The organism is Clostridium cavendishii DSM 21758, from assembly GCF_900141845.1.
GTDB classification, from domain to species: domain Bacteria; phylum Bacillota; class Clostridia; order Clostridiales; family Clostridiaceae; genus Clostridium_AG; species Clostridium_AG cavendishii.
Genome location: NZ_FQZB01000019.1, coordinates 1 through 57,671 on the forward strand (window position 1 = coordinate 1; position 57,671 = coordinate 57,671).

The window sequence follows — 57,671 nt, forward strand, 5'->3', positions numbered from 1 at the left end:
ATTTAAATACAACTCTTGTTAAAGTTAATCCTACTTTAAAATAGCCATTTTTATAAAATCAAATCGCCTCAAATTGGTGTAAAACTAATATTTTACCGATTTTATCCCAAGTTAATGTGGTATTATTTATTATACTATAAAACCGCTCTTAAACACAGTGTTTAATTGACTCTTGATTAAATCAATTTAATTTTACCTGGGATAAAAATAAACTTTATTCATTCAAAATTCATTATTACTACTAAGCAAGTGATTATTCCCCATAGCATATTATTTTATTTATAATCATTAATAGCTTTTTTAGTATTTCATTAAATGTTCTTCATTCTCTTCAAAACCTATATAAGCTGTAGCTAGTGTTCCTGTATTAGTTAAGCCTCCAAAGTCTTTAGAGTATCTAAATATCTGTACCAAATACAATAATTAGTATAGTTAATAAACCGCCACTAACTATTACAATAAATAACATTGTTGATTTTCTTTCGTTTCTTTTTCTATTTTTCTTTATTGCACATAAATAATTTTCCTGCTCCCCAAATCATCTAATAGATTAAGTATAGCCTTTTTTTAACAATTCAACACCTTCATTTAAATCATCTATTTGCTTATATTTCAAATATCATCATTATTGTATATCTACTATTTTTTCCATTTTATTATATCGTAATTAACAAGGAAATATATTAAAGCCTTTCTATAAATTTCGTAGAAAGGCTTAGTATATATTTATATTTATTATTCTATTGTTTTTCCCATAAAGCCCCTACATTACTTGGCTCCCAACCAAGTAATGAAGTATGTCCTTGAAGGCATTTATAAGTTGAGCCATTATAAGTTACAATGTCACCAGTTTTATATACATGATTAGGTACCCAAGCGTTACTAGTTGTGGTATCAGGTACCGTAACTATAATCTTATTTGAAATAACTGAATTTATGCTATCACTTAAAACTACTGTATAATCATAACTTCCTTTAGCTTTATTATTAACATCATATTTAACTGTTACCTGATCTTGTCCAGCAGTCAATGTCCCTGAAGAAATGCTTGTCATTCCCTCATATATTTTATAGCTTGTTGCTGTATTATTTTTTGGTACTACAAAGGTTAATGTATACGCTCCATTATTTACATCTCCAGCAGATAATATTGCTGCTTGTAATACATTTGTTCCTGGACTTGGTACTATTACAGTTATTAGATTTGAAGTAATCGTTTTAATTCCATCACTTAATTCCACTGTATAGTTATAGCTTCCTGATGCTTTTGATGTAATATTATAATTTAAGGTTTGAGATGGCTGACCAGCTGTCAAATTTCCTGAGGATATTACTGTTGTACCCTCATAAATCTTATAAGAAGTTGCAGTATTAAAAGCTGGAATTAGTATTGATAAAGAATAATTTCCATTAATGACTGCTGAAGAACTTATCTGTGCCGCATTAAGTGTATTTGTAGGTGGAGTTAGCCCATTAAAATAGTTTCTAAAATAATTTGACCAAACAAAATTTGTGTATTTGTCCCAATTTATTGACCAAGTCATAAGACCTCTTAGATTAGGATATTTATTACTTACATTATATCCTCCAACCCTTTTACCATTAATTAACCCATCTAAAGCACTTTGTAGCTCTGTATTTGAAACATACCCATTTCCAGCACCTGCACAGCTTGGAACACCAATAACAACTTGGTCTTGCCTTAATGGTGGAAAGAAATAATTTGGATCATTATTTACATTGAATCCTGTTAATAACATGTCTACCAATGAAGCATAAAATTCCCCACTTCCCATACTCTGACTCTTACCATTTATATCATTTATTGGACCTGAATTATAATATTGAACTTGAAGCCAGCTTAATGAATCTCTAAGTGCATAGATTACAGGTAAAAATGCTCCAGCTCTGTTATCAACATATGAATTTAACCCACCATAGTAGGTATGTCCAAGTTGAACAAAAAATGTTTCAGGAGCCATAGTTAAGATGAATTTATCACCATATTTTGCTTTTAATTGCTTTAAAGCGCTAATTGTATTAACTATAAGAGGACTTGTTGGATTTTTAAAATCCTTATCTCCAGCATTTAAATGTAATGATTGTCCTTCAAAATCTACATCTAAGCCATCTAACCCATATTTGTCAATAATAGTACTTACAGAGTTAACAAAGTTAGTAACCGATGCTGTATCTACCAATTGAACTTCACCTTTTTCTCCTCCAATAGATAATAAAACCTTTTTGCCTTTACCTTGAAGAAATTGAACATCACTTTTAAATTCGGCATCTGTTGCATTATATGGGGTAAATCTTATATCTCCAGAAGTAACTGTGGTTGGCTCTCCAAATGATAGATTAATAACATCAAAATTTGGTGAAACGTCTCTAAGTTTAATATCTCCTGCCCCATTACTAAAATTGTGCCAATAACCAACTAATACATGATTTGGAATACCACTTGTTGTAATAGCTTCAGCGCTTTTTGAACTACTTAAACCTAGCCCTGTAACCATAAAACTTGTTATAGCTATAACTGAAACTACCTTTTTAAAAAACTTGCTTTTACTCAATATTTTGACCTCCTTATATTTTTAATATATTCTATTGAGCAAAATAATTATTTATTACCTAAACTTCAGCAATACGCAAATTTATTGACATTTAACTTTATACCATATCTATTTATACCTTTTTAATAATATTTTTTACTTTTCTCTTTAATTCAAAATAACTTTCTTTCATTTCAATAACATCCATTCAATCAATTAATCTTTGTTGTAACCACTATTTCTTCCTTACTAATCTAAAATAGATTTTTATCAGCGTTTCAATTCACAACTACAAACATTTATGTAACTATTTTACAGCATGTGTGTATGTCATATTTTTGTTGATAAAAATATTTTTTAATATCAGTACTTAACCTGATTTCCTGAATCATATATGTAATTCTTATTCACTCTACCTTCTTTATATTCTCAAACCAAATATTTTTAAGTATTTTAAAATTAACCTATTTCTAATGCTTTACTGTAGCAATTCATCAACCAAATCTTTGAAACTTCAAAATATTTTATTCAATAAAATAACGTAATCTCAAAGAGAAATAAAATTACTCTATCAAAATACAAATTATTATATTTTGATAGAGTTTTATTAAAATCATAAAATAAGGGTTATTTTTTAATTAACTTATTGTATTCAAAAGATTTCCAATTGACTGAGTTTGATTTTGCATCGAATCTACATTATTATACATAGTATAAGGATTTGTAGTCATAATACTTGCAGAACTTGGTTTATAGCTTCCATTTTCAATGGAATTATATATAGACAATGTACTACTATCTATATACGAAGAACCACCTTGTAAACTATTAATTAGACCTTGCTCCATACTATCTTGTAAATCTGAAAATGCTGTAGGTGAAGTTGGTACAATATTACTTGAAGTATTAATAGTTGGTTCTATAGTGTTGAAAATATTTTGAAGCTCCTGATTTTGGGATATCCCATTTAACTTACTTTCAGTATATGAATCTTGAACATAAGAATCTACCGAATTAATAAGTGGAATATTTTTTGAACTATTAGGATCACTCATTGTATTAAAAAAAGAACTCATATTATAATTATTCATTGTACTTGTTATACTACTAATATTCATATTTAACTCCCCCTTTTTCTATAATGTCTAATTGTATCTTTGATTTTTAAGTAAAATAGCCCTTATTTATATACATATTTTCGTATGAATTTATAGAGTAATTAGGCTTATTTTATCTATTCTTATAATATTAACATTTTTATAAATATACATTTTCAAAATTACATATTAATTATTACTATTTATCTAAAAAATTCAAATAAATTTTTATTGTCTTTAACTTCTTCTTTTCCACCAAATAATCCGAAAAAAAATAATTTATTGATTCCTAATATATATTCTTTACTTACCTCACGGCTTCCTGGATTAGCTAAAGATGCCCATGTTGATAAAAATGCTAATAAGGCTTCTGTTGGTAAAGATTTATCTAGTATCCCTTCTCTTTTTCCTTGCTCAAAAAAATCTATTATGTACGGCATTGCTTTTTGTGTAAGCTCATTATATATCTGTTGCATTAACGAATCATTCCATATATCACTACTAAATATATCAGTTTTTAACATGTCCGTACTATCTTTGGTTATTGAAAGTAATATTTCTATTTTTTTCATAAAAGTTTCATTTGAAGTTAATATCTTTAATTCATTTTCTAAATAATTAGTAAAATACTTATTCATAGACTCTCGAACTAAATTTTCTTTATTCTCAAAATATTTAAAAATAGTTACCTTTGAAACCTTTGCTTTTTTAGCAATATCAAAAACACTAGTATTCTTTACACCATTATTAAAAAACATCTCCACAGCTGTTTCTAAAATCACTTCTCTTTTTTGCCTTGTTCTTTTTTCATAACCGTTAATTATAACCACCTCACAATCTTCTTTAACGCACCTTAGATTATAATTTTGTCTTACATGTTTATAAAGTTATAAATATACTTTAATAACTATATAATTTATTATATCACAACATTTTGAACTTTAATATGAATTGTAGTTCAAATTCAATTGACTTAGCAACATATTACTGATATTATGAACTCATATAACATTTCGAGTTCAATGTATTAATAAAATTACTTTTATACAAACTAAAATTATAAAAATGAAAAATAAAGTTATGGGGGGAAAACTAATGTTTTTAGCAGTTGATAATTTAAAGAAAAGTTACAATACAGGTGACATTACTACAACTGTATTAAATGGTGTTAAAATGAATCTATCCAAGGGTGATATTGGTGTGATACTTGGGCCTTCAGGTTCTGGAAAATCTACACTTCTTAACATTATTGGTGGTATTGACAGATGTGACCTAGGAACAATTTCGATAGATGGTATTGAAATCACTAAATTAAATGATTCAGAGCTTACAAACTATAGACGAGAAAATGTAGGTTTTGTATTTCAATTTTATAACTTAATACCTAATCTTACTGTAGGAGAAAATATTGAAGTTGTCTCAAATATAAGTAAATCTCCTATAAACACTGATGAAGTTTTAAAAGCTGTAGATATGCTTGATAAAAAACATAGATTTCCACGTGAACTAAGTGGAGGTGAACAGCAGAGAGTTTCTATTGCAAGAGCTATAGTTAAAAATCCAAAGCTTTTATTGTGTGATGAACCAACTGGCGCTCTTGATTTTTCAACTTCTAGAGAAATATTAAAACTACTTCAAAAAGTAAATAAAGATTTTGGAACAACAATACTTATGATAACACATAATACTACAATTAGTGCTATGGCTAATAAGGTTTATAAAGTTAGAAGTGGTGAGATAGTAGAAAGCTTAACTAATACTACAATTATGCCTGCTGAAAGGATTGAATGGTAATATGGTTATAAATAAAAAGATTAAAAGAACTATGCTTGAAAGCAAATCTCAATATCTTGGTTCACTATTTCTTATTATTTTAAGTTGTTTCATTTTTACTATGTTCAAATTGCTTGCACTTAATCTATCAGAAATATCATCCACTTTCGAAAAAGACTACAAACAAGAAGATGCAAACTTTATGACTGATAAAAAGCTAACTAATATTGAGAGCTTAGAAAATAGATTTAATATTAATATCGAAGAAACTAAAACCCTTGATTATTCAGTATCAAAGGAAAAAACTTTAAGAATATTTAGTGAAAATTCAAAAGTTAATATTCCTGCAGTAACAGAAGGAAAAGCTTTAAGTAATGGTAGTATTCTTATTGATCCCTCTTATTCAAAAGCAAACAATTTAATAATAGGAGATAACATAAAAATATATAATAAGACTTTTATCATCTCTGGTTTTATGTCTTTACCAAATTATATATATCCTCTAAGGATGGAATCAGATATAATTAATGACCCAAATAACTTTGGTGTAGCTGTAATTTCAAAAGAAGACTTTAATAGCTTAAATAAGGGTAGTAGTTTTTATTCTATAAGATTTAATGGTGATAGAGATGCTCTAGATGTTAAGCTTTCTGAGTTTAAATCATATCTAAAAGATGAAAATATCATTATACTTAACTGGCTTAATATAAAAGAAAATCCTAGAGTATCTTATGTTACTGCAAAGCTTTCTGGCATTAATCAGATGAGTTCCTCTATGCCTATTGCTGTACTTCTACTCACTTGTATATTAACAGGTATAGTTATGCTTAGGATGTTAAAAAGAGAAGGTATCATAATAGGAACTTTATATGCACTAGGTTATAGAAAAAAAGAAATTCTTAAGCACTACCTTTTATATCCTTTGTTAATATCACTTTTAGGAGGTATAGTTGGAACCATTCTTGGAGTTTTAACTTTAAATCCTATGATTAAATTTATGATATCTTACTTTAATATGCCAGTAGGCAAACTAAACTTTAATATAAATTATATTATAATAAGTATTTTGCTTCCTATAGTATTTTTAATCATTTGTAGCTTTTTTATAGTAAATAAAACACTTAAAAGCTCACCTGTTGACCTTATGAGAGGTGAAACAGAGAAAAGTAAGGTTGGCTTTATAGAAAAAAAAGTTAGACTTGATAAGCTAAGTTTTAATACTAAATTCAAAATAAGAGAACAACTTAGAAGTATACCAAGAAGTTTATTTCTTCTTATTGGTACAATTATGGCTACTATGCTATTACTTATGGGGTTTGCTGTAAAAAGTTCTATGGATTATTTACTTAAAGATTCTTTTAATGAAGCCTTTAAGTACAATTATCATTATGTATTTAACTCTATCCAGCATAATAAGCCTGCAAGCGGAGAACCTTTTTCTGAAGTCCCCTTCACGTTAAAAACAGATAAAAAAATTAATTTTACTATATATGGCGTTAGTCCCGATTCTAAATATATTTCCTTTAAAGATAAATCAGGAAATATATTAACATCTGATAAAACTATTATTACGAGGCCTTTAGCTGATAAACTTAATATAAAAATTAATGAAAATATTAAGGTTATTAATAGACTAGATTCAAAGGAATATGACATAAAAGTTGATAGTATTGCTGAAACTTATGTAGGTCAGTATATTTATATTCCACTTAATGAACTTAATTCTATGCTAAGTTTACCTTCTGATAGCTATATGGGACTATGGAGCTCGGAAAAGCTTGATATACCTGAAAATCAATTATTAGCTACTGTAACAGTTTATGATATGCAAAATGCTTTCAATACTATGACTCAACCATTTCAAATATATATAGGAAGTATAGCCTTTCTTTCTTTAATAATTGGATTAATAGTAATATACGTTGTTACCTCCCTTACTATAGAAGAAAATAGAGAAAATATATCTCTTATGAAGGTTTTAGGCTATAGAAAAAAAGAAATTTATTCTTTGATTTTAAATAGTTCTACATTTATAGTTATACTTGGATATATTCTTGGAATACCTCTAATTCTTGCATCATTAAGTGCTATGTTTAAATCAGTATCAAAGGATATGAATTTATCTTTTCCTGTAAATATAAATTATGTCTATCTTATAGTCGGATTTATTATAATATACTTAGATTATGAACTATCAAAGCTATTAAGTAGAAGAAAAATAAATAAGATTTCTATGGCAGAATCTTTAAAATCTAAAATGGAATAAGAGAAACTTATTAAGACCAATCTATGTTTTTTAATGGTAGATTGGTTTTAGTTATTTTCTACTTATCAAACAATTTTTAATGTTTCACCTTAATATTTGTAACTTTATTATACCCTTCTGTAGGTATTTCTGGACTAATATTAGGAGAAGGCATCTATTTAAATGGATTTTTCTACGGCCACAAATTGGATAAAAATTTTTTATTTATATTTAGCTACTTTAATTATAATCTATTATTTACTCTTTTGTTAAAAGCACTCTATATTTAACATAATTTACAAGAACTTCACCAAAATCAACTTTAAACTTATTTTTATAAAATATATAATAAAATCATTGAAAATAATGTATTAAATATAAAAATATGTTTATAAAAAGGAGAAAATTAAATGAAAAAAACTAAACAAATTGTAGCTGCTAGCTTAGCATTAGCTATTACATTATTTAGTGGAATCTCAACTAATGTTGCTTTCGCAGATACTAATAAAACTACTCTTACACCTATTATTCAAGATATTACAATTGCACCAGGTAAAGATTCTAGTGAGATAAATTTAAATTGGTATTCAAGTGCAACAAATGATGCTAGTGTAGTTCAAGTAGCATTAAAATCTGACTTTAATGGAACTGATTTCCCTACCACAAAGGCACAAACTTTTAAAGGTTCTAAGTCTCAGGCAAATAACAATTTTTTTACTAATAAAGTAACGGCTACTGGGCTTAAAGAAAATACTTCTTATGTATATCGTATAGGGGACGGTACTACCTGGAGTTCTGTTTATAACTACAATACCTATAAGACAAGTCGATATAATTTTTTCGTAACAGGAGACCCTCAAATTGGTGCTAGTGGAAATATAAATAAAGATACTGCTGGCTGGATAGATACAATAAATAAGGCTACTCAGAAATTTGGTGATTCTAGCTTTTTAATCTCTGTTGGTGATCAAGTTAATAATGGTAAAGAAGTTACAAATAATGATAATGAAACAGAATATGTAGGATTTTTTGCACCTCAGCAATTTAGAAGTTTACCTATTGCAGCTGTTCCAGGTAATCATGAAGCAGTTCTTAAAGGTCATAACACTCACTTTAATAATCCTAATCTTTCAAATCAATATGGTTTATTTAGTAAGCAACCTACTACTGGATCTGATTACTATTTTACCTATGGAAATGTTTTATACTTAATGCTTAATAGTAACAATACTAACTCAGAAGAGCATAAAGCATTTATGCAAAGTGCTATAGCTGCAAACCCAAATGTAAAATGGAAGGTGGCTGTATTACATCATTCTATTTATAGTTCTGCTACCCACCAAACTGATGCTGATATAGTATCTAGGAGAAATACCCTTCCTCAAATTTTTGATAGTTTAGGAATAGATGTAGTATTAGATGGTCATGACCACGCTTATACTAGAACTTATCAAATGAAAGGAAATGAAGCTCAAACTAATCAAACAATAGACCCTAAAAGAAATGTTATAAATCCAACTGGAACTCTTTATATTACTGAAAACTCTGCCAGTGGAAGTAAATATTATGAATTATTATCTCCTAATAAAAATTACTTTGAAGCATTTAAGGATCAAAGCCATGTTCCAACATTCTCTCGTGTAAGCATAGATGATAATAATTTTTCAATTACAACCTATAGAACAGACTCAATGCTTGCAATTGATTCCTATACAATAGTTAAAAATAATCAATCATTATCTGCTGATAATACACTTAAAACTAATGTTATAACTACTTCGACTAGTGTACAAAATGTAGATTCTAAACTTCCAACAACTGGAGATAGCATTGATTTAAAAACAATTTTAGGTATATCATTTATTCTAATAACTGTTGGTGGTGGCTTCATAATTCTAAGAAAAAAATAACAATTTCAACTCTACTTTATTTAACTCAATAAAGTAAACCAACCCCTTATTATTCTATAACAAAGGGTTGGTCTCTACTTATTCTCACATTTTATTTAATTATTCTTCTATTCTTTGAAGCTTATATATAACTGGATGTAACCCATCATTACATGAATGTATAGCCACTCCTTCTTGATTTGTATAAGGACTATTTTCACCAGCTGCTAAAATGGCAACTTTACTTTTCAAACCTTCCCAAGCACCTTTACAAAACTTCTCAGGCATTTCACAATTTTTTGATATGAATTCATCTCCTACTTGTCCTTTTGCACAAATTATTGGCATATTGGATTTAGCATATTCATTATATATATCTTCAACCTTTAATTTTTTTAAAATTGTAATTCTAACATCATAATATTTTTTATTATTCATTTTATCCTCCAGTTTTGTCTATAAATTTTAGTATATTTTTTTGTTCTAAATAACTTCTTTATAATTATATACCAAAAAAATATATATTAAAACCATGATTAAAATGCTTTTAAAAATTTAAGTCTCTTATTTTCCAAGGACTTCTTTCTAAAATAATAAAAAGTATATTTTAAAAAATCTAATAATATATGTTTCAATTAAAATTCTACATTTAATTAAATATCCCTAATGAAAATAATTTTCAAACTAGATTTGTGAACGCATATTATAATATATATAGCTTTTATACATTTTTTAATTAACATTATTACTTTTTATATATAACCCAATTATAAACTTAATAAATTATAAATTAAGAGAAGCCCTTAAATAACTTCTCTTAATAACTTTACTATCCTTTTGAAAAAATCATTTTTAAAGATATCAATATCATTAAAACTCCAAAGCCTTTTTTTAATAATGAAACTGGAACGTTTTGTGCTATTTTAGTTCCAGCAAGTGAACCGAGAACCAAAAAAATACAAATTAATATTCCAGCCTTTACATCTACTTGACCTCTTTTATAATATTCAATAAAAGCTAAAATACCAACTGGGGGAAGTAAGATTGCAAGTGATGTTCCTTGTGCCTTTAATTGACTAAAGCCGCATAAATATACTAATGCAGGCACTATTATTACTCCACCACCTATTCCAAACATCCCACTTAAAACACCAGCAATGCTTCCAATTATAATAAATAATATTAAATTTATCATATTTCATCTCCATTTATTAAAATCTAATTATTATACTATCTTTCTATAGGATTAATATATGAACCAACTCCTTCAGATACATTAGCCACCTCATAACCTTTTAACTTAGCTGCTCTATATTCTTTTGAATTTCTTTCTTTTAATTCATATCCTATACTATGAGCATAGTTCTCTTTAATATTTACCCATGCTATATCCCTTAATCTTTCATCTGAATTATTAACATTTCTTTCTTTCATACCCATCACTCCTTAAAATTATCTTCTATGTTTAGATTATTTCTTTTATATATTGTGTAATTACTATACATATATTCATAAATTTTAAAAATTAGCTAATATCAATTATAACTTATCTTAATATTTATAATTGATATTAACAGATACTTAAAGTTATTAAGATATTTTGCAAAACATATTTTTTGTACTACTCAGTCTAATTTTTTATTGACAATCTAAGGAAAACCGCTTACACTTATATTATGAAATTATATTCATTTAATTTTTAAAATTTATATTTTTACTGAGGAGGAATGTTTATGTTCTTTTTTGAAACACAACCTTGGACAAATTGGCTTATGTGGTTGATAGTATTTGTTTTACTAATAGTATTAAACGAATTAAGCCGTAGATCCAAATGGGGAGGTATACTATTTTTTGTAGCATTACCAATTATCCTTACATTTTTTGTATGGCCAACAACTACTAAAGGGACAAGCGTTAATGACTGGTTCCATTATGCCAAAGTATATTCATCACTTGCAGGATGCGTAGGTTTTTGGGTAGTTAGACATGTAAAAGGTGCAAGTAGTAAAAAGTGGGTCCTATGTTTTCCACCATTAATACTAGCAATCAATATTGCAGAAGCAGTAGCACGTGATTTCCAAATTTACGGATTACATCTTAACAAAGAAATATTTGAAGGTATGATGACTGTAAGTGGACCTTGGAATGTTATGAATGGAATCGCTGGTATCTTAAATATCATTACTATTACAGGTTGGTTTGGAATTTGTATAAGTAAAGATAAGAGTAAAGATATGTTATGGCCTGATATGCTATGGTTCTGGATTGTAGCATATGATATTTGGAACTTTGCATACACATATAACTGCTTACCTGATCATTCATGGTACTGTGGTCTAGCACTATTGTTAGCTCCTACATTTGCAGCTTTCTTTATCAAAAAAGGCGCTTGGTTACAACATCGTGCACATACTCTTGCATTATGGTGTATGTTTGCAATGACTTATCCTGCTTTCATTGATGAATCACAATTTGCAGTTAAATCATCACATAACACAACTGCTTTATTCATCGTAAGCTTAATAGCATTAATTGTAAATGTTATAGTATTTGGATATTATATCAATAAAATTATTAAGACTAAGCGTAATCCTTTAAAGGACGAGCTTTATACAGACCTTGATGCATATAAAGAAGTTAAAGCATTAGCTGAATAATATTATAATTAAAAGCCTCCTTTGTAAGGAGGCTTTTAATTATAGATAAGTTTTACCACTTATATTTATTTTTAATTCAATGATGTTTTTGTATTATTACCTTTTTTATAAAACCGTTAAAAACAACTTCATTTATATTACCTTATTTTAATGATATAAGTATATTTATTAAGATAACTTTTAATCTAATTTTTTATAGTATTTAGATGAAATTTCTTACTAAACTAAAAAACAATAATCAAATTTCTATTATATGAATTTCACTTGGTATATAAAAAGCAAGTTTTTCTCCTTCTGACAATGTAATATTAACCCATTCTCCTGGATTAAGTTTTAATGTCCCATAATCATTTTTTATTTCACTTATTTTATTTCCTGCTTTATCATAAACAATAGACGTATAATATCCATTACTGAATTGTAATGAATTTGTTATTGAAACTACATAATCTGTAGTATTTTTTATTTGAAAAGCCTCACCTTTTTTTAGAATTTTTTCTTTAAAAATAGGTTCAGATAATTTTTTATATAAATTTTTATATTCATAAGGAATATAAAATTCTTCTGTATCTGGAGTATTAACTCCAATTCTCATTTTATAACCTACTTGTAATCTTTCAGTCCCTAAATAATCTTTATATGTTTCAAACATATTTCCTACCGGATCATATACTATCTTATCATAACTCTTACCATTAGCAAAACTACCCTCATTGAATATTGGAAGTATATTAGATGTTGTATTATTAAATTCGTAGTATTCTCCTTGCTTTACAATTAATGTATCAAATACTGGTATATTAACCTTTGTACAAATATCACTGTATTCATAAGGTAAATATACATTAAGATCTCCAATTCCAGATTTACCAATTCTTATTTTTGTTTTATTTCCTACAAAAACATCACAAAAACTATTTTTAATTGCCTCTCTTAAAACACCAGACTCGTCATAACTAACTTTATCGTATTTAACTGTAGACTCATAAGTTGTATTAGTAGGAAATTTCAAATGCATTCCTGTTGTATTATCTAAAACATAATATTCATTATCTCTAACTGCAAGGGTATAGAAAACTGGAGCTTTAATAGTTTTAACACTTGCCTTCAATTGATTTGGAACAGCTATTGTAACATTAGTACCTGTACTACTAACCCTAACTTTTTGTCCTGAATTTATGATAATAGCATCAGTTGTAGAATATTTTGAATCAATAATTTTACCGCTATTATCATATATTATTATATTATAATTTTTAGTAATAGAAGTAATATTAATATTCATGGAATCTTTAGATGTATTTGTAATTTCGTAACTACTATTTTGTTCAAGAATTAGATTAAAACAACTATCTGTTGATTTTATAGATAAATTATCTATATCACTAGAACCCTTTGATACTGTAGTAGCACTTGCCGAAAATGAAATATTTATTATTAGAACTATAATACTTAAAAATGCAATAATATGTTTTTTCATAAATATATCCCCCTTCTACAATTGTTTATATATAACACATAATGTAATATACAGGTAATTATACCACATAACGGTTATTAGTATAAAGATATTATTATATAATTGTTAGAAATAAGTGTTAAAATCTACAACTAATTTTGTAATACATTGATAAATTTTTAGCAATTATATTCTTGAAATTATACTTTTCTGCAAAACTTAACATATTTATGATGCTATTGCTTACTCTTAAACCTAAAAAAGCTGACCCTATTCAATACAAAAATCCTCCTTTACAATAAATAACACAATCTTTATTTTACTCCCTTTTATATTGGAATAGTCTTCCATATTTTTTTAATTCTACTCCATCTCGGAGATATTTTATTTGATAAGGCTACACCTATTGTTATCTCATTTCTGCTCATATTCTCATCTGGTAAATTGTTATAAGAATAGTATTCTATTTCTATGTTTAATATATGTTTCCCATTTAATTCATTGACAATATTTTGAAATAGCAGTATAGTACATTATATAAGTACTGTACTGATGCACTTGTTTTAAAAGAAAACTTCTGCTCATTATATTCATAGGATAGCTCTTACAGAGTAAGTTCAAATAACTAAATCTAATATTTAGATTTTGGCTTAACTTCGTATTAAGCAAATTAAAATTTGAATACTCACTTAAAGGAGGCGGTGTTATTTTGGTTCTAAATACTGATAGTATGAAACCTATCTATTTACAAATTTCCGAATGGATTGAAAATCAAATACTTAACAATAATATTTTGGTAAACGAAAAAGTATTTTCTCAATATCAGCTTGCTGAAATGTACAATATTAACCCTGCTACTGCTGGTAAGGGGCTTTCTGTTCTATTAAATGAAAATATAATTTATAAAAAACGTGGTCTTGGAATGTTTGTATCTCCTGGAGCAAAAGAAATAATTTTTAAGAAAAGAAAAAATGAAACTCTAAAGAATCTAATAACTCAGTTAATAATAGAAGCAGATCGTCTTAATGTAAGCGATGAAGAATTATTTCAATTAATTAAATCTATTAAAAAAAATATTAAGGAGGAATAATCATGTCAATAATCAAATGTGTTAACCTTAGTAAACTTTATGGAAAGAACAAATCCTTAAGTGACATATCCTTTACTATAGAGGAAGACACCATAACTGGAATAATAGGCAGAAATGGTGCTGGAAAAACCACCTTACTTAAAATAATAGCAGGCTTTATAAAAAATACTTCTGGTGAAATTTCTGTACTTAATAATAACCCTTTTGATAATCTTTATGTAGCTACAAATATATTTTTTTCAGATGACAATATGGTATTTCCTTCTTCATTAAACCTTTCTGAAATACTAAAAGAGGCAGGTAAACTTTATCCTAACTGGGACACTGACTTATCTAATGGACTTTTTGAGTATTTTAAATTGAACCCTAAACAGTATCATCAAAAGCTATCAAAAGGTCAAAAAAGTACCTTTAATATGATAATTGCTCTAGCTTCCCATTCACCTATTACAATATTTGATGAACCAACAACTGGAATGGACGCTTCTGTTAGGAAAGACTTTTACAAAGCTTTATTAAAGGACTATATAAAATATCCCCGTACTATACTCCTATCTAGTCACTTGCTTTCTGAAATAGAAGATATCTTAGAAAATATTGTTCTTATAAAAAATGGTCAAACTGTTCTTCAAATGCCTATAGAAGAATTAAAAGAAATGGCTATAGGTTTACGTGGTGATAAAAATTATATTAATGAAATAACTAATGATAAAGAAATTATTCATACTGAAAATATAACTAATAATAATATCTTTGTTGTTGTAAAGAATGATTTTTCAGGCGATACCTTACAAAATATTAAGCTAGCAGGAACTATAGTCTCCCCCGTTTCCACTGATGACTTATGTGTATATCTGACAGCTGATTCTAAAGGAGGTATTGATGATGTCTTTAATAAAAACAAATCTATTTAAAGTTTCCAAAACACAATATTTATTTAAGCTTAAAAGTAATTTAAATTTTTTCATTGCCTTAATTCTATTACAGTTAACAATCATTTTGCTAGGTGCAACATATATAAGTAATTCCTCTGCTAGTACTGCAAATGTGAATTGTATTGTGTTAGGCTTTTCTGGTGATTTAGTTATTTCTATCACCTTTATTTGGGCATTCATAATAGCTTTTTCTTTAACTACCAAAAAAAATAGATATATTAATTTTTCTTTTGTTTCAAATAGGTTATCAAATCACTTATCTAATATTGCATTTTTAATAACCATTGCTTTATATGGTAGCTTAACGGCTTCTATGTCTAGTGGATTCTCTAAAATTGTCCGCTATATTACATCTAGTAGTCAAATCATATCAAGTAAAGGTTTTGAATTAGACCCACAATACTTATTAATTAACATCATAGGCATATTATTTTACCTTCTTTTAATATGTAGTATAGGATATTTTATAGGCTCTATTTTTCAATTGAATTGGACACTTATTCTTGTTTTACCTATAATACCAATACTAATGGTATTTTTAATTAAAAATTCACCTTATTTAACTTTTAGTATTATTTGGGACTTACTAGAAAAAATTATTAGTTTTTATTTTTTAGAAAGCTCTCTTTTAATATTTATTCTTAAAACTTTAATTACAGCTTTATTTTTGATATTAATCTCAATATTTATATCTAAAAAATTGGAGGTAAGAAAATGATTATTATTCCTTTATTACTATGTATAATAGCTTTAATCTTTTTTATAATGTCTAACAGAATACTAATTTCTTCAAAAATAAAAAAATACTTTATTGTTGGCTATTTAACTATTATAATCATCTCTGCACTTACAATTTATTTTATTCCTAAGAGCAATTTATTACAAATTACAAAACTTACTAATGACTACTCCTTAGATACTAATTCCTTTAAAGACTTAATAGTTGAAAATAAGGTAAATTCTTCGAATGAACTTTTTAAAAAATTCAGTTGGTCATTTGATTACTCTAATTCTACTTTAAAGATAACTGATAGACTTGCTCCTTATCAAGTTATTTGTGAAAAAAAGTCTACTAATGATGAAAAAATAGAAGTTGTTCAATATGTAACACCTTTCTATGTTAATGGTGTCAATGTTACAGATAAAGTTCCTCCTCTTTCGATTAACCTTAATAAAGATGAATTAATCTTATATAATGATCAAAATGTCAATATTAATATGTATAAGTTTGAATTTGATTTTCCTATTAAACAATTTTCAGAAACTGCCGCCTCTTATAATAACAAACTTTTAAATTTCCCATCACTTGATGTGATACACATAAAAGTGCCAAAAGACTGCCAAATAACTGTTCCAAATTATAAACAATTTGAAGTAATAAACTAGTTTATGATTGTCCCACAAAAAGGTTATTTTATATTTTCAAACCACAATATATAGCATATTTACTTAGAAAATTTATACTGCATATTGTGTGTTGGAAATATATTTATAGCTTTTTGTGGTTTTATTAGTCTATAATTTATAAAATTAATACCTTCCTATCAAAAATCAAATTACGTGGTTTTGTTAAGTTCTGTAATACATCTTTACATGATAATAGATCAGAATGTAAAGCAGAAGTTATTATTAAATTTATTCAAATTGAAGAGTTGCTTATTAAATGTAAAGGTGAAAGCGTAATATTAAATTTTAAACAAAACTATAATCACTATAACTTATCACTATCTAATTATTTTAATAATTCTGTAGACTTAGCTAATGAATTAAAAGAAAATTTACATAAAAAAGGCATAGATTTTAGATGTAATTTCTAATTTCAAACAACATAAGTTCTTTTTATCTAACCTTAAATAACAAAATGGCTTCTTCTGAAATCACTGCTCCTTATTATACACACTTTAAATTTACAAACTAATCTATACTTTACAAAATTATAAATACCTCCATATAAAAATTCACATGGAGGCATTTATATATGCATTAATTATTATAATTCTTTTGATAAATTTGTTGATGCTTATTATATTTGTATACATAATATTAGGCTACTGCTTCATTTTCCTTATCCACTATTTCTAGAAGCTCTATTGCTTTATCTATAAAGTAGTCTGGTTTAACCTCTTCCAGAACACTAATTGGTAATGCCGTATATGTTACACCACAAGTTTTAGTTCCAGCATTTTTCCCACAAAGTAAATCAAAATTAGAATCCCCTACCATTATAGCTTCTTCTGGTTTAACATTTAAACTTTCACAAGCCTTTTCAGCTGGTTCTCCATGTGGCTTATGATTTTTTGTACTTTCTGGAGTAAAAAACACATCAAAGTATTCTAATAATCCGCCTAATACAAGACCTCTTTCTGCTAACACTTTTCTTTTAGATGTTACTATTCCAAGCTTTATTCCTCTATCTTTTAGTCCATCTAAAAGTTCTTTTACCCCTTCAAATGGTTTACACATAGTATCATGTCTTTCCTCATTGTATCTTCTATAAGTTGTTACAAGCTCGTCCGCTTTTTCTTCATTAAATTGTGCAAGAGAACCACGTAATGGCTTTCCAAACAACTGTGTTATCTCATCTTTTGAAGGATTTAGATTTAACACTGTTCTTAATGCATAATCAAATGAATTAAAAATAAGTTCATTTGTATCTATTAATGTTCCATCTAAATCAAATAATACTGCTTTTATCATTTATAAAATTTCAACTCCTTTTAAATATGATTACATTATAACAAAAAAGTTGTATTTTTTCGAGGAACTTTAAGCTTATTAATATTTTTAATATTAATAAAATTAAAAATAAGCTTTAACTTTAAATTTATTGTCTATATATTTTTTTACAAATCTTATATAACATAAAAATCCTAATATTTTTTTGCAAATGTATTTTCCAAAATGATACAACTAAAAAACAGCAATCAATTTATTAAAATAAGTTGATTGCTGCTCATTTTATATTTTATTAACCCTCTTTGTCTTTCTTCTTAACAAAATAAATCCTGCTACCATTAATATACTTGCAAAACTAATTGTTGTATAAGTGTTAATTAATGATCCAGTTTGCAATAATGCATTTGTTACTGGTGTATTTACTACTGGGGAAGTTGGTACTGGATTTACTGTTGAAGTTTTTTGCATTACAGCAAATATTGAAAAATGTTGTGTATAGAAAGTAAATGTCATTGTACCTTCATCAAAGTTTCCACCTAGTTCTTCCCAAGTTTTATTTACTTCATTATAATAATATATTGAAAGCTTACTTGTATCTAAACCTTTTATATCATCATCAGTAAGTTTTATGGTTACTTTAACCTTTTCATTATTCTCAAATTCATGAATACATTTTACTAAAATATCATTTTTATCAAATAACTGTATATCAAGACTCAAAGGATTACCTACTGCTTTTGTTCCATTAGGCACATTATTTAACAATACCATTTTGTTATCATCATTAATAACTTTTATTGTTACTTTGATATATCCGTCTCCTAAGTCTTTATTTATATCAATTGCTTTAGCTGGTATTGATATATTAGCTATATTACTATTTACTACTAAAGTATTGTCTCTACTCTCTAAGTAGCCCACTGGTATTTTTGCTTCTACCTTGTTATCTGAACTTGCAGAAGGTATACTAGCTGGAAAGTTATAGGTATTTCCACTTGTATAGGTTGCTGTAACGATTAAGTCTCCTATTACATTGTCAAAGGACTTATTCCAACCTTTAAAAATATAGCCTATTCTTGTTGGATCTTTTGGAGCTTCAGCTTTACTTCCATGTTTTACTGTTTGTACAGTTCCTATAATATCACCATTGTAATCTTTAAATATTACTGTATAACTGTTAATTTCAAAACTTGCAGTTATCTTTATATTGCTTATTACATTAGTATCTGTTCTGCTTTCTGTCTTTACTCCATCACTCCAGCCTACAAAATGGTACCCCGGATTTGCTACTGCTTTTACTTCCGTTCCACTTTCTCCAATATTTACTTTTTGTGAGGTGTTTCCTATAATAGTTCCATTTACCCCTGCTACGTAGGTTAATGTATATTCCTGATTTATTTCAAAGGTTGCAATTACATTTATATTTCCTGTTATACCTCTATCTTTTCTGATTGCAGTTTTTACTCCATCATTCCAGCTTACAAAATGATATCCTGCATTCGCAACTGCTTTTACTTCACTTCCATTCGAACCATAATCTACTGTCTGAGAAGTATCACCTATAATAGTTCCATTTGCTCCTGCTGCATAATTCAATGTATATTGATTAATTTCAAAACTTGCAGTTACATTTATATTATCTATTACATTAGTATCTTTTCTGCTTGCAGTTTTTACTCCATCACTCCAGCTTACAAAATGATATCCTGGATTTGCTACTGCAGTTACCTTTGCTCCATCTAAATTATAATTTACTTTCTGTATTTCTTGCCCTGTAATACTTCCATTTGCTCCTGCTGCGTAAGTTAAAGTATATTCATTTATGGCAAAATTTGCAGTTGCAGTTTTATTTTCTATTACATTACTATCTGTTCGCTTTTCAGTTTTTACTCCATCGCTCCACCCTATAAAGTGATATCCTACATCTGGCATTGCAATTACTTCACTTCCACTATCTCCATGTTTTACATTCTGCAAAGTTTGTCCTAAAACACTTCCATTTGAGCCAGCTATATAGCTTAGAGTATATTGATTAATTTCAAAACTTGCAGTTACATTTATATCTTTTGTTACATTCGTGTCTGTTCTACTTGAAGTTTTTACTCCATCACTCCAACTTACAAAATGATAATTTGGATTTGGAACCGCCTCTATTTCTGTTCCATTTTCTCCATACTTTACTGTTTGAGAAATATTTCCTTTAAGCATTCCATTTACTCCTGCTTTGTAAGTTAGTGTATATTCATTTGCTGCAAAGTTTGCTGTTACTGATTTATTTCCTGTTATATTAGCATCTGTTCTAGTTAGAGTTTTTACTCCATCACTCCAATCTACAAACTTGTACCCTGTATCAGGAATTGCTGTTACAGCACTCCCACTTAACCCATGCTTCACTTTTTGTAAAGTAACACCTGTTATTCTTCCATGTGCTCCTGATAAATAATTTAATGTATATTCATTAACTTCAAAATTTGCAGTTACGTTTATATCCTTTGCTACATTCATATCTGTTCTGCTTGCTGTACTTATCCCATCACTCCAACCTATGAAACTATATCCTTCATCAGGTACTGCTGTTACTTCTGTTCCATTTGCACCATGCTTTACTGTCTGTGAAGGATTTCCCATAATCTTTCCATGTTCTCCTGCTGCATAGGTTAGAACCTTATCTCTTTGCTCATTATCTTTAATTATAACTGTAGCAACCTTTTGATCGCCAATGATTGCACCACCAGTGGGTTTACTTAAAACTACATTTAAAGATTTATCTCCATCATAAACTGAATTATCTATTATAGGTATAGTAATTTTTTTGCTAGTTTCTCCACTTGCAAATTTCAATGTTCCGGAAGTTTCAGTGTAATCAGTTCCTGCTATAGCAGTTCCATTACTTGTCGCATAATCTACCGTTACCGCTTTTTCAGTATCTACAGTCCTGTTTACTTCTAAATCTATGCTTCCGACATTTTCTTCTACATCATAGTTTGATTTACTAAAATCTATCTTAGACATTATAGGATTACCCAATTCAAGATCATTTACCACTATATCTTCAAAACCTCTAAATCCAGCATCCTGAAGTTCAGGATTCATTTGTCTCATTCTAATCTCATCCACACATCTAAAAGTACTATTCAAATCTATATGTGTAATCGTCTCTGGATTATCACTAAAGTTAACCATCTGAGTAGCGACATTCATACCATCACGGAATCCTTTAACCTCAACAAAATTAGGACTACCAGCAACCACTCTAAGATTAAATGATTTAAAAGAGAATGTCTTACTTATATCTTTTGTTTTAAAAGCAAACCAAATACCATTTATACCTTTTGAATCCTCATCACTAATCATTAATCCATGATATGCAGGATCCCCCGTATAATATCCCGCATACACCAATCCTCTAGCTTTAGTAGGTGAAAGTGCATTAAATGGTACATTGATATCATCATCCGTAGCTTTAAATGTTACTTGACCAAAATCTGCTGTCATAACATCATATGGTTGCTTTTGGAAATTATCATGAAATGGATCCGAATCAAAACTAATTATATTCGGCGTTACAGCATAAACAAGTTTTGGCACTGAAAATGTGAAACAAAAACTTATTAACATAGTTAATATTAAAGTTTTAGCTACTATCCTTTTTTCTGATTTTTTCATAAAGTTCTCCTTAATTTAAAAACTTTTATTATGGTCGAGGTGGAAATAGCCCGCTAACACATATTATAAAATTCAAGCAAAGAGAGTCTGGTTGAATATTAATAGGTGTTCCTGACCCAGTATTAGCACAACTTGAATTTACCGTTGTGGCAGGTATATTAATATTTTTTGTTATATTAAAAGGCCTAAGTGTTGCATTTGGAGTAGGTTCACTAGTTGTATACATATTTACACTACTATTTTGTGGCGGTGCAGTTTTACTTACTCCAAGTGTACAATTGTTATTTGAAGGTACATTTGTAGTTGTTGTATTAGACGGGCTTGTATTAACAGGTATTCCAATATCTAAGCTTACTGGAATAGTAGTTTCTGAATTAGGAGTTACAGTATTAGTTATTGCATGGTTATGAGCTGGCATGTTTGAATTTGTAATAGTAGTTTGCATATTTCCATTTTTGGCCTGACCTAAAATCCAATCTCTATTCGATGCTTGATTTCTTCCACCTCCAATCATAACCCTCCCTCTTAAATCTGGTAAATTAAAGTAATTTCTTCCATCTCCACCATAAGTTGTACCAATTACTGCGTATAAAGCACTGTTTGTACTAATTTGCATCTGTCTTCCATCGCAAAACAGCCAATCTTGTGGAGCGTACGTTCCTGCCCAAGGTAAAATTGTTCCGATAAATGCTTCCATTTTATCGTCCTCCTTAATTATTTATTATTTTTTAATACTGTTTTAAATTAGTTAAAAACAATATTAGAAACGATTTTATATTTCTTATAATAAATTATCTTATGTATTTCATTTCATAGAAAGCACCCTTATCTTCAATAACTTTAAAACCTAAATTTTCATAAAAGTTATATGCCACTACATTAAACCAGGCAACCTGAAGACTTACAGCTTTTTCTTTTACTAAAGCCTCTTCTATTACTTTAGTTACAATCTTTTTACAAATTCCCTGTCTTCTAAACTTTTTTAATATACCGATTTCTAAAATACGCTCTTCTTTATAACCATAATTTATATAAAGTTTCCCTATTGGCTCATTATTACATATAATTATATTTAATTTAGCTTCTGGATATGCTTGTCGCAATTGTTGTTGCTCCATTATAAATTGCGAATAAATAATCTTCTCCTTTTCCTCCTCATTTATATTTGTTATTAAATTTAACTCTTCATGAGATTCTTTAAACAATCTAATTAAAAAATTTTTATGTCTTTTATCTTCTAAGCATAACGAAATATTTCTTATTTTCATTCTTTTTCTCCTTATAAGTTAGAATGAATTTATCAAAACCATTTTTGAATTTATTTACTTTTATTCATTTCTATAACATTATATCCTATAAATTCATCCTTTACTATACTAATTTCCTGAAATTTTACACTTTTCAAACGTAGATTTTTATGTATCTTACAAATAATTTAGATATCAAAAATAAAATACTTTTATCATTGAACTAAACAATGTAATAAATCTTCCTTTAATTAAGTCGTACTTCATAAATCCTATTTCACATATTAAATAAAAATGTTGTCTATAATAACATCTGAAAGGAGGTTTATTAATGAAAAAATTAATTATTTCATTTTTAATTTTTCTCTGTTTATCATTAAATATCATTAGAGTAATCCCTGTTTATGCTCTAACTTCATTTAAGGAAGGAATTTATAAACTAGAGGATTTTAATTTCTCACCCGATAATTTATATAGTGTCCAAAATGCTACTACTACTGACACTTCTCTTGTACTTCTTTTTGATGAAAATCAATTAATAATACAAACAATAGCGCTAAAACCTAATTCACCAAAAATCGCTTTATTGCCTTTGAAACCTAACTATAGACTTGTCATACTAGGTCAAGGGCGTGTAATTATTTCTTAAGCATTTAAACTAATCTTTGAAAGGAGTTTTACTAATGCGAAAATTTACTTTTTCATTTTTAATCTTTTTATGTTTATCCTTTAATATACTAAATATAACAGCTATGGCCGCTGGTAATACTTTTAAGGAAGGCGTTTATAAAGTATCTGATTTTAATTTTTCATCAAATAACATTTATAATATTCAAAATGTATCTTCAACTGATACTGTTTTTGTGCTCATTTTTGATGAAAATAACCTGCAATTACAAACTATCCGTTTAGGTCCTCTCTCATTAAAATATAATTTATTACCTCTAAAACCTACTTATAGACTTGTAATAGTTGGCAATGGAAATATATTTATTTCTTAAAAGACACTTAATACAGTGTCTTTTTTGTTTTCTAAATTAGAATCAGTTTAGAAATGGTAAATTTACAGTTAATAATTGAAAATTGAATCTTGTATTAAAGCTGTTATGAGTGCTCAATTTTTAATAAGAATTGTTAAATTAAAAATTAATTTGAAACTATATTGACAATAAATTTATAATATGATAAATTTATTGTAAGATATATAAAAACTTTGATAGGAAGAGTAATTATAAGGAAGTAGTTTTAGCGAGTGAGGAATGGTGTAAGCCTCATACGATACCTATAGTGAAGAACATCCTTGAGTTTCCAACCGAAATCTTTTAGAGAGTAGACTTGGACGGAGCCTAACCGTTATAGATAGGACAGTATCGATAAGTTTATCTGTACTGATTTAAGGTGAGCTTTTTATAAGCTAACATAGGTGGTACCGCGGAAAGTATAATATGCCTTTCGTCCTATTTTTATAGGATGAAAGGCTTTTTTTATTTTTAATTATCTATTGTAAGGGCCCTATAATAGATAATTTCCTAATCAATAAGCAATAAACAATAATTAAAATTTGGAGGCGAAGTTATTATGGTAAAAACAATTGATTCATTATTAATTCCAGAAAGTTACAAATCACATTTAGGATTAAAAGAAACTGAAATAGCAATAAAAAAGGTTAAGGATTTTTTTGAAGGTGCTTTGGCTGAAGCTCTTAACTTAACTAGAGTGTCTGCTCCACTATTTGTAAAAAATGGTACTGGCATAAATGATGCACTTAATGGCACAGAAAGACCTGTCAGTTTTGATATGAAAGAGCTTAAGGATGAAACAATAGAGATAGTTCATTCATTAGCTAAATGGAAAAGACTTGCTTTATACAGATACGGCTTTCAAGTAGGTGAAGGTCTTTATACTGATATGAACGCTATAAGAAGGGATGAAGATCTTGATAACCTTCATTCAATATATGTAGACCAATGGGATTGGGAAAAGATTTTAGCTAAAGAAGATAGGAATAAGGAAACTCTTAAAACTATAGTAAAATCTATATATAAAGTATTCAAAGATACTGAAACTTATGTATGTTCCATATATAAAGATATAACTCCTATTTTACCAGATGATATTTATTTTGTTACTACACAAGAGCTTGAAGATAGATTTCCTGACTTAACTTCAAAAGAAAGAGAAGATGCTATATGCAGAGAAAAAAAGGCTGTTTTCTTAATGGAAATAGGCGGAGCATTAAAATCTGGAGAAAAGCATGATGGAAGAAGTCCTGACTATGATGACTGGAAACTTAATGGAGATATCCTATTCTACTACCCTGTTTTAGATAGAGCTTTTGAATTATCTTCTATGGGAATTAGAGTTGATGAGAAAGCTTTAGACGATCAATTAAAAATATCAGGTTGTAGAGAGAGGGCAAATCTTGATTTCCACAGATTACTTTTAGATGGCAAATTACCTTATACTGTAGGTGGTGGTATTGGGCAATCAAGAATATGTATGTTTTTCTTAAGAAAAGCTCATGTTGGCGAAGTTCAAGCTTCTATCTGGCCTGATGATATGATAGGAGTATGTGAAAAAAATGGTATAATCCTACTTTAATAAAAAATATAACGGTGTGTTTTCACCGTTATATTTTTATTGCTATTTTTTATAAAATCATTTTTAATTCTTTATTTTTCTTGATATCCTATCATACAATTTTTATATTAATTATATGATAATTTAAAATAATATAGTCTATTCTTATTTGATATTATTTTTATATAAGTTTTACAATATAAATCATTTTATATTTCTCAAAACCAGACTTTAATGCTAAATTCATAGATTTTTCATTACTTTCTTCTATATGGGCAAATGGTAAATTTCCTTTTTCTCTAATCTTTCTCGCCATAGCTACTGTAATATAATAAGCATAATTTTTTCTTCTATATTCCTTGAGTACAGTCATAAATCCCATAGCTCCATCATCATGCGTTATACTGAACCCAACTATTTTATTATCTTCTTCTATAGCTAAACTTAAACCATTTTCTATTCTATCTTTTAAATAATCAAAGCTTGTATATTTAGCATATTCGTAATTTTCAAATATATATTCACTATCCTTAAGAGTTAATTTTCTCATATTAAAATTGCACTCATCCAACTTTTTCTCCATAGGAATATACAACTTCATACATGGTAATGTCCATTCTACATTACTATTTAATGTTATATACTCGGCCATCCATTCATCAGTAAGAAAAAAAGCTTTATCCTCTTTTTCAACATATTTTAAAAGGTCTATAAATTCTTCATAAGACTCACTCGTTATATATACCCAATTTTGATCAGTAGTAGCTCTAACCAAAACAGAATCGCCTTCTCTGTATACCTTAGAATCTTTACAATTCTTAATAAAATTTATTAAATTTATATTCTTAATTTCATCTTTTAATAATAACCTTATAATTTCATCCTTATTATGCATATCTATATACCATTATCCTCTATTATTTCTGACATTAAATAAAACTTTTTAGCTACATTTATATTATTTGTACATTCATTTACCTTTCCTATTAAATAATAAATTTCCTTTTTGTACGGATCTATTGAAAGTGCTATTTTTAATTCCTCGAAAGCAATTGTATATTCTTTTTCTTCTATAAGTTTTCTTGCTCTATTTATATATATTTGAACATCATTTAGGTCACATTTTTCTTCACTACTTCTATTTTTTATTACTTCCTCTACTACAGCTTGTACTCTCTCTGGTGAAAATGGCTTTTGTAAATATGCAACTGCTCCAAGTTTAGTACAATCAATAGCATTCTTTACAGTTGCAAAAGCTGTCATTATAATAACAGGACATTTTATATCGTTTTGACTTATAACCTTTAAAACATCAGTACCACTCATTCCAGGCATTCTTATATCCAAAAATATAAGTTCAAAATCATCTTTATGTTCTTCTAATATTTCTAAAGCAACCTTTCCATTTTCCGCTGTAATTACCTCGTAACCTTTTATTTCAAGACAAGTTGTAAGTAAAACCCTTATATTTTTTGTATCATCTATAATAAGAACTTTTCCCATAATAAATTACCTCTCACTTTCTTTATTTTCCGTTTTAATTGTAAATGTAAATATACTTCCCTTATTTACTTCACTTTCACATTTAATTTCTCCACCATGAGCTTCAACTATTTCTTTAACTATAGATAACCCAAGACCTGTGCTTTCTGGAAGGACTTCAAACCCATCTACTCTTACAAATTTTTGGAATATCCTCTCTAGATATTCTTCTGGTATTCCTCTTCCAGTATCTTGAACATATACCTTTATACTATCATTAAATTTATAAGCACCTATAGATATTGCTCCATTTTCATCTGTATACCTTATGGCGTTTGATACTAAATTATTTAAAACCCACATAATCTTTTCTTCATCAACCATAACTTTAGGAAGATTGTCTTCTATTACCGCTACCAAACTCAAAGCTTTTTTTTCTGCTTGATTTTTGTAACTATCCACACAACTTTGTATTAAGACTTCTATATTAACAGGTAATATATTAAATACTGCCCTTTCTGATTCTAGTTCTGATATTTTAAGTAAATTTAAAACTAAATCATTTAACTTTTGAACATCTTCTTTTATTGCACCTAACACTCTATTCTGCCTTGTATTTAATGCTCCTAAATTTGCATCATTCATAAGTCCTACACCCATCATAAGAGATGTCAAGGGTGTTTTTAACTCATGGGATATGGTTCCTATAAATTCAGTTTTAATTCTTTCTAGTTGTTTAAGCTCAGTTACATTTTTAAATAACACAATAACTCCATTATTTTTATCATCTTTATCCTTTATAGGTGTTACAGTAACATTAAAATAAGTTAATTTATTATTAATTGTTATTTCAAATAACATTCCCTTATCAATAGAATTATTATTCATTATTTCAAAAACATGATCATATAGCTCTCCTTCTTTTATAACTTGAAGAAAATGCCTATTTAAAACTTCTTCTTCATTTAAACTAAAAAAATTTCCACAATCATTATTTATAAATTTTATCTTAAAGCTAGAATCTAAAACCATTAAAGGATCTGATATACTTTTAACTATTGTCATAGACCTGTGCTTTTCCGCTAAAAGTGTTCCTTTCGTACTTTTCTCAAATTCATGAAGCCTAGATGTCATATTGTTAAACTCTGTAGCTAACATTCCAATCTCATCATTATATATTATAGGTGCTTGTTTATTTAGCTCTCCTTCTTTAACTGATTTAATAGTATCAGCTAATAAATGTATCGGTTTTAAATACTTATTAGTATATATCAATGACAAGAATAACCCTATTGATGCAGCCATAAGCGACACTATAAATATTATTTTTGTAGATGCTTCGGCACTAAATTTAGTCTTGTTTTTTTTGTCAAACATGGCTACTTCATTAGCCTTTGATAAATCTTTCAAATCACCTTTAATTTCTTCTATCTTTTTGCTTATATTATTTTTGTAAAATTCTTCTCTTTCTACATTCTTGTTATTATCAATTTCTTGTAAATGAGCAAATAGCTTTGTTAACTCTACATAATGAGTATTAAGCTTATCCACTATTTCCCCTTCTGTAGGTTCTGTAACGTTACCCTTCTCAACATAAAGCCATTTATAAAACTCATCATTACTTTTATAAAACATGTCTATTGCTTCCTTATTGTGGAACTGTAGATATTTAAGTACTGCCTTATCTTCATTTTCTATCCTTTCATTCATATTATTTGCTGCAACTATACTTTTATAATTATCAGTAATCAACCCATCTATTGACATGCCCAATTTGTAAACATTATAAACAGAAATTGACCCAACTATACCAATTATGAAAATTAAAGATATATATATTAGATTTAATTTTCCTTTTAGAGTTTTTATATAATTCATACGATATATTAACCTTTCTTTTCTTATTGTTCCACATATTAGGATTATATCAATTTAAGCCTAATCATTCAACTTTACAAATAAACTATAAAATTAGAAAATTAATATTCTTTAGAAGACCGTATACTAATATTATATTTTATACTACATAGGTAGAAGCCCCTAAGATAGCTTAGAGGCTTTTTGCCATTAAATAAATCTTATTCTTACTATAATTTTCCATTACTTTTTAATATATTAGCTACTTCTAAATTTAACATTAATACATTAACTCTTTCTTCACCTAAAATTCCTAGACTCTTACTATCTGTACATTTAGATATTAACTTTTCTAATTCACCTTTTGAAATTCCTGATGCTTTTGAAACTGCATCTATTTGAATTTTTGCTGAAGCCGGTGTTATATTAGGATCTAAGCCTGAGCCTGAAGCAGTCAATAAATCAGTTGGTATATCTTCTTTTTTTACTGTAGGATGACTTTTTAAAAAGTCTTCCATATCTTTTTCAACTCTTTCCTTTAATGCTGGATTGCCGTTTGAGTAGTTAGAACCTCCTGATCCTATCCCACCATAAGCTGTCTTACCATCTTTATCTGGTTTAGTATCTTCTTCTGTATAAGTATTATAGTTTATTGAAGATGGTCTACTTCTAAAGAATCTTTCATCAGTAAAGTTTTGACCTAACATTTTTGAACCTACTACTTTACCATTGAAGTAAGCTAAACTTCCATTTGCCTTATCTTTAAAAGCTACCTGGCTTATACCAGTAACTATTAAAGGATATATAAATCCACATAATACTATTAATGCAATGCATAATGTTAATGAGGTCGTAATTATTTTTTTCATCTAAAATCCCTCCAAATTCATGCTATAAAACAAGCATACTTACTAATGGTGAAACTATTATATCTATTATTTTAATTCCTATGAACGGCACTATAATTCCACCTAATCCATAAATTAATATGTTTCTTAATAACATCTTTTCTGACTTCATAGGTTTATATTTAACACCCTTCATTGCTATAGGTATTAATAAAGGTATTATTATAGCATTGAAGATTAAAGCTGATAATATAGCACTTGATGGAGTTTCAAGTCTCATTACATTTATAATATTCATTTCTGGTATAGCAATTGCAAACATTGCTGGTATTATGGCAAAGTATTTAGCTACATCATTTGCTATACTAAATGTTGTAAGTGCACCTCTTGTTATTAAAAGTTGCTTTCCTATTTCAACTACTTCTAATATCTTAGTTGGATCTGAATCTAAGTCAACCATATTTGCAGCTTCCTTTGCAGCTTGAGTTCCACTATTCATAGCTATTCCTACATCTGCCTGTGCTAGAGCTGGTGCATCATTTGTTCCATCACCTGTCATAGCAACTATTTTACCTTCATTTTGTTCTCTTTTAATAACATCTATTTTGTCTTCTGGTTTACATTCTGGTATAAATTCATCAACTCCAGCTTCTTTAGCTATTGTTGCTGCTGTTAATGGATTATCTCCTGTACACATAACAGTCTTTATTCCCATTTCTCTAAGTCTTGCAAATCTCTCAACTAGTCCAGGTTTTACAGTATCTTTTAAATATATTACTCCAAAAATATGCTTGTCTACAGCAACTACTAACGGAGTTCCTCCAAGTTTTGATATTTTTTCAGTTACTGCATCTAAATCCTCTGGAACCCTTCCTCCAAGTTCAGTTATAAAAACTTTAACTGCATCTGTAGCCCCTTTTCTAACTCTTACTCCATCTCTTAGATCCATACCACTCATTCTAGTTTGAGCTGTAAATTCTATAAAATCAGCATCTTCATATTCTTTTTCATTTATACTTACACCTTGATTTTTAGCAAGTTCTATTACAGACCTTCCTTCTGGCGTTGTATCTTTTATCGAAGAAAGAACTGCAAATCTTGTAACTTCTTCCTTTGTATGCTTTCCAGCAGGTATAAATTCTGCTGCCATTCTATTACCAAAAGTTATGGTTCCTGTTTTATCTAATATCATTGTATCTACGTCACCACAAGCCTCAACAGCTTTACCTGACATAGCTATAACATTAAATCTTGTAACTCTATCCATACCTGCTATACCTATAGCTGAAAGTAATCCTCCTATTGTTGTTGGTATAAGACAGACAAGTAACGCTATCATAGTTGATACTGGAATATCTATTTTTGAGTAAATTGCCATAGGGAATAATGTCATTATAACTATTAAGAATATTATTGTTAACCCTATAAGTAAAGTACTTAAAGCTATTTCATTTGGAGTCTTCTTACGAGAAGCCCCTTCTACCAATTTTATCATCTTATCAAGGAAAGATTCTCCTGGTGTTGCTGTTATTTCAACTTTTAACCAATCACTAACTACTTTTGTTCCTCCAGTTACTGATGAAAAATCTCCACCTGCTTCTTTTAATACTGCTGCTGACTCCCCTGTTATTGATGATTCATCTACTGAAGCTACACCTTCATAAACAAATCCATCATTTGGTACTAAATCGCCATTTTCAACTAAAACTCTATCCCCTTTTTTTAATTCAATAGCACTTATCAATTTAAATGTTCCATCCTTTAAAAGTAGTTTAGCCTTTGTGTCTTTACGGGTTTTCTTTAATTCATCAGCTTGCGCCTTTCCCCTTCCTTCTGCTATTGCTTCTGAAAAGTTTGCAAAAAGCACAGTTACTAATAATATTATACTTACTACAAAATTGTAATACCTTAAATTGCTTTGACCATCACCAAAAAGATTTGGAAATATTGTTAATACTAATGTAATAAAAAAACCTAATTCTACTACAAACATAACTGGATTTTTAATCATAAATTTAGGATTAAGTTTTATAAAAGAATCTTTTATGGCTTTTATCTTTATATCTTTATTTATAGCCTTTTTATTTTCTACCTTATTCATTATATCTACTCCTTGATTTACTTCAATAATGTTAAATGTTCTGCTATAGGTCCAAGTGCTAAGGCTGGTAAGAATGTTAATGCTCCTATTATTAATACAATTGCTACAAGCATAATAACAAACATTTTATTATCTGTTTTAAAGGTTGATACACTTACTGGAACTGCTTTTTTAGATGCTAATGAACCAGCCACTGCAAGTAATAATATCATTGAAAAATATCTACCAAACAACATTACTAAACCAGCACTTGTATTCCAGAATATAGTATTATCTGCAAGTCCTTCAAAACCAGACCCATTATTAGCTGCAGAGCTTGTGAATTGATACAGTGATTGACTTAAGCCATGAAAACTTGGATTTGTTAAACCAGCAAGTCCATCTGTTGTAACTAAAGATATTGCTGTTGGGGTAAGTATTATTAATGGGTGTATAATAATTGCAAGTGCAATTAGCTTCATTTCCTTTCCTTCAATTTTCTTTTTTAAAAACTCTGGCGTTCTTCCAACCATTAAACCACAAAGGAATACTGTAAGTATTGCATACATTAACATACCCATAAGGCCTACACCTTCACCACCAAAAATTACATTAAGCATCATATTCCAAAGTGGCACTAATCCACCAAGTGGTGTAAGTGAATCATGCATATTATTTACTGATCCTGTTGTAAAAGATGTAGTTACTGTAGTGAATAAAGCCGATTGAGTAATTCCATTTCTTACTTCTTTACCTTCCATATTTCCTAAACTTTGAGATAAACCTGAGTTTGTTAAAATCGGATTTCCTGCAATCTCTGCTTTATAACAAACTACTAATGATATTAGAAATAAAATAGACATTGCTGCAAATATCGCTCTACTTTGTTTTCTATTCTTTAACATATGCCCTAAACTAACTACTAAAGCTCCTGGTATTATCATCATCGAAAGCATTTCTACTAAATTTGTTATTGGAGTTGGATTTTCAAATGGATGTGCTGAGTTTGCCCCAAAGAAACCACCACCATTAGTCCCTAAATGCTTTATAGACTCTAAAGCTGCTACTGGACCTCTTGCAATATCTTGCATTTTCCCCTCTATTGTAGTAACTGTAACATTTGCATCCAAAGTTTGGGGTGTTCCTTGAGAAACTAATATAAGTGATACTAAAATTGCAAGTGGTATAAGTACCCTTGTGGTAATCCTAACCATATCTACAAAATAATTTCCTAAAGTTTTTTTCTTTCCTACAATTCCTCTCATAAATGCAGCAGCTGCTGCAACTCCTGATGCTCCTGATGTAAACATTAAGAAAATTATAACTATCATTTGACTTAAATAACTTAACCCTGACTCACCACTATAATCTTGTAAGTTAGTGTTTGTAATAAAACTTATCGCTGTATTAAAACTTAAACCTTCTTCCATTGCTCCTATACCGTTAGGATTTAAGAAGAGCATTGCTTGTACCCTTAATACTATGTATGATACCAATACCATAACACCATTAAACACTACTAAGGATATTGCGTACTTTTTCCATACCATTTCCTCTTTATCTATCCTAGTAATTTTATAAATTATATTGTCCATTCTATCAAATACTGGATCTATCTTTGATTTTTCTCCACTAATAACTTTATAAAGATATTTTCCTAGTGGTATTATTATTAAAATAAATAATGCTAATGAAAATACTATTTGTAAAATATTCATTTATTTTAACCCCCTGAATAAATTTATTTACTATATCTAGAACTTTTCTGGATTTATAAGTGCATAACCTAGGTAAATAAATAATGCACCTCCAAGGATACCTAACAATATCATATTATTTGCCTCCTAGTATTAACTTTATTTTTTATCCTTCTTAGGATTAATTTGCTTATCACACCACTCTGTTGTTAAGTAAAATACTATATAACATAAAAGTAGCGTTCCTATAAATATAATATCCTTCATACATATCCCCCCATTTCAAACTTACACTTGTCTGCCAGCCAGTAAACTCATTATAAACTCCTATGTATTAAAATATAAAATCTTCAAATTTCTTTATTTTAGTTTTCTTGTTATTATTAGTTGTTATTAAATTAAAATAAGCCTATTTTTCATAAGCTTATCCTCTTATTTTCTCTTTTTTACAGCTTGTTATAAAATTAAGTTTTTATTTTCTTAAATATAATCAAAAAAACTTTTATTTATACTTTTAAATACCATTTATAGAAATTAAAATGCTATTGCTAAGCTTTACAACGTTTTCTATATTCTTAAAATAATTAAAAAATCTTTTAATATTTTACTAAAAAATTTTATTTTTTCTCCTTTTTGTTTTAATGCTTTAATTCATTGTAAGACTTAAATATTGTAAGAAAAATAGTCTTAATTTCATATAATGCTTTATTACATATTCAATAAAAAATTATTAACTATTATTTTAAATTTGATAATCTTATGGATTAAAATTAGAATTATCTAGTAATAAAAAATCAGCTAAAGGGGGCTATACTTTTGATATTTAATGATTATACAGACTTTTCGCACCCACTTTTAATTAAAAGTGGGACTAACTTTAATTCATCAACCATAGAACATAAAATATATAAAATATTCAACTTTGTAAGAAATAATATAATATATGAAAATAGTAAATTTGTACAAAAAGCTTCTGAAACACTAGTTTTCGGATTTGGCAATAATACAAGTAAAAACATTTTACTTTATTCGCTTTTAAAAATTAATAAAATAGAATGTTCTTTAGAATCTATTTTTATTAAGGACAATTTTAACTGTATAATAAGCAAAAATGACTCCATTACTGAATGGTATTTTGTTAAACTAAATATTTCAAATAAAACAATAATATTAGATCCCACATTAGATTCTAGTATAAGAAGAGGACTAAACATTAGATATACAGGCGATAACACAAATTATTTCCCCTTAGATTTTAAAATAAATGATAAACCTATTTTCTCAACTTCTATTAAAAAAAATTCATTAAATTATTCCAATATAATTTAAAAGAGATATCTCAAAAATAGAATTTCTATTTTGAGATATCTCTTTTATTTTTAATTCTTATTTAGTTGTTTTATCTAAAACATCGCCTTGACTTGCGTCATTTCCTTCTTGCTTTGGCTGACTTGGATCTGCTTTCTTAGTATCCAATTTAGCTGGTTCTATTTCTTCTGCAGCCTTACCAAATATACCTTTTACCCAATTTGCAAATGAGTCAAATTTCATCGATATCTTGTGAAGTAAATTATTATTTTCCTTTAATATAACTCCAGCCTTTTCAAGACTTTTTTGCATATTTTCGTTTAACTTATCTAATGAAGATTTTATATCATTATAATTTAAATTCAATTTATTTACATCTTCTAATAATTTAGTTAATTGCTTTTCTTGATCAGCTGTAAGCTTAACTTCATAGTTATCTGATGTTTTATCTATAACTTTTTTTATTGCTTGTTCATCTTTTGGTTTATCCTTTATAACTTGTGTTTTAGCGTCACTTACCATAGAAGCTGCTTTATCTGGACCTATACTATCCCCTATATTCTTAGTTACACTTATTTCTTTTCTAGCTACTTCCTTATTTTCAAGAGGTAATTCCTTTCCTGTTGATTTTTCAAAACCTTTTAATACACCAGCTAAAGCTGCTGTTCCTGTTACTTCATAAGGTGCATCTGCTATAACTTTAGCATCTGTTATACCTGAAGTTATAATTGCATTTGCAAGCATACTTTTTGTAACTTCTGTAAGGTTATGAGTTGATACATTTACACCTTCACCCTTTCCTAACACTTTAATATAACAGCTTGAAATTGAAACACTGTTTTTTGGTATAGGCTTACTTGTATCCATTCCTAATTGTTCTCTTATATCTTGATTTGTTATGTCAATTTGCTTAACATCCCCAGCCTCTATTTGTTTATATGTTACTCCAAACCTATTTAACATCTCTGTTTTTTGCTCTTTCTTTAAATCAGCTCCTAAGCTAACAACTACTGTATCCTTTGAATCAGCGAAAGCTACAGTACTTGAAAGTGTTCCTGCTATTAATAGCGCTGATAATGCACTTGATAAAAACTTAAATTTTATTTTCATTTTACTTAATCTCTCCCTACATTTAGTACTTTATATTAATAATATACAATAAAATTTATTTTATTATTACACCCCCTAATGTTTACTTATCATTATTTTACTATATTAATAAAATTATTAGTAGTAAAATTATGGATAGTATCTCAAGAGGAACTTCTGTTTATTGTATTAAAATAAATATTCTTAATAAGCTTAACTAATTTGAATTATAAATTAATTAGTTAAGCTTAGCTTTATATTATTAAAAACTAAAATTTCATTATTCACTTATATATATCAGAAAACTCTATTTGTATTTTCTCAACATTAGTATGATGCACAAGCTTTTCCTTGTCTTTAAATTCATCTTCTTTTATTTCAATATTTACTGGTAAATATATTTTAAAGTTTGTTCCCTCTTTATATTTACTTTCAACCCTAATCTCTCCCTTATGCATTTCAACTAAAGATTTAACCATAGAAAGTCCTATTCCGCTACCTTCATGACTTCTGCTTAATAATGGATCTACCTGTTTGAATCTTTCAAATATATTACTTAACTCCGATTCTGGAATCCCCCTTCCATTATCCTTAACTTCTATTACTATATAAGTTATTCTATCATATATATTTACTTCTATAACCCCATTTACATCAGTAAATTTGATAGCGTTAGATATAAGATTTAAGAGAATTCTCTCCATCTTTTCTTCATCTATTGCCATTATTTTTTCTTCTATCTCTGTATCAAATATAATTTCTCTGTTCATATTTTCTACATATTTAGCTGTTGACAAAGTTATCTCTTCCACCACAGCTACTATGTTATCATTTTTCAAATTTAATTCCATAAATCCTGAATCTATTTTTGTAATATCAATTAAATTATTTACAAGTCGTAAAAGTCTGTAACAATTTTGTTTTATAGTATCTATATAGTTATTAAGCTTTTCTTTATTTGCAATTGTATCTGTATTTTCAGCATACAAAGAAAATAGTTGCGCAGTTGAAAATATAATATTAAGCGGTGTCTTAAGTTCATGAGACATATTTGCCATAAATTCGTTTTTAAGCTTATCGTATTTAACTGTCTCTTCTAATAATCTATTATTTACAGTAATCATATTATTAAAACTTTTTGATAATATACCAATTTCATCCTTACTGTCTATGTCTGAACGTATAGACAAATCCCCTTTACTAGCTATTTCCATATAATCTTTAAGCTTTTTAAGTGGATTTGATAAGTTATTAGCTATTATTATAGCCAATGCTGTTGAAATAACTATAATTATTAGGCCAACTATTAATATTGATATCATTATAGTTTTAGAAGTATAATTTAAATCATCGTGAGTAGCTGTAGCTACTATATACCAATTCCATGGTTCAAAATATCTATAACTTGCAAATTTTTTCATACCATTAAATTCATATTCTATAGTACCAGACTTATTTTTTAGCATCTGCTTGCAATAATCAAATTCACCTAAGCTCTCACCTTTTTTAGTAGGATGCGTTTTAAGTACACCATCTCTATCAATTATATAAAGATAACCTGACTTACCAAATTTAATAGCATTAATGCTTTTTTCTAAATAATCATTAAGAATTTTATTTCCGAGCCCAATTGCTCCAACTACTTTCTTATTATTATTAAACAAAGGCTTTACCCTTGTAATATACGTTTCTCCTCCAAAAGTTATAACCCCTTCATATTCTTCGCCTTTTATTATTTTTTGATAAATTTCAGAATCACTTGTTATACATGTACCTACTGCACTTCCATTTTTATTTTCTAACATCGTAGCCACTCTTATAAGTTTATTTTCGTCTAATAAATGTATTGTAACTAGCGCTCCACTATTTTTTTTTAAATCACTCACCAAATCACCATTTAATGACAATCTTGTTTTTCCTGCATATAAACTTGGATAATATCCATCTCCAATCTTAAGAAACTCATCTTCATGTATAGATACTTCTCCTAAATTCTTTATCTCATCTGATGCATAATTTGTATCACTAAACGCCTTTTCCATAAGCAAATCATTTCTTACACTAAGGGTCGTATTCATAAGTTCTGTTATTCTATAGCTATTTTCTGTTACTTCATTAAAAAGTGCTTTTTTAGACTTATCAGCAATTAAAAGCCCTAAAACTCCTACTGTAAATATAATTAATACTAAATAACTAATTATAAGTTTAAACTTAATACTCATTATATTTTGTATCCCTTCTTCCTAAGTAAAATATATATTATATTTCTTAATTTCTACTTTTAGATTTATTTGCCTTATTTATAATATCATAATATATACAAAAAGTCACAAACATTATTATTTGTGACTTTTTTTCTAATATTTTATCAAGTTCTTTAAATCTTTGCCTTACATATTATAAGAATATACTTCACCATTTAATATAATATATACACTTTTCATTTTTACATATTTAAAAATACAAATTAAATCACACAATAATAGTTAACTTCCTATAATAAAAGTATAATAAATATTAGGGGAGTGAATTCTTTATGTCAACTGTAATTAATGTTTCTCCACAAGAGGCTCATGGCTTAATCTTTCAAAAGCAAGTCGTTGTTTTAGATGTAAGAGATAATTTTGAATTTAATTCTGGACATATTCCACGTGCTATAAATATTCCAGTTTCAAAACTTGATTCAATTATTGATAATAAAATCCCAAATAAAAATACGCCTATATTAGTTCACTGCTTTGCCGGCTCTAGAAGCCCTATAGCCGTAAATATACTTTTAAATCATGGTTATCAAAATATATACCATCTTACTGGTGGTATTAATAGTTGGCAGTATGGAATTGTTTAGAAAAAGATTGTATAACTTTTTCTTATATTTTTCATAATCTCTAAAAAATTAAAAATCATATTTTCCCATTTAAATCATTAAAGGAATTTATAAAATTTATCATTATAATTCTTATTTATAATGATAAGCAATTTTATACTTTCCTTATACATAAAAAGTTAGAATTAAAATTCACAAATAATTTCAAAATTTTTATTTTCCCAAATATACATAATTATAGTAATTAAACTGCTAAAATCATTATATAATGTATAGTATAAAAATAATTATCAAAAAGGATTTTTTATGAACCATATAGTAGATACTATAATCGAATTTCTTACATACTCATTAATTGGAATAAGTAATGTTCTTATAGATATATTCATTTTCAACCTACTTTGGACAATAAGCGGAAGAACTCAAGGTAATATAAATTATTTATTTAAACTTATATCTTTTTCTGTTTATTCTACAACTGGATATTTATTAAATAGACACTTCACCTTTAAAAGTGATTGTGAAAATCGGGCATATTTAAAGTATCTATGCATACTAGCGCTTCTATCCTTTTTAGACGGTACTCTTATATCTAAATTAACTTTACTAAATCCCTTTTCTATAAAGCATGTTTACTGGAGAAACATAACTATATTACTGGCTTCTGCTTCAACTGGTTTACTTGGCTTTTTTATAAATAAATTTTTTATATTTGAAAAATAATTTGGAGGTATTTTATGTTAACCTTTTTATCTTTATTATTAATATTAATAGTTGTGGCTATAGGCTCATTAATACTAAAAATAATTAGTATATCCTTACCAACTAATGGCGAAAAAATCCCTAAATATTCAAATGAAAAAAAAGCTTTAATTATAATAGATGTACAAGAAGATTTTACTGGAACTACTGCAACAACTCCTTTCCCTTATAAAAATTCAATTGAACTTATAAATAATATAAATTCTCTTATAAACAAAGCTGAAAAGAAAAATATACCTGTAATTTATATAAAACATGAACTTGAAACAACATCCTTTAACAAGACTTTACTTAAAGGAAAAGTTCTTAAAGGTAATATTGGTACAAGCTTTGATTCTAGATTAAAAATAATTAGTAATAATATTTTTACTAAAAATATTGGTGACTCTTTTTCTAATCCTGAACTTGATAAGTTCTTAAGATTTAATGAAATATCTAAACTATATGTATGTGGACTTGATGCTAGTGGTTGTGTTCGTTTAAGCTCACTAGGCGCAAGAAACAGGGATTATAAAGTAATTGCTATTAAGGATGCAATAGTTACTTTAAAAGAAGATAATATAGATGAAATTTTTAATAACTATTCCTCTAAAGGTATTGACGTGATTGAGATGAATAATTTAATATTTTAAATATTACTGCATAAATCTAAATTTTTCATAGGCAAAAACAAGAAATAACAAATAAGAACTTTTTCTCTAAAAGCTCTTATTTGTTATTTAAAATCTTATTTTGCTTTTCTTTTAGCATACTCATAAGCTGCAAAAAGTATTATAAATATAACCAAAAATGGTGCTTTACCTATTACTATTTTTGAACCTAAAACTGCAACTCCATATAAAATAAGCAGAATTACTGTGCCTATTAAAATCATAATTAACTGTTGCTTTTTCACATCTAATTTATCAATGTACTTTGTTACTAAATAAATTATAATAAAAAATGTTATTGACGCAAATATTGGCGCTAATGTAAAATCATAAGGAAGCCAAACACTTTTTATTTTTCCACTACCATTCAAAATCTCTCTGTTTGCATAATCTAAACTGAACATTATTAAAATTGCTTGTGCTATGTATTTAATATACTCATATTTTGACCAATTTCTAAAATCTTCCTTTGAATTTGTAGTCTTATTAAGAGTCCCTCTATTTTTAACTTCGCTCACTTTTCTTTTAGGTTTATTGTTCTTCTTTTTTCCCATAGCTTTCTCCTATTTCTATAATATATTTTTAAGTTTGTCCTTATTTATAACAGTTAAACCTAAGATTATCATATTTAGTAAAATATATTGACTAAACTTAAATTTTTCTTGTTACTTAATAGTATACAATCATCCATTTGAGTATACAATATAATTCTTAAGTGTATTCAAGCTCTTATTCTAAAAACGTTATAAGAGAAGCCACAAATGTGACTTCCCTCTCCCTTTAGCAAATCATATAAATTATTAAATTTATGATTTATCTATATTATACCTTATTCTCTAATAAATAAACTATTCCAAATATTTATATTTTTAAAATATAAATATTTCTAAGTTATTAATAGCTTCATTAACCAATCCTTCACAATCTAAATTTTCCTCTGATTTTAATATTTCTTCTAATCTTGGTTTAGTTTTAGGATGTTTAGGTACAAATATTGTACAGCAATCTTCATATGGAAGTATTGAAGTCTCATAAGTATCTATTTCTCTTGATATGTCCATAATTTCTGTCTTATCCATAGCAATAAGTGGTCTAAATACTGGTCTATCTGCTACGTCTGTACTTACTATAAGACCTTCCATCGTTTGAGATGCTACCTGCCCTATACTTTCTCCTGTAGTTATTGATTGTATTCCCTTTTGTTCTGAAAGCTTACAAGCTACTCTCATCATAAATCTTCTCATTATTATTGTAAGTTCATCTTCTCTACACTTTTCCATGATATCCATTTGTATCTCAGTAAATGGAACTACATACAAGTTAACTTTTTCTGTATAATTAGATAATATCTTTGCTAAGTCTTTCACTTTATCCTTTGCCATTTCTGATGTATATGGATGACTATGATAATATACACAGTGTAGTTCAACACCTCTTCTAGCCATTAAATAACCGGCAACTGGAGAATCTATACCACCAGATAACATAAGCATTGTACTTCCATTCATACCATAAGGAAGCCCTCCAACACCTTTTATTTTGTCCTTATCTGTCCAAACATATGCGCTCTCTCTTATTTCTACAATAACGTTAATATCTGGTTTATGAACATCTACCTCTATTTTATCTAAATGCTGAAGCACATATGCTCCAACCTCTCTCGAAACTTCCATTGAATTTTTAGAAAATTTTTTATTTGCTCTATTTGTAGTTATTCTAAAAGTCTTTGCGTCACTTTCTTTAACTTTTCTAAGAGCCTCTTCTTTTATTTTATCTAAATCTCTATCTATTTCCGTAACTACCGAAACCTCACATACTCCGAATACTCTACGTATTCTTTCACAAGCTCCTTCTAAATCTTCAGTCTTTATAAACCACCTATTTTGGTCTGTTATAAATTTATATTCTATCCCTTTTAATTTTTTAGATATATTTGTTCTTAATTTTTGCTCAAATTTATTTCTATTTAAGCCCTTTAAAAATATTTCTGGTGCATATTTTACTAATATTAATCTTTTCATTTCTTCAATCTCCTTAAAAACTTTAATGAATTTTGTAACTCATTAATTACATAATCAACCTCTTCTAATGTATTAAAACTAGAAAAACTAAATCTAATAGCTCCTTCTATCTCCTTTTCCTTAAGTCCTATCGCATTTAAAACATGACTTCCCTTGTTAGAAAATATTTTTGATGAGCAAGCAGAACCAGTTGATACAAATATTCCATTTTCCTCTAATAGATGAAGCAAAACCTCTGATCTAACACCTAAAAATGATACATTTAATATAAATGAACTATGTTTATCATCTAGAGGTGAATTTATTTTTATATCCTCTATATTATTAAGCTTTTCTATAAAATATCTTTTAAGCTCTACTACTTTACCGTAATTTTCTTTTATCCTAGAATTAATAAGTTCACTAGCCCTAATCATACCTAAAATAGCCGGCAAATTCTCTGTTCCTGATCTTAAACCAGACTCTTGCCCTCCTCCAATTATAAGCGGATTAAAGCTTAATCCTTTTCTAACATAACAAACTCCTATCCCTTTAGGTCCATGTATCTTATGGGCTGAGACAGTAAAAAAATCTATATTACATTTTTTCACATCTATCTTAAACTTACCATAACTTTGTACCCCATCTACATGAAATTTTGCTCTATTACTTTTTATTTTTATAAGCTTTCCTATTTTCTCTAAATCTTGTATTGAACCTATTTCATTATTTACATGCATTATAGATATTAACACTGTGTCTTTTACTATAAGTTCTTCAAGCTCTTCTATATCTATAATTCCATCTTTATCTACATCTAAGTAACTAACCCTAATCCCCTGCTTTTCAAGCTCTCTATATGTATTAAGTACACTTGGATGTTCAAACCTTGTAGTAATAATATGATTTCCTGGCTTTACACTACCTCTTATTATCATATTATTACTTTCACTTCCTCCAGATGTAAAAAATATTTCATCTTTAGTAGCGTTAATTGTAGAAGCAAAAAGTTCCCTACTCTGCAAAAGCTTCTTATGGCACTTTAGCCCTAATGTATGCAATGATGATGGATTAGCATAATATTCATTCATTGAATTTGCTACTACCTCTATCACTTCAGCTAAAGGTTTTGTGGTAGCACTATTATCAAAGTAAATTTCCATTCTTATCACCTTCTTCATATACTTTTTATTACACCTATTACCTTATTTATAATATTTTAAAGTATTGATATAAATATAACTAATTTTATGGTTTCCTATACATTTTAAAATATATTACTAAATTTTAATTTCTTTATTTTATATAAATTATTTTAACTCTTTAAATTCTACACAAAATAAGTCCACTTTTCAATAAAAATATATTGTTCTTTGAAAATAGTTCTCATCAGCCAATAAATTCTCTAACTTGTTTAAACTTGTTTTTCAATTCATTATTGTGTAAAATTTTAACAGAAGGAGGTGTTTATTTTGTATTCAAAAGATTTTGAGGAAATAATAAAAGCGCAAGAAGAATTAGCAAAAAAAATTGCTAACTTTAGTATGAACAATCATATTATTACTAATGATAATATAGATTATTTAAATAAAGAAAATGAGGAACTTAAAATACAAAATAAAAAACTAATAAATAAAATTGAAACTTTGAATTTAGAATTAACTTCTCTAAAAACTTCAAGTACTATTAGACAATCTAATAGTATACTAGATAAATCCTTAGCTGATAATAAAACTCTTCTTAATTCTAAACAATGCCTAAAGGATTTAGAGCAAATTGAAACTTCTCTAAATCATAAAATCCAAAATTTAAAGACAGAACTCTATAAATACTCTAATAAATCTGTATATGAAATTGAGGATATTTTAAATTTAGCTACACAAAAATTAAATAACCTATCTACTGTTATTAATAAGAATTTAAACCTTGCTGAAAAACAAATAGATACAGAATACGAAAAACTTAACAATAAATATTCTAGTAATCTCCAAAGCAAAAATACTTATGAAACTTATCAGAACTATTCAAATAATAATGTAAAAGAATCTATATTAAATAAAACAGAATCCGATAAAGCTCTTAATAACCAAGCCACTTTAAAGTACAGCATCTATGATAATGATTTTAAATTATCTAAACCCGAAAATAATAATAATAATAATAATAATAATAATAATAATAATAATAAATTTGAATTTAAACTAGGCGCTAACGTTTTAAATTGGATAGGTGTACTACTTCTTTTATTAGCCCTAATAACCTTCGGTAAATATACCTATACAAACTTCTTATCAATAACTATGAAAGGTATATCTTTATTCATTATTTCAACAATAGTACTAATCCTAGGGGAGTTCATCGTTTCTAAAACAAATGAAAATTTTTCTCAAGGAATTATAAGTCTTGGTATAGCCGGACTTTACACCTCTGTCATTGTAAATACTATATTTCTTAGAACTATGAATTCAAAAATAGCACTTATTATAGCAATATTTATAACTATTATCTCAATATTCATAACAAATAAGCATAACTCCAAGGTAATAGCTATGCTTACACTAATAGGTGCTTATATTTGTCTTGTCCCTTATTCTACACTTGATATTAACTCTAGTTATGTAGTCTTTGCGTGTTATGTACTTTTAAATTTAGGTATAACTAGTACTAGTTTGTTTAATAAATCTAATGATAACACTTCTAAGATTTGTAAAACTACCGTTTATATATTAGGGTTACTCTCATACCTACTTATAACAAATTATATACCAAACTCTATAATATATATTTTCTCTATATTAACTACCGTGATTTTCAATATAATATATATTAGAGACTATCTTAGTTCTTTTGAATTTGATATATTAAATTTTGTAGTAGTTTTAGCCATTACTTTATTAACCTATTCACAATCAATATACTCTTTTAATTCTAATTCAATATTTTTTTCAATAGCTTATATCACTATTTACTTAATTTTAGGCATTCTAATAAAATACCTTTATAAAGCTAAAATTATTAAAATATCCTCTGATACTGCAGATGATAATTTAATAAATAAAAATAATATAATTGGAAATATATACTTTATACATTCTATATTTTTTTGTATTTTATTAACTTTAAACTTAAAAATAACAGCTGAAGCTTCTATAAATATAATCTCAATCTTTGCTCTTTTAGTTTTTATAACAGCAAAATTTTTAAAAGAAACTATTTTCCGATATACATCATATGTTATACTTGCTTTTTCAAATATTTTGTTTTTCCTATGTAATTTACAAACTACGCAGTTAAGAATAACCATTACACTTGTAGTAATTATATTTTTAATTATAGATTCTCTTAAAAATAACCAAGAAACCCTAGTTATAATATTTAAATATTATACACTTGCAGTTATCTTGTTAAATATATTTATCGAATTAATAAGTAGAGGTATCTATTACAAAACAACTATTATGATTATATTATATGTAGTATTCTTACTATATTTTATTATTAATAAGGTTAATATATTTAAGGATAAATTTATCCCAATATTTAATCCTTACTTTCCTTTAATTACAATTTTACCAACTACAATATTAACCTTTAATAACTTTAACACAGTTTCTGTAGCTCTTATAATTTTAAGTCTCTTAGCCACAATTATATTCTCAGATAGAAAAGCCTTCTACTGTCTTATATTCTTAACATATGTAGGTATTTTCGTATTTAATGATATAAATGTATTTGTATCTAGTGTATTCGTAATGCTACTAGCCTTATTATCTATAGTTATCGGCTTTAAACTTGATGAGGTTATTACTAGAAAATATGGTTTAATCTTGTCTCTAGTTGTATGTGCTAAATTATTCATATATGATGTTCAAGGAGTATCTACTATTACTAGAATTCTTTTATTCTTCGCACTAGGTTCTATAGCTCTTGGTATTTCCTATGTATATACCACATTAGAAAAGAAATATAAAAACTAAACAAGTGGAGGCATAGAATTTTCTTACGTACTTGATAAAATTTAAGTCGTTGAAAATTCTAGCCTCAACTTATAATTTTCTATTTACATTTCAATTCTATTTTTTCCGCTACTTTTAGCTTTATATAATAACTTATCAACTTTTATAATAAATTCATCTAGTTCCTCATTTGTATATTTAGAAAAACCTATACTAACTGTAATCTTCACTTCATTACCATCATCATTTTTAAGGCTTACCTCTTCAATAGTTCTTCTACAATCTTCTATTAAATTAAAAGCTTCAATTTCAGATTTATTTCTAATTACTAATATAAATTCTTCTCCACCAAATCTAATTAAAAAGTCGTTTTCTCCTATAATCCTTTTTATTTTATTACTTATAGTTTTAAGAATCTTATCACCAAATACATGTCCATAATTATCATTTATACTTTTAAAATTATCAACATCTATAACTGCCATATAAAATTCCTCTTTTGAATATATTAAACTTTTTAATAATGAATAACCATACCCCTTAGCATGCGCTTTAGTTAGATAATCTACCTTTACCATTTCCTCTAGTCTTTCTTCGCTTAACTTTCTCTTCCTCATTTCCGAAAATAACCTTTTTAAAACCAAACTTAAGGTTATCAAAAATACTATTAAAACTATTATGAAAAGATTTTTAAATGTATCTTTAAGTTCTATCTCTTTCTTCTCTTTATTTATTTCATTTATTTTTTGTGAATTTGAACTATTATTTATATCCATTGCCATACTGATAAGATTTTTTATATTTTGATTAGTTTCTTTTTCACTCATACTGTTCATGTATTGTTTATAATAATTAATATTTGCTTCTCTATTATTTTTTTCATTTAACTTTATTATTTTCTGACATAAATCAGCTACATATACCCTCTCTTTATTATCTATATATAATTTAATTGCATTATTATAATATAATATAGAATTATCAAAATCATTTATCTTATCATAGTATTCACCATAAAATTCATATATGCTAGCAAGATATTTTTTATTATTATTCTTTATAAAAAAACTTTCACCTGTCTTTAATTCTTCTAAAACATTATTAGTTTCATTAGAATTTAACTTAGCCTCAATTATATCTATTATGATCCAATTGACTATGTCCGTTCCATTCTCTTTATCATATAAACTAGCATTTCTATATAGTTTATCTGCATATTCTTTTTGTTTTTGTATATTTTTTTTCATAGTATAATATTTAAGTTTTGCTGTAGATACCTTTAATCTAGTATATACATCTAATTTTTCTTCATCATATTTATTTAATTTATCTAAATATTCATCTGCTTTACTTATTACATTGTTATCTGAAAATATCTGCAAAAAATTATACGATATCATTATGTCTACGTCATCATCAGTATAATCTAATATAGCTTTTACATGTCCTGAATCATCGTTTAACAGCTCTATAGATTTATACAAAATAGACAATGCTTCCTTATAATTTTTATAATCCAAAAAATCATTAACCATATTTTTATACATAGAAAACAAAAAAGGTTTCCCATATTCACTACCTTTGTATTTTTCTTCTGCAAGCAAATAAAATTCTTTTTGTTTGTATAAATCATCTTTTACTACATAACAATAATAAAGCATTTCACAAATTAAACCTTTATCCAAATCATTATTACTTTTAGCTAATTGCTTATTTAAAATCTCAATTTCCTTATCAGTGTCCTTTATTATAAATTTTTTTTGACTTTTTTTATATTCTGACTGCTTTTTATAAATCTTTTTTTCATCTTCTATCTTATTATAATATGTTACTTTGCTTATATTTTTAAAGAAAAAACTTATTACTAGTAAAATAATCAAGACACCTGTAAAGGATATCAGAAACAAAAACTTTTTGCTACTTAGCTTTTTCATGTGTAACTTGTCCTCCATATTAATAAAAATAAATATTATTTCACATCCTTTTTATTATACTATTAATTTTAATGTAAATAAATATTCAACTCGAATTGTTTTCTATCCATTTGTTTCCTAGTAAATAAAAGTATTATTATGTCGAAAAATAAGTTTGAAATACTACCCTCTTAATTCATAAATTTAAATATAAAAAATAAGATTGTTATAAAAATTATAACAATCTTTGCTTAAAGTACTTTATATTATATTTTTAATAAACACTTCTACTATCTCAGGATCAAATTGAGTTCCTGAACATCTCCTTAATTCCTTCATAGAATCTTCCTTGGAAATAGCCTTTTTATAAACTCTATCATTTGTCATAGCATCATAAGAATCTATTATTGAAATAATTCTAGAATTTATAGGTATTTGATTACCAGAAAGACCAAGAGGATATCCCTTTCCATCCCACCTTTCATGATGTGTTAGTATTTGATTTGCTATATAAGCTAAATCTTGAGATGCTTGAGCTATTCTAAAACCTATTTCAGTATGAGTTTTCATAATTTCCATCTCTTCATATGTTAATTTACCTGGTTTATTAAGTATAGTTTCTGGAATTCCTATTTTACCTATATCATGAAGAGATGCAAGTAAAGCTAGCTCATCTAACTGAGCAGTTGTAAAATTGTAATATTCACCCATGGTTATAGCATTTTCTACAAGTCTCATAGTATGCTTTTCAGTTTCTTCACTTTTTTCAGCTAAAGTCATTTGAAGTGAATCTATAAGTGATCCCCTAACACTTTTACTATGAACTAACTTTTGTCTATATACCTTATCTTCCGCTTCTTTAAGCATATCATTAATTGATTTATCTAAATTATATCTAGATGAAGTTCCAAGTGAAATACTTAGCGGTATTGGTTTATAGTTATAATTTTTACATGCTTTAAATATTTTCTTACAAATATTATTAGCTTCTGCTTCATCTATATTAGGAAGTAAAATAGCAACTTCATCTCCACCCCATCTAAATATACTAGTATTACCATTAAATATTGCCTTAATAGTAGAAGCTATTGTTTTAAGATATTCATCTCCTTCTAAATGCCCTAAAGTATCATTAACTATTTTAAGACCGTTAACATCTCCCATAATTATACTAAGTGGCAAATACTGCTCTTGATTTAACCTTACTGCTTCTTTTTCAAAATAAGCTCGATTATAAAGCCCTGTAAGAGTATCAATGCAGCTGAGTTTTATAAGCTCTTCTTCCATCTTCATTTTATTTGTAACATCTCTAGATACTCCTACTATTCCCCATGCCTCGCCTTCTTCATTAACAATTGGCACCTTTATACTTTCCATATATCTAATATCACCAGAAGAAGTTAAAAATTTAGCTTTAGTAAAAACTTCTACCTTATTTTTTATAATATCCTTATCCTTTTCCATAAAGGCTAACGCCTGCTCTTTATTTTCATGTAATTCCACATCGTTTTTCCCTATAATATCTGTAATTCCCCTATCTAAAAAAGTCTTTTTAAAACTTAAATTTCCACCTAAATATCTACTCTCTGTATCTTTGTAGAAAATAACATCTGGTATAGTATTAATAATAGTGTCTAAAATGCCTTTTTGCTTGATTATTTCATCTTGATATTTTTTTTCTATAGTTATATCTCTTAACGTTCCTAAAATAAACTTTACTTCACCATTCTCATCTATTATGGGGATTCTTTCAATTTCTAAGACCGCATTCTTAAATTTTCTTATTTTTTTCAGAGGTTTTTTATTTTTTATTACTTCTAAATCCTCCAAATAATGTACATTGGCTATATCGCTTGGAAAAATATTATGGACTGTTTTATCTATAAGATTATTTTTTCTAACCTTAAAAAAACTTAATAAACTTTTATTAGCAATTAAAAATCTGCCCTCCACATCTTTTAACCATACTGAAAATGATAAATTATCTAATATTATTTGTATCAGTTTTTCCACTTACAAATCCTCCCTTTAGCCTCGTACTATAATTACATTACAAATAACTATTATCCTTCTTGTATTTTACAGTTTTATACAAAATGTAAAATCATATTTTTATTAATACTATTTTAAAAGTTGTTCCCTTACCAACCTCACTAATAACCTCTATAAACCCATTATGTGCCTCTATAATAGATTTGCTTAAAGATAAGCCTATCCCTACTGAATCTCCCCCACTAGCTTTATAAAATCGTTTAAATATATTAGGTAAATCTTTCTCACTTATTCCTTCTCCATTATCACTTATAATTATTTTAAAACTAACAGGTGTTTCCTCAGTACTGATACTTATCTCACCATCTTTAGAATGTTCTATACCATTTTTAATTATGTTTATTATTGCCTCACTTAACCATTCATTATCATACCTATATTTAAGTTCACTATCTGAACATTCAAGTTTTAATTTAACATTACTTTTTTTAGCCATATTAGATAAAATATCTATACTCTCACCTATGGTTTCCTTCACATTATTTTCTTTAATATTAAACTTTATGGCTCCTGCATCTAGTTTAGCTAACTTTAAAAGGCTCTTTATTAACCATTCCATTCTATTCAATTGCAATCTACTATTTTCTACAAATTTTATTCTATTTTCATTCGTTAAATTTTGTTTGTTTAAAATATCGTTAAATATTATTAGTGATGCTAATGGAGTTTTTAATTGATGTGATATATCAGAAAGTAAATTAACTAAGAATTCTTTTTCTTTGTTTAAATCCCTTATTTGATTTTGTATTATAGTCCTCATTTCTTTAAAGCGATGAGCTAATTTTGCAAAGTCACCTTCAGAATTTTCATATATTGCTATATTGTAATCCCCTTCAAGCATAGACTCCGATGCCTTAGCAAGGCTTCTTATCCTTATAAATATCCCCTCCAATTCTATATATTTAACAATTAATAAGATAGTAGTAAATATAAATACTATTACAGCAAAATCTCTGATTATTCCATAAAACACAGAACTTAAACCATGTATATGTTTAACCTCTAAACTTTCAGAATATCCATATTCTTTTAAAACTGCTCTACCTATATTTAAAGCCTCATTGTTTGGATCTTTAAAACTAAGCTTTACAAGCTCTGATTTCAATTCAGGTTTATCAATAATTATACTACCTATTAATCCCGCCTTATTTTCAATATAATTTTTCTCTAAAGATTTAAAGTTATATATAAGTGATAAATTCAATGCTAAAAAAAATATTATCTGTATAAAAATTAATTTTAAAAAACTTTTTTTTACTTCTGGATTATTAAAGGTCCTCAAATACATTTCTCTTGCTTTAACCATAATACATACCTCTCTTTAATACTGTTATAGTTTTTGTACTGGTATAGCCCAACTATAGCCAAGCCCTCTTTTAGTTGTTATATATTTAGGATTTGATGTATCTTCCTCTAATTTTTCCCTAAGTCTCTTAACATAAACTGATAATGTATTCTCGTCTACGTAAGCTCCTTCCCCTTCAAAAATCTCATTTAACAAACGTTCCTTAGATAATACTTCAGTTGCATTATTCATAAAAATTAATAAAAGTTTATACTCTTGAGCTGTTAAACTTATCCTTTTATTATTTATGTTAATCTCCGCAGTAGCTGTGTTTATTTCAACATCTCCACTCTTTACTAAATTACTATCAGAAACACTTTTCTTCGACCTCCTAAGTACTGCTCTTATTCTAGATAAAAGTTCTTTTACCCTAAAAGGCTTAGTTATATAATCATCTCCACCCATATCAAGTCCAAGTACTATATTAACCTCTTCATCCAAAGCAGTTAAAAATATTACCGGAACCTCACTCTTACCTTTTATATATTTACAAACATCATAACCATTTCCATCAGGCAAATTTATATCTAAAAGAACTAAATCAAAATTTTGCCCATCAAAGCACCTCTTAGCACCTTCACAGGTTCCCTCTCTAAAAACCTCATATCCTTCATCAACTAATGAATATTCTATACCTAATGCTAATGCTTCATCATCTTCTATTAATAAAATCTTGCTCATAGTCCCTCCAATTTAAAAGATTTCTATTCTATTATATCAAAATTTAAAGAGAATAAATATTATTTATTATGTAAATTATATAGAAATGTGGAGTTATATAAATTTAATATTAACTTATTTTATGTTTAATATAAATATAAATGTAAATTTAAAATTGTAACATATATAATGTAAAATACCTGAGATTTATATTAAACTAATAAAAATATTAATATATTTAAAGGAGATTTTTTTATGAAACATATAATACCAAACATAGCGGTTAGAGATTGTAGCGCCGCCCTTGATTATTATAAGAATATTTTTTGTGCTGAAATAAAAAACATTCAATTTGGTGATAATAATCCTAATTTTAAGGGCCTTGAAGGTAAGATTGTTCATTCTGAACTTCATATAAATAATCATTGCATAATGTACTTTATAGATATGCTTACCGAAAATACAACAGGACCTAATCCTTCTGTGATTCTTGAACTTGAAAGTGAAGATGAACTTAATAGAATTTATAATGAACTAAGAGAAGATGCTACTATATTTTTTGAGCTTCAAAAAAACTTTTTAGGTGATTTTCATGCAGTACTTCGCGATAAATTTGGCGCACTTTGGGCTTTAAATTATTCTGAACACTGTTGTAAAAATAACCATTCATAAATATATAAAAAGAGATTATCGAAAAATTCGATAATCTCTTTTATATATAAATTATTTAACACTTTCAAGTTTTTTATAAATAAACTCCTTAAGAAAATAAGATCCTAATACTATAACTACTATTATAGTTGTTAATATTATAAGCATTTCTCTATTTCCTTCTGCTATATTTGCTCCGTAGTAACATGATAATATAACAGCTGGAAGTCTACCTATTGTTGAATATATTAAGAACTCTTTAATTTCTATTTTAGATAAACCACATACAAGTATAGATCCATCCTTTGGTATACCTGGTATTATATAAAGAAGAAATACTATAAGATTTATGTTATCTGATTGTAGTAATTTATTAAAATAATCTACAGCCTTTTTAGGTAAAAATCTATTAACTAATCCATGCCCATATTTTTTAGTAGCTATAAACAGCATAGCTCCACCTATGTCCATACCAACTATACAAAGTATACTTCCAAGAAAAGTTCCATAAGCATATCCTGCTGTAGTTTGAAAAACCTCTCCTGGTACAAAAAATATTATAACCTGACAAATTTGAAAAACTAAAACCATAACCATGCCCCAAATCCCCTTACTTAAAAGGAATTCTTTGAGCTCATTTTTATTCTCCATAAGCATTTTCAAATGTTCTATATTTTGTCTAACTAAGTAAGTTATTATTACAGTGGCAATTATACTAAATACTGTAATTATTTTCATTTTATTTTTATTTATAAAGATAAACGCTTCATTAACTTTTATATTTTCAAAAAATTTATTTATACTTGTCGATATACTATAATTTTTATTTTGCCCCATTACATCACCCTTCTACTAATCTTTGCCACAATTCTAATTGTATCAAAAACTTCTTAAATTTATCCTAGTAGAATTCTTAAATTTTCCTTAATTAATTTGACATATTTTCTTAATTATTTAGTCATTAATTCATTATATAAAATATGAATCATTTATTCAATAAAAATTTTAAAAAACTATTTGACTTTTATTATTTAATTTAATAATTTCTCCATCCACATCATATACAGCCTTTAAATTTCCAGAAGTTATAACATCAATTGCCTCTCCAAAATCATAAATACAACCATTTTTCATAAGTATTACATTATCAGCATAATCTAATGTAAAATTTAAATCATGAAGAACACTTATTATAGTTTTTCCATTCTTCTTTAATTCTTGAAGTTCTTTCAATACAATAATTTGATATTTTATGTCCAAATGTGAAATAGGTTCATCAAGTATTATACAACTTGCATCTTGTGCAATAGCCCTAGCTAATATAACCCTTTGCCTCTCCCCTCCACTAATTTCTGTTACTAATTTATCCTTAAGATTATAAACCTCTAATTTTTTCATAGCTTCATAGGCGGAAGCTATCTGCTCTTTACTTTCATTTTGAAAAACTCTAAGCCTATGACTATTTCCCATCATAACCACATCTAAGCAAGTAAATTCAAGTTCAATATATGTATTTTGAGGTACATAACTTATTTTACTAGCCATATACTTTGCATCTAATGCACTTATATTTTTACCTTCAAGTAATATCTCACCCAATGTAGGCTCTAGTGCTTTTATAATATTTTTTAAAAGTGTACTCTTTCCACTACCATTAGGTCCAACTATAGCATAAAACTTTCCTTTATTAAAATTTATATTTATGTTTTGTAAAATTTTATTATGTTTGTGTCCATAATTGAGATTCCTAATATCTATAAATCCCATAGTTCCTCCCTAATATTTACTTATACTATATTTATTAATAACCACTAATATGTTAAGATTTTTTCTTTTTCCACAATAAATATATAAAATAAGGCGCTCCAAAAAGACTTGTTACAGCTCCAACTGGAAGTTCTGTAGGTGGCATAATACCTCTCGCTATAGTATCACAAATTATTAGAAATAATGCGCCAATTACAGCTGAAAATGGTATTACTTCCCTATGATTAGCACCTACAATAATTCTTGCTATATGCGGAACTATAAGTCCAACAAAACCTATTATCCCACTTACTGAGACTATTACAGCTATCATTATAGAACTTAATATTATAAGTCTTTTCTTTATTTTCTCTGCATCTACACCTAATGTATAGCTTGCTTCATCTCCCATTGATATTATATTTAATGCCCTATAATTATAATAATATATACCTACTATAACTATAATAATTGGTGCTACTATCATTATTTCTTTATATGATGCCGTATTAAAACTACCCATAGTCCAATAAATTATCCTTTCCATAGCCTCTCTTTTAAGTATCATTGAAATTGATATTAATGAAGACATAAGAAAATTTAGTGCTATACCTGCTAATAACAATGTAGTTGTAGGAATCTTATTACCAACTCTTGCAATATTATAAACAATAAAAATAGTTAAGATTGCACCTACAAAAGCAAATCCACTAGTAAATATATCACCTCTTGCATCAAACCTAAATATTATTGAAATAGTTGCTCCAAGTGCTGCTCCAGATGATATTCCAAGAACATATGGGTCTGCCATAGGATTCTTAAAAATCCCTTGAAATGTTGCTCCAGTAACCGAAAGCCCTAGTCCCACAAATCCAGCTAAAATTATCCTTGGAAGCCTTATATCAAATATTATTTTTTCATATACAGAATCATAATTCAATGAAAATATTTTTGCTCCTATTAATTTAAAAACATCTATTGATGATATATTTGCTGCACCAACAGTTATTGAAAATACTGAAACTACTAATATACTTATTAGTAATAAAATAAAAAACTTTTTTTTCTTCATATATTTCTCCTAATTAATAATCATTAACAAAGCAGCACTCCCTTGTTAATAATTACTAAACACTCCTTATGTTTAAACATATTATAAGAGATAATAGGCTACTTTACCAGTCTATTATCTCTTATTTATATCCTTTGACTCTAAAAAATAGTAGATTGAGTATACATATAAACTTTTCAAACTATTTTTTTACTAAATCTTATTTAAATGCTTCTGGATGAAGTATTTTTGCTAATGCTTCTAAACCATCCGCTTGTCTTGGACCTTGTCTAGATAACATGTTGTCATCTATTTCAGCTACTTTACCAGCCTTTACTGCAGATAAATCTTTATATTTATCTGCTGACATTAAGTTTTTCTTAGTATCAAATTTATCTGATACTACTATCATATCAGGATTATTTTCAACTATTTTTTCGAATGAATAATTCCATCCTTTAACATCTTTTGCTATATTGTCTCCACCAGCTTTTTCTATAATTTTCCCTATGAAGGTATCTCCTCCTGCTGTAAAGTCTTGTTTACCAAAACCAACCACATAGTACATTTTGACTTTATTTGAATTCTTAACCTTAGCTTCAACATCTGAAACTTTTTTCTTCATATCGTTAACTATTTTTTCGCCCTTGTCTTTAGCATCTACTAGTGTAGCAATATCAGTTATATTTTTGTATGCTCCATCAAAGTCCTCAGCTCCATAAAGAACTGCTACCTTAATTCCTAAATCTTCAATCTTTTTAACTGTTTCTTTAGGAAAATGTGCTCCTGCTATAAGTAAGTCTGGTTTAAGCGTTGTTATTTTTTCAATATTTGGTTCAGTTATTTTACCAACTGATTCTACTTTTAAAGCTTCTTTTGGATAATCATCAAAGTCGCTTCTTCCAACTAAAGTCTTTTCTTTACCTAAAGCAAATAATGTTTCAGTAGCTCCTGGTGATACACTTATTATTCTTTCTGGTGCCTTTTCAAGAGAAACTTCTCTATTATAAGAATCTGTAATTTTTATTCCTTTTTTTGCCTCTGTTTTATCTTCTTTTTTTGTACATGCCATTAAAGTAAATGTAAATAAAATTGCTATAAGAATTAATGACAATCTTTTAGTTTTTTTCATAACTAAATCATCCTTTCATTTTTTTACTTTATATCTTAAAACTACATAATGTAGATTCTAATATCTTATTTTTTCATATGTTTTGTCTAAAAAATTACTTACAACATCTAAATTATTATAAAAATGAATGTGTAAATAACTTGCTAATACATTTCCTTTTGAATATCCACCATTCCAAGATTTTATCTCTTCTCCTTGAAGATTTTCTTTTTTCATATAGTAAACACTTTTTTCATTTGATATAAACTTTGAGTGATGAAACTCATGACCTAAAATTCTATTATCTTTTTTAGCTATAAGATTATCTTCTTTAGCTATGCCTACACAATATCCAAAGCTTTGTAAGTTTTTTGTCATTTTACTTTTACCTGCTAAAACTTTAGTCATTTCATATATATTTCCATTTAAATCTTCTATGGCTTCTCCTAGATACATAAGTCCACCGCATTCAGCATATATAGGCATTCCTTGTTCGTAAGCTTTTTTTATAGATTCTCTCATGCTTATATTTTTTTCTAAGTCATTTGCGAAAACCTCTGGATAACCTCCACCTATGTAAAGTGCATCACAGTTTGGAATCTGGCTATCTTTTAAAGGACTGAACTTAACTACATTAACACCTAATTCCTCAAGTAAATCTATATTATCTTCATAATAGAAGTTAAAAGCTTTATCATAAGCTACTCCTAAAGTTATTCC

The 57,671-nt window shown here is 27.3% G+C and carries 49 protein-coding genes and 1 other annotated feature (1 of these 50 running past the window's edge); of the genes, 17 read left to right on the forward strand and 32 right to left on the reverse strand.

Going from position 1 to position 57,671, the window contains the following annotated elements:
* Positions 1–740: 740 nt before the first annotated feature.
* From BUB01_RS23335 to BUB01_RS19340, 3 genes are all read right to left on the reverse strand, one after another.
* Positions 741–2,573, reverse strand: a complete 1,833-nt coding sequence (locus BUB01_RS23335; protein ID WP_084109049.1) for a carbohydrate-binding protein — start codon at positions 2,571–2,573, stop codon at positions 741–743.
* A gap of 617 nt (positions 2,574–3,190) precedes the next feature.
* Complete coding sequence (locus BUB01_RS19335) at positions 3,191–3,670, reverse strand: hypothetical protein (protein WP_072992174.1); 480 nt, start codon at positions 3,668–3,670, stop codon at positions 3,191–3,193.
* 182 nt (positions 3,671–3,852) lie between these two features.
* Positions 3,853–4,479 (reverse strand): TetR/AcrR family transcriptional regulator, encoded by a 627-nt coding sequence (locus tag BUB01_RS19340; RefSeq protein WP_072992178.1) that lies wholly within the window; start codon positions 4,477–4,479, stop codon positions 3,853–3,855.
* A 265-nt stretch (positions 4,480–4,744) separates the two neighbouring features.
* On the opposite strand from BUB01_RS19340, the gene BUB01_RS19345 reads away from it, so the two are divergent.
* The 3 genes from BUB01_RS19345 (at position 4,745) to BUB01_RS19355 (ending at position 9,577) form a co-directional block, all read left to right on the forward strand.
* Entirely contained in the window at positions 4,745–5,443 is a 699-nt protein-coding gene (locus tag BUB01_RS19345) for an ABC transporter ATP-binding protein (protein ID WP_072992181.1), read from the forward strand.
* Position 5,444: 1 nt separating this feature from the next.
* A complete protein-coding gene (locus tag BUB01_RS19350; RefSeq protein ID WP_072992185.1) occupies positions 5,445–7,688 on the forward strand; it encodes an ABC transporter permease in 2,244 nt (747 codons plus the stop codon).
* A 389-nt stretch (positions 7,689–8,077) separates the two neighbouring features.
* Positions 8,078–9,577 carry a purple acid phosphatase family protein gene (locus tag BUB01_RS19355; protein WP_072992188.1) on the forward strand — a complete coding sequence of 500 codons (1,500 nt, stop codon included), beginning with the start codon at positions 8,078–8,080 and terminating at the stop codon, positions 9,575–9,577.
* Between the two features lie 99 nt (positions 9,578–9,676).
* Here the strand turns inward: BUB01_RS19355 and BUB01_RS19360 are convergent, their stop codons facing one another.
* From BUB01_RS19360 to BUB01_RS19370, 3 genes are all read right to left on the reverse strand, one after another.
* Positions 9,677–9,994, reverse strand: a complete 318-nt coding sequence (locus tag BUB01_RS19360; protein WP_072992191.1) for a TIGR04076 family protein — start codon at positions 9,992–9,994, stop codon at positions 9,677–9,679.
* A 391-nt stretch (positions 9,995–10,385) separates the two neighbouring features.
* Entirely contained in the window at positions 10,386–10,751 is a 366-nt protein-coding gene (locus BUB01_RS19365; RefSeq protein ID WP_072992194.1) for a sulfite exporter TauE/SafE family protein, read from the reverse strand.
* Between the two features lie 35 nt (positions 10,752–10,786).
* Entirely contained in the window at positions 10,787–10,990 is a 204-nt protein-coding gene (locus BUB01_RS19370; protein ID WP_072992198.1) for a hypothetical protein, read from the reverse strand.
* Positions 10,991–11,289: 299 nt separating this feature from the next.
* On the opposite strand from BUB01_RS19370, the gene BUB01_RS19375 reads away from it, so the two are divergent.
* A complete protein-coding gene (locus BUB01_RS19375; RefSeq protein WP_072992201.1) occupies positions 11,290–12,213 on the forward strand; it encodes a DUF5692 family protein in 924 nt (307 codons plus the stop codon).
* A 238-nt stretch (positions 12,214–12,451) separates the two neighbouring features.
* On the opposite strand, the gene BUB01_RS19380 is transcribed toward BUB01_RS19375, so the two are convergent.
* Positions 12,452–13,693 (reverse strand): hypothetical protein, encoded by a 1,242-nt coding sequence (locus BUB01_RS19380; RefSeq protein WP_072992204.1) that lies wholly within the window; start codon positions 13,691–13,693, stop codon positions 12,452–12,454.
* Positions 13,694–14,381: 688 nt separating this feature from the next.
* Here BUB01_RS19380 and BUB01_RS19385 point away from each other — a divergent pair.
* Genes BUB01_RS19385 through BUB01_RS19400 form a run of 4 tightly spaced genes read left to right on the forward strand, consistent with a single transcriptional unit; the run spans position 14,382 to position 17,083 of the window.
* Positions 14,382–14,762 (forward strand): GntR family transcriptional regulator, encoded by a 381-nt coding sequence (locus BUB01_RS19385; protein ID WP_072992207.1) that lies wholly within the window; start codon positions 14,382–14,384, stop codon positions 14,760–14,762.
* A gap of 2 nt (positions 14,763–14,764) precedes the next feature.
* Positions 14,765–15,676, forward strand: coding sequence for an ABC transporter ATP-binding protein (locus BUB01_RS19390; RefSeq protein ID WP_072992210.1), 912 nt, complete (start codon positions 14,765–14,767; stop codon positions 15,674–15,676).
* A complete protein-coding gene (locus BUB01_RS19395; protein ID WP_072992213.1) occupies positions 15,648–16,415 on the forward strand; it encodes a hypothetical protein in 768 nt (255 codons plus the stop codon). Before BUB01_RS19390 ends, BUB01_RS19395 begins: the two co-directional genes overlap by 29 nt.
* Positions 16,412–17,083: a hypothetical protein gene (locus BUB01_RS19400; protein WP_072992215.1), complete on the forward strand. Its 672-nt coding sequence runs from the start codon at positions 16,412–16,414 to the stop codon at positions 17,081–17,083. Before BUB01_RS19395 ends, BUB01_RS19400 begins: the two co-directional genes overlap by 4 nt.
* 657 nt (positions 17,084–17,740) lie before the next feature.
* Here the strand turns inward: BUB01_RS19400 and ppaX are convergent.
* The 4 genes from ppaX to BUB01_RS19420 all read right to left on the reverse strand — a co-directional run bounded on the left by ppaX (position 17,741) and on the right by BUB01_RS19420 (position 23,307).
* On the reverse strand, positions 17,741–18,394 hold the full coding sequence (gene ppaX, locus BUB01_RS19405; RefSeq protein ID WP_072992219.1) for a pyrophosphatase PpaX: 654 nt from the start codon (positions 18,392–18,394) through the stop codon (positions 17,741–17,743).
* 261 nt (positions 18,395–18,655) lie between these two features.
* Positions 18,656–22,039: an InlB B-repeat-containing protein gene (locus tag BUB01_RS19410; RefSeq protein ID WP_072992221.1), complete on the reverse strand. Its 3,384-nt coding sequence runs from the start codon at positions 22,037–22,039 to the stop codon at positions 18,656–18,658.
* A 28-nt stretch (positions 22,040–22,067) separates the two neighbouring features.
* The gene (locus BUB01_RS19415; protein WP_072992224.1) at positions 22,068–22,736 is read right to left on the reverse strand and encodes a phage tail protein; all 669 of its coding nucleotides are present in this window, start codon (positions 22,734–22,736) and stop codon (positions 22,068–22,070) included.
* A gap of 94 nt (positions 22,737–22,830) precedes the next feature.
* Positions 22,831–23,307, reverse strand: coding sequence for a GNAT family N-acetyltransferase (locus tag BUB01_RS19420; RefSeq protein ID WP_072992227.1), 477 nt, complete (start codon positions 23,305–23,307; stop codon positions 22,831–22,833).
* Between the two features lie 310 nt (positions 23,308–23,617).
* On the opposite strand from BUB01_RS19420, the gene BUB01_RS19425 reads away from it, so the two are divergent.
* The 3 genes from BUB01_RS19425 (at position 23,618) to asnA (ending at position 25,887) form a co-directional block, all read left to right on the forward strand.
* Complete coding sequence (locus BUB01_RS19425) at positions 23,618–23,935, forward strand: hypothetical protein (RefSeq protein ID WP_072992231.1); 318 nt, start codon at positions 23,618–23,620, stop codon at positions 23,933–23,935.
* A gap of 34 nt (positions 23,936–23,969) precedes the next feature.
* Complete coding sequence (locus tag BUB01_RS19430; RefSeq protein ID WP_072992234.1) at positions 23,970–24,287, forward strand: hypothetical protein; 318 nt, start codon at positions 23,970–23,972, stop codon at positions 24,285–24,287.
* 203 nt (positions 24,288–24,490) lie between these two features.
* Positions 24,491–24,749, forward strand: a binding site (T-box leader).
* A gap of 127 nt (positions 24,750–24,876) precedes the next feature.
* The gene (gene asnA, locus BUB01_RS19435; protein WP_278337159.1) at positions 24,877–25,887 is read left to right on the forward strand and encodes an aspartate--ammonia ligase; all 1,011 of its coding nucleotides are present in this window, start codon (positions 24,877–24,879) and stop codon (positions 25,885–25,887) included.
* Positions 25,888–26,047: 160 nt separating this feature from the next.
* On the opposite strand, the gene BUB01_RS19440 is transcribed toward asnA, so the two are convergent.
* The 7 genes from BUB01_RS19440 to kdpF all read right to left on the reverse strand — a co-directional run bounded on the left by BUB01_RS19440 (position 26,048) and on the right by kdpF (position 33,965).
* A complete protein-coding gene (locus tag BUB01_RS19440) occupies positions 26,048–26,761 on the reverse strand; it encodes a GNAT family N-acetyltransferase (protein ID WP_084109052.1) in 714 nt (237 codons plus the stop codon).
* A 2-nt stretch (positions 26,762–26,763) separates the two neighbouring features.
* Positions 26,764–27,369 (reverse strand): response regulator, encoded by a 606-nt coding sequence (locus BUB01_RS19445; RefSeq protein ID WP_072992241.1) that lies wholly within the window; start codon positions 27,367–27,369, stop codon positions 26,764–26,766.
* Between the two features lie 6 nt (positions 27,370–27,375).
* A complete protein-coding gene (locus BUB01_RS19450) occupies positions 27,376–29,226 on the reverse strand; it encodes a HAMP domain-containing histidine kinase (protein ID WP_072992243.1) in 1,851 nt (616 codons plus the stop codon).
* Between the two features lie 209 nt (positions 29,227–29,435).
* Positions 29,436–30,074 (reverse strand): potassium-transporting ATPase subunit KdpC, encoded by a 639-nt coding sequence (gene kdpC / locus BUB01_RS19455; protein ID WP_072992247.1) that lies wholly within the window; start codon positions 30,072–30,074, stop codon positions 29,436–29,438.
* Between the two features lie 22 nt (positions 30,075–30,096).
* Positions 30,097–32,154 carry a potassium-transporting ATPase subunit KdpB gene (kdpB, locus tag BUB01_RS19460; protein ID WP_072992250.1) on the reverse strand — a complete coding sequence of 686 codons (2,058 nt, stop codon included), beginning with the start codon at positions 32,152–32,154 and terminating at the stop codon, positions 30,097–30,099.
* A 17-nt stretch (positions 32,155–32,171) separates the two neighbouring features.
* Positions 32,172–33,851 (reverse strand): potassium-transporting ATPase subunit KdpA, encoded by a 1,680-nt coding sequence (gene kdpA, locus BUB01_RS19465; RefSeq protein ID WP_072992253.1) that lies wholly within the window; start codon positions 33,849–33,851, stop codon positions 32,172–32,174.
* A 36-nt stretch (positions 33,852–33,887) separates the two neighbouring features.
* Entirely contained in the window at positions 33,888–33,965 is a 78-nt protein-coding gene (kdpF, locus tag BUB01_RS24030) for a K(+)-transporting ATPase subunit F (RefSeq protein ID WP_072992365.1), read from the reverse strand.
* A 681-nt stretch (positions 33,966–34,646) separates the two neighbouring features.
* On the opposite strand from kdpF, the gene BUB01_RS19475 reads away from it, so the two are divergent.
* Complete coding sequence (locus BUB01_RS19475) at positions 34,647–35,159, forward strand: hypothetical protein (protein WP_072992256.1); 513 nt, start codon at positions 34,647–34,649, stop codon at positions 35,157–35,159.
* A gap of 57 nt (positions 35,160–35,216) precedes the next feature.
* Here the strand turns inward: BUB01_RS19475 and BUB01_RS19480 are convergent, their stop codons facing one another.
* Entirely contained in the window at positions 35,217–36,248 is a 1,032-nt protein-coding gene (locus tag BUB01_RS19480) for a DUF1002 domain-containing protein (protein ID WP_072992259.1), read from the reverse strand.
* A 263-nt stretch (positions 36,249–36,511) separates the two neighbouring features.
* Complete coding sequence (locus tag BUB01_RS19485) at positions 36,512–38,449, reverse strand: Cache 3/Cache 2 fusion domain-containing protein (RefSeq protein ID WP_072992262.1); 1,938 nt, start codon at positions 38,447–38,449, stop codon at positions 36,512–36,514.
* 314 nt (positions 38,450–38,763) lie between these two features.
* Here BUB01_RS19485 and BUB01_RS19490 point away from each other — a divergent pair, with 314 nt between their 5' ends.
* From BUB01_RS19490 to BUB01_RS19500, 3 genes are all read left to right on the forward strand, one after another.
* Positions 38,764–39,075, forward strand: a complete 312-nt coding sequence (locus BUB01_RS19490; RefSeq protein WP_072992264.1) for a rhodanese-like domain-containing protein — start codon at positions 38,764–38,766, stop codon at positions 39,073–39,075.
* Positions 39,076–39,360: 285 nt separating this feature from the next.
* Entirely contained in the window at positions 39,361–39,777 is a 417-nt protein-coding gene (locus tag BUB01_RS19495; protein WP_072992267.1) for a GtrA family protein, read from the forward strand.
* A 14-nt stretch (positions 39,778–39,791) separates the two neighbouring features.
* The gene (locus BUB01_RS19500) at positions 39,792–40,448 is read left to right on the forward strand and encodes a cysteine hydrolase family protein (RefSeq protein WP_072992270.1); all 657 of its coding nucleotides are present in this window, start codon (positions 39,792–39,794) and stop codon (positions 40,446–40,448) included.
* Between the two features lie 95 nt (positions 40,449–40,543).
* Here the strand turns inward: BUB01_RS19500 and BUB01_RS19505 are convergent, their stop codons facing one another.
* The 3 genes from BUB01_RS19505 to BUB01_RS19515 all read right to left on the reverse strand — a co-directional run bounded on the left by BUB01_RS19505 (position 40,544) and on the right by BUB01_RS19515 (position 43,629).
* Complete coding sequence (locus tag BUB01_RS19505) at positions 40,544–41,020, reverse strand: hypothetical protein (RefSeq protein WP_072992273.1); 477 nt, start codon at positions 41,018–41,020, stop codon at positions 40,544–40,546.
* Positions 41,021–41,335: 315 nt separating this feature from the next.
* On the reverse strand, positions 41,336–42,487 hold the full coding sequence (gene thiI / locus BUB01_RS19510) for a tRNA uracil 4-sulfurtransferase ThiI (protein ID WP_072992275.1): 1,152 nt from the start codon (positions 42,485–42,487) through the stop codon (positions 41,336–41,338).
* Complete coding sequence (locus tag BUB01_RS19515; RefSeq protein ID WP_072992278.1) at positions 42,484–43,629, reverse strand: cysteine desulfurase family protein; 1,146 nt, start codon at positions 43,627–43,629, stop codon at positions 42,484–42,486. The genes thiI and BUB01_RS19515 overlap by 4 nt, the downstream gene beginning before the upstream one ends.
* Positions 43,630–43,938: 309 nt before the next feature.
* Here BUB01_RS19515 and BUB01_RS19520 point away from each other — a divergent pair, with 309 nt between their 5' ends.
* Positions 43,939–46,443 carry a DUF2339 domain-containing protein gene (locus BUB01_RS19520; RefSeq protein WP_072992281.1) on the forward strand — a complete coding sequence of 835 codons (2,505 nt, stop codon included), beginning with the start codon at positions 43,939–43,941 and terminating at the stop codon, positions 46,441–46,443.
* An 83-nt stretch (positions 46,444–46,526) separates the two neighbouring features.
* Here BUB01_RS19520 and BUB01_RS19525 read toward each other — a convergent pair whose 3' ends face one another.
* The 4 genes from BUB01_RS19525 to BUB01_RS19540 all read right to left on the reverse strand — a co-directional run bounded on the left by BUB01_RS19525 (position 46,527) and on the right by BUB01_RS19540 (position 52,413).
* A complete protein-coding gene (locus BUB01_RS19525; RefSeq protein ID WP_072992284.1) occupies positions 46,527–48,356 on the reverse strand; it encodes a GGDEF domain-containing protein in 1,830 nt (609 codons plus the stop codon).
* 240 nt (positions 48,357–48,596) lie between these two features.
* A complete protein-coding gene (locus BUB01_RS19530; RefSeq protein ID WP_072992286.1) occupies positions 48,597–50,348 on the reverse strand; it encodes a sensor domain-containing diguanylate cyclase/phosphohydrolase in 1,752 nt (583 codons plus the stop codon).
* Positions 50,349–50,439: 91 nt separating this feature from the next.
* Positions 50,440–51,693 carry a HAMP domain-containing sensor histidine kinase gene (locus BUB01_RS19535; protein ID WP_084109058.1) on the reverse strand — a complete coding sequence of 418 codons (1,254 nt, stop codon included), beginning with the start codon at positions 51,691–51,693 and terminating at the stop codon, positions 50,440–50,442.
* Positions 51,694–51,717: 24 nt separating this feature from the next.
* Positions 51,718–52,413, reverse strand: a complete 696-nt coding sequence (locus tag BUB01_RS19540) for a response regulator transcription factor (RefSeq protein WP_072992289.1) — start codon at positions 52,411–52,413, stop codon at positions 51,718–51,720.
* 234 nt (positions 52,414–52,647) lie between these two features.
* On the opposite strand from BUB01_RS19540, the gene BUB01_RS19545 reads away from it, so the two are divergent.
* Positions 52,648–53,064: a VOC family protein gene (locus BUB01_RS19545; RefSeq protein WP_072992291.1), complete on the forward strand. Its 417-nt coding sequence runs from the start codon at positions 52,648–52,650 to the stop codon at positions 53,062–53,064.
* A 51-nt stretch (positions 53,065–53,115) separates the two neighbouring features.
* Here BUB01_RS19545 and BUB01_RS19550 read toward each other — a convergent pair whose 3' ends face one another.
* The 5 genes from BUB01_RS19550 to BUB01_RS19570 all read right to left on the reverse strand — a co-directional run.
* Positions 53,116–53,880: a TVP38/TMEM64 family protein gene (locus BUB01_RS19550; protein ID WP_084109061.1), complete on the reverse strand. Its 765-nt coding sequence runs from the start codon at positions 53,878–53,880 to the stop codon at positions 53,116–53,118.
* A 168-nt stretch (positions 53,881–54,048) separates the two neighbouring features.
* Positions 54,049–54,810 (reverse strand): ABC transporter ATP-binding protein, encoded by a 762-nt coding sequence (locus tag BUB01_RS19555; protein WP_072992294.1) that lies wholly within the window; start codon positions 54,808–54,810, stop codon positions 54,049–54,051.
* A gap of 52 nt (positions 54,811–54,862) precedes the next feature.
* Positions 54,863–55,861 (reverse strand): FecCD family ABC transporter permease, encoded by a 999-nt coding sequence (locus BUB01_RS19560; RefSeq protein ID WP_072992297.1) that lies wholly within the window; start codon positions 55,859–55,861, stop codon positions 54,863–54,865.
* Between the two features lie 199 nt (positions 55,862–56,060).
* Complete coding sequence (locus tag BUB01_RS19565; protein WP_072992301.1) at positions 56,061–56,972, reverse strand: ABC transporter substrate-binding protein; 912 nt, start codon at positions 56,970–56,972, stop codon at positions 56,061–56,063.
* Positions 56,973–57,029: 57 nt separating this feature from the next.
* A protein-coding gene (locus tag BUB01_RS19570; RefSeq protein WP_072992304.1) for a cobyrinic acid a,c-diamide synthase CobB crosses the window boundary here: on the reverse strand, positions 57,030–57,671 show its 3' portion. Its footprint extends 726 nt past the window's final position; only the last 642 of its 1,368 coding nucleotides appear in the window; its start codon lies off the right edge, out of view — the gene reads right to left on this strand; its stop codon occupies positions 57,030–57,032.

Bases quoted from the DNA above. Each gene is read 5' to 3' on its own strand.
- BUB01_RS19335 (WP_072992174.1), bottom strand. From the start codon at position 3,670: ATGAATATTAGTAGTATAACAAGTACAATGAATAATTATAATATGAGT.
- BUB01_RS19345 (WP_072992181.1), top strand. From the start codon at position 4,745: ATGTTTTTAGCAGTTGATAATTTAAAGAAAAGTTACAATACAGGTGAC.
- BUB01_RS19350 (WP_072992185.1), top strand. From the start codon at position 5,445: ATGGTTATAAATAAAAAGATTAAAAGAACTATGCTTGAAAGCAAATCT.
- BUB01_RS19355 (WP_072992188.1), top strand. From the start codon at position 8,078: ATGAAAAAAACTAAACAAATTGTAGCTGCTAGCTTAGCATTAGCTATT.
- BUB01_RS19360 (WP_072992191.1), bottom strand. From the start codon at position 9,994: ATGAATAATAAAAAATATTATGATGTTAGAATTACAATTTTAAAAAAA.
- BUB01_RS19365 (WP_072992194.1), bottom strand. From the start codon at position 10,751: ATGATAAATTTAATATTATTTATTATAATTGGAAGCATTGCTGGTGTT.
- BUB01_RS19370 (WP_072992198.1), bottom strand. From the start codon at position 10,990: ATGAAAGAAAGAAATGTTAATAATTCAGATGAAAGATTAAGGGATATA.
- BUB01_RS19375 (WP_072992201.1), top strand. From the start codon at position 11,290: ATGTTCTTTTTTGAAACACAACCTTGGACAAATTGGCTTATGTGGTTG.
- BUB01_RS19380 (WP_072992204.1), bottom strand. From the start codon at position 13,693: ATGAAAAAACATATTATTGCATTTTTAAGTATTATAGTTCTAATAATA.
- BUB01_RS19390 (WP_072992210.1), top strand. From the start codon at position 14,765: ATGTCAATAATCAAATGTGTTAACCTTAGTAAACTTTATGGAAAGAAC.
- BUB01_RS19395 (WP_072992213.1), top strand. From the start codon at position 15,648: ATGTCTTTAATAAAAACAAATCTATTTAAAGTTTCCAAAACACAATAT.
- BUB01_RS19400 (WP_072992215.1), top strand. From the start codon at position 16,412: ATGATTATTATTCCTTTATTACTATGTATAATAGCTTTAATCTTTTTT.
- ppaX (WP_072992219.1), bottom strand. From the start codon at position 18,394: ATGATAAAAGCAGTATTATTTGATTTAGATGGAACATTAATAGATACA.
- BUB01_RS19410 (WP_072992221.1), bottom strand. From the start codon at position 22,039: ATGAAAAAATCAGAAAAAAGGATAGTAGCTAAAACTTTAATATTAACT.
- BUB01_RS19415 (WP_072992224.1), bottom strand. From the start codon at position 22,736: ATGGAAGCATTTATCGGAACAATTTTACCTTGGGCAGGAACGTACGCT.
- BUB01_RS19420 (WP_072992227.1), bottom strand. From the start codon at position 23,307: ATGAAAATAAGAAATATTTCGTTATGCTTAGAAGATAAAAGACATAAA.
- BUB01_RS19425 (WP_072992231.1), top strand. From the start codon at position 23,618: ATGAAAAAATTAATTATTTCATTTTTAATTTTTCTCTGTTTATCATTA.
- BUB01_RS19430 (WP_072992234.1), top strand. From the start codon at position 23,970: ATGCGAAAATTTACTTTTTCATTTTTAATCTTTTTATGTTTATCCTTT.
- BUB01_RS19440 (WP_084109052.1), bottom strand. From the start codon at position 26,761: ATGCATAATAAGGATGAAATTATAAGGTTATTATTAAAAGATGAAATT.
- BUB01_RS19445 (WP_072992241.1), bottom strand. From the start codon at position 27,369: ATGGGAAAAGTTCTTATTATAGATGATACAAAAAATATAAGGGTTTTA.
- BUB01_RS19450 (WP_072992243.1), bottom strand. From the start codon at position 29,226: ATGAATTATATAAAAACTCTAAAAGGAAAATTAAATCTAATATATATA.
- kdpC (WP_072992247.1), bottom strand. From the start codon at position 30,074: ATGAAAAAAATAATTACGACCTCATTAACATTATGCATTGCATTAATA.
- kdpB (WP_072992250.1), bottom strand. From the start codon at position 32,154: ATGAATAAGGTAGAAAATAAAAAGGCTATAAATAAAGATATAAAGATA.
- kdpA (WP_072992253.1), bottom strand. From the start codon at position 33,851: ATGAATATTTTACAAATAGTATTTTCATTAGCATTATTTATTTTAATA.
- kdpF (WP_072992365.1), bottom strand. From the start codon at position 33,965: ATGATATTGTTAGGTATCCTTGGAGGTGCATTATTTATTTACCTAGGT.
- BUB01_RS19480 (WP_072992259.1), bottom strand. From the start codon at position 36,248: ATGAAAATAAAATTTAAGTTTTTATCAAGTGCATTATCAGCGCTATTA.
- BUB01_RS19485 (WP_072992262.1), bottom strand. From the start codon at position 38,449: ATGAGTATTAAGTTTAAACTTATAATTAGTTATTTAGTATTAATTATA.
- BUB01_RS19490 (WP_072992264.1), top strand. From the start codon at position 38,764: ATGTCAACTGTAATTAATGTTTCTCCACAAGAGGCTCATGGCTTAATC.
- BUB01_RS19495 (WP_072992267.1), top strand. From the start codon at position 39,361: ATGAACCATATAGTAGATACTATAATCGAATTTCTTACATACTCATTA.
- BUB01_RS19500 (WP_072992270.1), top strand. From the start codon at position 39,792: ATGTTAACCTTTTTATCTTTATTATTAATATTAATAGTTGTGGCTATA.
- BUB01_RS19505 (WP_072992273.1), bottom strand. From the start codon at position 41,020: ATGGGAAAAAAGAAGAACAATAAACCTAAAAGAAAAGTGAGCGAAGTT.
- thiI (WP_072992275.1), bottom strand. From the start codon at position 42,487: ATGAAAAGATTAATATTAGTAAAATATGCACCAGAAATATTTTTAAAG.
- BUB01_RS19515 (WP_072992278.1), bottom strand. From the start codon at position 43,629: ATGGAAATTTACTTTGATAATAGTGCTACCACAAAACCTTTAGCTGAA.
- BUB01_RS19525 (WP_072992284.1), bottom strand. From the start codon at position 48,356: ATGAAAAAGCTAAGTAGCAAAAAGTTTTTGTTTCTGATATCCTTTACA.
- BUB01_RS19535 (WP_084109058.1), bottom strand. From the start codon at position 51,693: ATGGTTAAAGCAAGAGAAATGTATTTGAGGACCTTTAATAATCCAGAA.
- BUB01_RS19540 (WP_072992289.1), bottom strand. From the start codon at position 52,413: ATGAGCAAGATTTTATTAATAGAAGATGATGAAGCATTAGCATTAGGT.
- BUB01_RS19545 (WP_072992291.1), top strand. From the start codon at position 52,648: ATGAAACATATAATACCAAACATAGCGGTTAGAGATTGTAGCGCCGCC.
- BUB01_RS19550 (WP_084109061.1), bottom strand. From the start codon at position 53,880: ATGGGGCAAAATAAAAATTATAGTATATCGACAAGTATAAATAAATTT.
- BUB01_RS19555 (WP_072992294.1), bottom strand. From the start codon at position 54,810: ATGGGATTTATAGATATTAGGAATCTCAATTATGGACACAAACATAAT.
- BUB01_RS19560 (WP_072992297.1), bottom strand. From the start codon at position 55,861: ATGAAGAAAAAAAAGTTTTTTATTTTATTACTAATAAGTATATTAGTA.
- BUB01_RS19565 (WP_072992301.1), bottom strand. From the start codon at position 56,972: ATGAAAAAAACTAAAAGATTGTCATTAATTCTTATAGCAATTTTATTT.